The 55,198-nt window shown below is 68.8% G+C and carries 55 protein-coding genes and 1 tRNA gene (1 of these 56 cut by a window edge); 34 read left to right on the plus strand and 22 right to left on the minus strand.

Annotated features, from left to right (window positions below):
- Window positions 1–216 precede the first annotated feature (216 nt).
- From JHL17_RS16075 to JHL17_RS16100, 6 genes are all read left to right on the plus strand, one after another.
- The gene (locus tag JHL17_RS16075; RefSeq protein ID WP_200194556.1) at window positions 217–1,263 is read left to right on the plus strand and encodes a substrate-binding domain-containing protein; all 1,047 of its coding nucleotides are present in this window, start codon (window positions 217–219) and stop codon (window positions 1,261–1,263) included.
- Window positions 1,264–1,288: 25 nt separating this feature from the next.
- Window positions 1,289–2,671 carry a phosphate ABC transporter permease subunit PstC gene (pstC, locus tag JHL17_RS16080; protein ID WP_200194557.1) on the plus strand — a complete coding sequence of 461 codons (1,383 nt, stop codon included), beginning with the start codon at window positions 1,289–1,291 and terminating at the stop codon, window positions 2,669–2,671.
- Window positions 2,664–3,977 carry a phosphate ABC transporter permease PstA gene (pstA, locus tag JHL17_RS16085; RefSeq protein WP_200194559.1) on the plus strand — a complete coding sequence of 438 codons (1,314 nt, stop codon included), beginning with the start codon at window positions 2,664–2,666 and terminating at the stop codon, window positions 3,975–3,977. Before pstC ends, pstA begins: the two co-directional genes overlap by 8 nt.
- Window positions 3,978–4,066: 89 nt before the next feature.
- Window positions 4,067–4,813, plus strand: coding sequence for a phosphate ABC transporter ATP-binding protein PstB (gene pstB / locus JHL17_RS16090; protein ID WP_247893593.1), 747 nt, complete (start codon window positions 4,067–4,069; stop codon window positions 4,811–4,813).
- A 104-nt stretch (window positions 4,814–4,917) separates the two neighbouring features.
- Window positions 4,918–5,622, plus strand: a complete 705-nt coding sequence (phoB, locus tag JHL17_RS16095) for a phosphate regulon transcriptional regulator PhoB (RefSeq protein ID WP_109452346.1) — start codon at window positions 4,918–4,920, stop codon at window positions 5,620–5,622.
- 95 nt (window positions 5,623–5,717) lie between these two features.
- Window positions 5,718–6,446 (plus strand): SAM hydrolase/SAM-dependent halogenase family protein, encoded by a 729-nt coding sequence (locus JHL17_RS16100; protein WP_200194561.1) that lies wholly within the window; start codon window positions 5,718–5,720, stop codon window positions 6,444–6,446.
- Window positions 6,447–6,535: 89 nt separating this feature from the next.
- On the opposite strand, the gene JHL17_RS16105 is transcribed toward JHL17_RS16100, so the two are convergent.
- From JHL17_RS16105 to JHL17_RS16115, 3 genes are all read right to left on the minus strand, one after another.
- Window positions 6,536–7,261, minus strand: a complete 726-nt coding sequence (locus JHL17_RS16105; RefSeq protein ID WP_200194562.1) for a Bax inhibitor-1/YccA family protein — start codon at window positions 7,259–7,261, stop codon at window positions 6,536–6,538.
- Between the two features lie 146 nt (window positions 7,262–7,407).
- A complete protein-coding gene (locus JHL17_RS16110; RefSeq protein ID WP_200194563.1) occupies window positions 7,408–9,948 on the minus strand; it encodes an ABC transporter permease in 2,541 nt (846 codons plus the stop codon).
- A gap of 234 nt (window positions 9,949–10,182) precedes the next feature.
- Window positions 10,183–10,950 carry an ABC transporter ATP-binding protein gene (locus JHL17_RS16115; RefSeq protein ID WP_200194565.1) on the minus strand — a complete coding sequence of 256 codons (768 nt, stop codon included), beginning with the start codon at window positions 10,948–10,950 and terminating at the stop codon, window positions 10,183–10,185.
- Between the two features lie 112 nt (window positions 10,951–11,062).
- Between JHL17_RS16115 and JHL17_RS16120 the strand changes: the two genes are divergently transcribed.
- The 4 genes from JHL17_RS16120 (at window position 11,063) to thpR (ending at window position 14,681) form a co-directional block, all read left to right on the plus strand.
- Window positions 11,063–11,698: an arylesterase gene (locus tag JHL17_RS16120; RefSeq protein ID WP_200194566.1), complete on the plus strand. Its 636-nt coding sequence runs from the start codon at window positions 11,063–11,065 to the stop codon at window positions 11,696–11,698.
- A 6-nt stretch (window positions 11,699–11,704) separates the two neighbouring features.
- Window positions 11,705–12,856: an FIST signal transduction protein gene (locus JHL17_RS16125; protein WP_200194567.1), complete on the plus strand. Its 1,152-nt coding sequence runs from the start codon at window positions 11,705–11,707 to the stop codon at window positions 12,854–12,856.
- 28 nt (window positions 12,857–12,884) lie between these two features.
- Window positions 12,885–13,928, plus strand: coding sequence for an NADP(H)-dependent aldo-keto reductase (locus tag JHL17_RS16130; protein WP_200194568.1), 1,044 nt, complete (start codon window positions 12,885–12,887; stop codon window positions 13,926–13,928).
- Window positions 13,929–14,138: 210 nt separating this feature from the next.
- Entirely contained in the window at window positions 14,139–14,681 is a 543-nt protein-coding gene (thpR, locus tag JHL17_RS16135) for an RNA 2',3'-cyclic phosphodiesterase (protein WP_200194569.1), read from the plus strand.
- On the opposite strand, the gene JHL17_RS16140 is transcribed toward thpR, so the two are convergent.
- The 3 genes from JHL17_RS16140 to dnaK form a co-directional block, all read right to left on the minus strand.
- A complete protein-coding gene (locus tag JHL17_RS16140) occupies window positions 14,678–15,862 on the minus strand; it encodes a GGDEF domain-containing protein (RefSeq protein WP_200194571.1) in 1,185 nt (394 codons plus the stop codon). The two genes, thpR and JHL17_RS16140, sit on opposite strands and share 4 nt — an antisense overlap.
- A 227-nt stretch (window positions 15,863–16,089) precedes the next feature.
- Entirely contained in the window at window positions 16,090–17,241 is a 1,152-nt protein-coding gene (gene dnaJ, locus JHL17_RS16145; protein ID WP_200194572.1) for a molecular chaperone DnaJ, read from the minus strand.
- Window positions 17,242–17,403: 162 nt separating this feature from the next.
- Window positions 17,404–19,320: a molecular chaperone DnaK gene (gene dnaK, locus JHL17_RS16150; RefSeq protein ID WP_200194573.1), complete on the minus strand. Its 1,917-nt coding sequence runs from the start codon at window positions 19,318–19,320 to the stop codon at window positions 17,404–17,406.
- Between the two features lie 622 nt (window positions 19,321–19,942).
- On the opposite strand from dnaK, the gene JHL17_RS16155 reads away from it, so the two are divergent.
- Complete coding sequence (locus JHL17_RS16155) at window positions 19,943–20,146, plus strand: hypothetical protein (RefSeq protein ID WP_200194574.1); 204 nt, start codon at window positions 19,943–19,945, stop codon at window positions 20,144–20,146.
- A gap of 77 nt (window positions 20,147–20,223) precedes the next feature.
- On the opposite strand, the gene JHL17_RS16160 is transcribed toward JHL17_RS16155, so the two are convergent.
- The 3 genes from JHL17_RS16160 to ddpX all read right to left on the minus strand — a co-directional run bounded on the left by JHL17_RS16160 (window position 20,224) and on the right by ddpX (window position 22,962).
- The gene (locus tag JHL17_RS16160; protein ID WP_200194576.1) at window positions 20,224–20,802 is read right to left on the minus strand and encodes a hypothetical protein; all 579 of its coding nucleotides are present in this window, start codon (window positions 20,800–20,802) and stop codon (window positions 20,224–20,226) included.
- Between the two features lie 184 nt (window positions 20,803–20,986).
- On the minus strand, window positions 20,987–22,039 hold the full coding sequence (locus JHL17_RS16165) for a polysaccharide deacetylase family protein (RefSeq protein ID WP_200194577.1): 1,053 nt from the start codon (window positions 22,037–22,039) through the stop codon (window positions 20,987–20,989).
- 374 nt (window positions 22,040–22,413) lie between these two features.
- On the minus strand, window positions 22,414–22,962 hold the full coding sequence (gene ddpX, locus JHL17_RS16170) for a D-alanyl-D-alanine dipeptidase (RefSeq protein WP_200194578.1): 549 nt from the start codon (window positions 22,960–22,962) through the stop codon (window positions 22,414–22,416).
- Window positions 22,963–23,181: 219 nt separating this feature from the next.
- On the opposite strand from ddpX, the gene tsaB reads away from it, so the two are divergent.
- Window positions 23,182–23,931, plus strand: a complete 750-nt coding sequence (gene tsaB / locus JHL17_RS16175; protein ID WP_200194579.1) for a tRNA (adenosine(37)-N6)-threonylcarbamoyltransferase complex dimerization subunit type 1 TsaB — start codon at window positions 23,182–23,184, stop codon at window positions 23,929–23,931.
- Window positions 23,928–24,398: a GNAT family N-acetyltransferase gene (locus JHL17_RS16180; RefSeq protein ID WP_200194580.1), complete on the plus strand. Its 471-nt coding sequence runs from the start codon at window positions 23,928–23,930 to the stop codon at window positions 24,396–24,398. The genes tsaB and JHL17_RS16180 overlap by 4 nt, the downstream gene beginning before the upstream one ends.
- Before the next feature lie 3 nt (window positions 24,399–24,401).
- On the opposite strand, the gene JHL17_RS16185 is transcribed toward JHL17_RS16180, so the two are convergent.
- A complete protein-coding gene (locus JHL17_RS16185; protein WP_200194582.1) occupies window positions 24,402–24,656 on the minus strand; it encodes a sulfurtransferase TusA family protein in 255 nt (84 codons plus the stop codon).
- A gap of 89 nt (window positions 24,657–24,745) precedes the next feature.
- Between JHL17_RS16185 and JHL17_RS16190 the strand changes: the two genes are divergently transcribed.
- From JHL17_RS16190 to JHL17_RS16210, 5 genes are all read left to right on the plus strand, one after another.
- A complete protein-coding gene (locus JHL17_RS16190) occupies window positions 24,746–25,159 on the plus strand; it encodes a Ros/MucR family transcriptional regulator (protein ID WP_200194583.1) in 414 nt (137 codons plus the stop codon).
- Window positions 25,160–25,473: 314 nt separating this feature from the next.
- Window positions 25,474–26,421, plus strand: coding sequence for a GNAT family N-acetyltransferase (locus JHL17_RS16195; protein WP_200194584.1), 948 nt, complete (start codon window positions 25,474–25,476; stop codon window positions 26,419–26,421).
- A gap of 7 nt (window positions 26,422–26,428) precedes the next feature.
- Window positions 26,429–27,295 carry a lysophospholipid acyltransferase family protein gene (locus JHL17_RS16200; RefSeq protein ID WP_200194585.1) on the plus strand — a complete coding sequence of 289 codons (867 nt, stop codon included), beginning with the start codon at window positions 26,429–26,431 and terminating at the stop codon, window positions 27,293–27,295.
- A 47-nt stretch (window positions 27,296–27,342) separates the two neighbouring features.
- Window positions 27,343–27,416: transfer RNA gene (locus JHL17_RS16205), tRNA-Gly, on the plus strand.
- A 190-nt stretch (window positions 27,417–27,606) separates the two neighbouring features.
- Window positions 27,607–27,873, plus strand: a complete 267-nt coding sequence (locus JHL17_RS16210) for a hypothetical protein (RefSeq protein ID WP_200194586.1) — start codon at window positions 27,607–27,609, stop codon at window positions 27,871–27,873.
- Here the strand turns inward: JHL17_RS16210 and JHL17_RS16215 are convergent.
- Window positions 27,812–28,087 (minus strand): hypothetical protein, encoded by a 276-nt coding sequence (locus JHL17_RS16215; protein WP_200194588.1) that lies wholly within the window; start codon window positions 28,085–28,087, stop codon window positions 27,812–27,814. The two genes, JHL17_RS16210 and JHL17_RS16215, sit on opposite strands and share 62 nt — an antisense overlap.
- Before the next feature lie 461 nt (window positions 28,088–28,548).
- Here JHL17_RS16215 and JHL17_RS16220 point away from each other — a divergent pair, with 461 nt between their 5' ends.
- The 4 genes from JHL17_RS16220 (at window position 28,549) to JHL17_RS16235 (ending at window position 31,927) form a co-directional block, all read left to right on the plus strand.
- Window positions 28,549–29,118, plus strand: coding sequence for a YgjV family protein (locus JHL17_RS16220; protein ID WP_200194589.1), 570 nt, complete (start codon window positions 28,549–28,551; stop codon window positions 29,116–29,118).
- A gap of 164 nt (window positions 29,119–29,282) precedes the next feature.
- Window positions 29,283–29,726, plus strand: coding sequence for a ferritin-like domain-containing protein (locus JHL17_RS16225; RefSeq protein WP_200194590.1), 444 nt, complete (start codon window positions 29,283–29,285; stop codon window positions 29,724–29,726).
- Between the two features lie 164 nt (window positions 29,727–29,890).
- Window positions 29,891–30,130 carry a hypothetical protein gene (locus tag JHL17_RS16230; protein ID WP_200194591.1) on the plus strand — a complete coding sequence of 80 codons (240 nt, stop codon included), beginning with the start codon at window positions 29,891–29,893 and terminating at the stop codon, window positions 30,128–30,130.
- A 132-nt stretch (window positions 30,131–30,262) separates the two neighbouring features.
- Complete coding sequence (locus tag JHL17_RS16235) at window positions 30,263–31,927, plus strand: DUF951 domain-containing protein (RefSeq protein WP_200194592.1); 1,665 nt, start codon at window positions 30,263–30,265, stop codon at window positions 31,925–31,927.
- A gap of 27 nt (window positions 31,928–31,954) precedes the next feature.
- Here the strand turns inward: JHL17_RS16235 and JHL17_RS16240 are convergent, their stop codons facing one another.
- From JHL17_RS16240 to JHL17_RS16250, 3 genes are all read right to left on the minus strand, one after another.
- On the minus strand, window positions 31,955–32,770 hold the full coding sequence (locus JHL17_RS16240; protein WP_200194593.1) for a DUF1003 domain-containing protein: 816 nt from the start codon (window positions 32,768–32,770) through the stop codon (window positions 31,955–31,957).
- Window positions 32,771–33,033: 263 nt separating this feature from the next.
- Window positions 33,034–34,857, minus strand: coding sequence for a phosphoenolpyruvate carboxykinase (GTP) (locus JHL17_RS16245; RefSeq protein ID WP_200194595.1), 1,824 nt, complete (start codon window positions 34,855–34,857; stop codon window positions 33,034–33,036).
- A gap of 488 nt (window positions 34,858–35,345) precedes the next feature.
- Window positions 35,346–36,248 (minus strand): HugZ family pyridoxamine 5'-phosphate oxidase, encoded by a 903-nt coding sequence (locus JHL17_RS16250; RefSeq protein WP_200194597.1) that lies wholly within the window; start codon window positions 36,246–36,248, stop codon window positions 35,346–35,348.
- 241 nt (window positions 36,249–36,489) lie between these two features.
- Between JHL17_RS16250 and JHL17_RS16255 the strand changes: the two genes are divergently transcribed.
- From JHL17_RS16255 to ptsP, 8 genes are all read left to right on the plus strand, one after another.
- Window positions 36,490–37,185 carry a response regulator transcription factor gene (locus JHL17_RS16255; RefSeq protein WP_200194599.1) on the plus strand — a complete coding sequence of 232 codons (696 nt, stop codon included), beginning with the start codon at window positions 36,490–36,492 and terminating at the stop codon, window positions 37,183–37,185.
- Window positions 37,186–37,189: 4 nt separating this feature from the next.
- Window positions 37,190–38,890 carry a stimulus-sensing domain-containing protein gene (locus JHL17_RS16260; protein ID WP_200194601.1) on the plus strand — a complete coding sequence of 567 codons (1,701 nt, stop codon included), beginning with the start codon at window positions 37,190–37,192 and terminating at the stop codon, window positions 38,888–38,890.
- 393 nt (window positions 38,891–39,283) lie between these two features.
- Window positions 39,284–39,532: a hypothetical protein gene (locus JHL17_RS16265; RefSeq protein WP_247893588.1), complete on the plus strand. Its 249-nt coding sequence runs from the start codon at window positions 39,284–39,286 to the stop codon at window positions 39,530–39,532.
- A gap of 184 nt (window positions 39,533–39,716) precedes the next feature.
- Window positions 39,717–40,175, plus strand: coding sequence for an HPr kinase/phosphorylase (locus tag JHL17_RS16270; RefSeq protein ID WP_200194603.1), 459 nt, complete (start codon window positions 39,717–39,719; stop codon window positions 40,173–40,175).
- Window positions 40,172–41,170 (plus strand): RNase adapter RapZ, encoded by a 999-nt coding sequence (rapZ, locus tag JHL17_RS16275; protein ID WP_200194605.1) that lies wholly within the window; start codon window positions 40,172–40,174, stop codon window positions 41,168–41,170. Before JHL17_RS16270 ends, rapZ begins: the two co-directional genes overlap by 4 nt.
- A gap of 122 nt (window positions 41,171–41,292) precedes the next feature.
- Window positions 41,293–41,691 carry a PTS sugar transporter subunit IIA gene (locus tag JHL17_RS16280; RefSeq protein ID WP_042690507.1) on the plus strand — a complete coding sequence of 133 codons (399 nt, stop codon included), beginning with the start codon at window positions 41,293–41,295 and terminating at the stop codon, window positions 41,689–41,691.
- 9 nt (window positions 41,692–41,700) lie between these two features.
- The gene (locus tag JHL17_RS16285; RefSeq protein WP_200194607.1) at window positions 41,701–42,003 is read left to right on the plus strand and encodes an HPr family phosphocarrier protein; all 303 of its coding nucleotides are present in this window, start codon (window positions 41,701–41,703) and stop codon (window positions 42,001–42,003) included.
- Window positions 41,993–43,852 carry a phosphoenolpyruvate--protein phosphotransferase gene (ptsP, locus tag JHL17_RS16290; protein WP_200194609.1) on the plus strand — a complete coding sequence of 620 codons (1,860 nt, stop codon included), beginning with the start codon at window positions 41,993–41,995 and terminating at the stop codon, window positions 43,850–43,852. Before JHL17_RS16285 ends, ptsP begins: the two co-directional genes overlap by 11 nt.
- Window positions 43,853–43,883: 31 nt before the next feature.
- Here ptsP and JHL17_RS16295 read toward each other — a convergent pair whose 3' ends face one another.
- Complete coding sequence (locus JHL17_RS16295) at window positions 43,884–44,738, minus strand: cytochrome c (RefSeq protein WP_247893589.1); 855 nt, start codon at window positions 44,736–44,738, stop codon at window positions 43,884–43,886.
- 32 nt (window positions 44,739–44,770) lie between these two features.
- On the minus strand, window positions 44,771–45,643 hold the full coding sequence (locus JHL17_RS16300) for a thermonuclease family protein (RefSeq protein WP_247893590.1): 873 nt from the start codon (window positions 45,641–45,643) through the stop codon (window positions 44,771–44,773).
- A 52-nt stretch (window positions 45,644–45,695) separates the two neighbouring features.
- On the opposite strand from JHL17_RS16300, the gene JHL17_RS16305 reads away from it, so the two are divergent.
- Window positions 45,696–47,168: a M48 family metalloprotease gene (locus JHL17_RS16305; RefSeq protein ID WP_211113439.1), complete on the plus strand. Its 1,473-nt coding sequence runs from the start codon at window positions 45,696–45,698 to the stop codon at window positions 47,166–47,168.
- A gap of 95 nt (window positions 47,169–47,263) precedes the next feature.
- Window positions 47,264–49,306 carry an adenylate/guanylate cyclase domain-containing protein gene (locus JHL17_RS16310; protein ID WP_200194611.1) on the plus strand — a complete coding sequence of 681 codons (2,043 nt, stop codon included), beginning with the start codon at window positions 47,264–47,266 and terminating at the stop codon, window positions 49,304–49,306.
- Window positions 49,307–49,384: 78 nt separating this feature from the next.
- Here JHL17_RS16310 and cobT read toward each other — a convergent pair whose 3' ends face one another.
- The 5 genes from cobT to JHL17_RS16335 form a co-directional block, all read right to left on the minus strand.
- Window positions 49,385–51,256: a cobaltochelatase subunit CobT gene (cobT, locus tag JHL17_RS16315; protein ID WP_200194613.1), complete on the minus strand. Its 1,872-nt coding sequence runs from the start codon at window positions 51,254–51,256 to the stop codon at window positions 49,385–49,387.
- 4 nt (window positions 51,257–51,260) lie between these two features.
- On the minus strand, window positions 51,261–51,659 hold the full coding sequence (locus JHL17_RS16320; RefSeq protein WP_200194615.1) for a type II toxin-antitoxin system VapC family toxin: 399 nt from the start codon (window positions 51,657–51,659) through the stop codon (window positions 51,261–51,263).
- The gene (locus JHL17_RS16325; RefSeq protein ID WP_200194617.1) at window positions 51,656–52,204 is read right to left on the minus strand and encodes a ribbon-helix-helix domain-containing protein; all 549 of its coding nucleotides are present in this window, start codon (window positions 52,202–52,204) and stop codon (window positions 51,656–51,658) included. Before JHL17_RS16325 ends, JHL17_RS16320 begins: the two co-directional genes overlap by 4 nt.
- A 33-nt stretch (window positions 52,205–52,237) precedes the next feature.
- Complete coding sequence (gene cobS / locus JHL17_RS16330) at window positions 52,238–53,242, minus strand: cobaltochelatase subunit CobS (RefSeq protein ID WP_200194619.1); 1,005 nt, start codon at window positions 53,240–53,242, stop codon at window positions 52,238–52,240.
- A 74-nt stretch (window positions 53,243–53,316) separates the two neighbouring features.
- Entirely contained in the window at window positions 53,317–53,901 is a 585-nt protein-coding gene (locus JHL17_RS16335) for a J domain-containing protein (protein ID WP_200194621.1), read from the minus strand.
- A 210-nt stretch (window positions 53,902–54,111) separates the two neighbouring features.
- Here JHL17_RS16335 and JHL17_RS16340 point away from each other — a divergent pair, with 210 nt between their 5' ends.
- Both JHL17_RS16340 and JHL17_RS16345 read left to right on the plus strand, forming a co-directional pair.
- Entirely contained in the window at window positions 54,112–54,387 is a 276-nt protein-coding gene (locus JHL17_RS16340) for a BolA family protein (RefSeq protein WP_200194623.1), read from the plus strand.
- A gap of 317 nt (window positions 54,388–54,704) precedes the next feature.
- A complete protein-coding gene (locus JHL17_RS16345) occupies window positions 54,705–55,136 on the plus strand; it encodes a ribbon-helix-helix domain-containing protein (protein ID WP_345773825.1) in 432 nt (143 codons plus the stop codon).
- Between the two features lie 7 nt (window positions 55,137–55,143).
- On the opposite strand, the gene JHL17_RS16350 is transcribed toward JHL17_RS16345, so the two are convergent.
- Window positions 55,144–55,198, minus strand: partial view of a DUF2889 domain-containing protein gene (locus JHL17_RS16350; RefSeq protein WP_200194625.1) — the 3' portion only. Its footprint extends 566 nt past the window's final position; 55 of the gene's 621 nt are visible here — the last part of the coding sequence; the start codon falls outside the window, past its right edge; it ends in the stop codon at window positions 55,144–55,146.

The raw sequence follows: 55,198 nt of genomic DNA on the forward strand, positions 1-55,198 counted from the left end.
TCTCAACCCTGTGCGAGGGCGCTGCCCTCGCACAGTACTTGTGTTGATAGATTAGCCCCGGGGGGGAAAGGGGATATGGCGGGGTGTGAAAAGGGTCGCCACTTCGTGACGCTGTCATGAAACCGTCATAAAAACGCAATCAATCGGTCGCCCTCCGGGTCTATGGTCCGCGCCATTCCGCTGGACCAGTCTCCGTTTCCTCAAGGAGGGGCACCCGTGACCACCCGGACCCATGTCTTCGCCGCGACCGCCCTGGGCCTGACCCTGGCCCTGAGCCTTGCCGGCCCGGCCCGGGCGCAGTCGCGCGATCAGATCCGGGCGGTCGGCTCCTCCACCGTCTTCCCCTTCACCACCGCGGTGGCGGAGGCCTTTGGCAAGGGCGGCCGGTTCAAGACCCCGGTGGTCGAATCGACCGGCACCGGCGGCGGGCTGAAGCTGTTCTGCGCCGGCGTCGGCCCGGCCCATCCCGACATCGCCAACGCCTCGCGCCGGATCAAGAAGTCGGAAATCGACCAGTGCGCCGCCAACGGCGTCACCACGATGACCGAGTTGAAGATCGGCTATGACGGCATCGCGCTCGCCTCCTCCCGCAAGGCGGCTCCGGTGTCGCTGTCCACCGTCCTGCTGTGGAAGGCGCTGGCGAAGGAGGTGCCGGTGAACGGCGCCCTGGTCGCCAACCCGTACAAGCTGTGGTCCGACATCGACCCGGCCCTGCCCAAGGCGGCGATCGAGGTGCTGGGCCCGCCACCCACCTCCGGGACGCGCGACACCTTCAACGAGCTGGCGATGCTGGAGGGCTGCAAGAAGGTCGCCGAGGTCGCCAAGGCGGTCCCCGACGAGAAGGCCCGGGAACGCGCCTGCATGACCATCCGCGAGGATGGCGCCTATGTCGAGGCTGGCGAGAACGACAATTTGATCGTCCAGAAACTGACCGCCAACCCCAACGCCTTCGGCGTCTTCGGCTACAGCTATCTCGACCAGAACCGCGACACGCTCCAGTCGGCGAAGATGGACGGGATGGAGCTGACGGCGGAGACCGTCGCCGCCGGCCAGTACGAGCTGGCGCGCCCGCTCTATGTCTATGTCAAGAACGCCCATGCCGGCGTCATCCCGGGCATCCGCGAGTTCATCGGCGAATACACCTCGGAACGGGCGCTGGGCGACGACGGCTATCTGGTCGACAAGGGGCTGATCCCGGAGCCGAAGGCGCTGCGCGAAGCCGCCCGCGTCCTGGCGGTGAACCTGACCCCACTCCAGTTCTGATCTCTCCGTTCTCCGAGCCGCCCGCATGCAGCTGACCCTCCTCGCCCTGGTCCTGGCCCTGCTCACCATGATCGGCTTCCTGGTCGGCCGGTCGCGCGCGGCCGCGTCGGTCGGCGGGCGGGTGGCGGAGCTGCATTCGGTCCCCTCCTACCATGGCGTCTATGTCGCGCTGTGGGCCGGGCTGCCGGCGCTGCTGCTGTTCGTCGTCTGGACGGCGTCGGAAGGCTGGCTGGCGCTGCAGCTGGTGCTGTCGGCATTGCCGGACCGGCTGACCACCGGCGACGGTCAGTCGGTCTCCCTGCTGAAGGCCGACATCCTCAATCTCGCCCGCGGCATCGCCACCGGGCGCGAGGCCGATCCGCTGGTGGTGGAGGCGGCCCGCCGCTACGCCGCCCTGCGCGACCTCGCCGGCTGGAGCCTGCTGGCTGTCGGGGCCAGCATCGCCGTTGCCGGGCTGGCCTGGGGCAGCCGCCGCATCGGCCCGGACCTGCGCGCCCGTCCGGCGGTGGAACGGGTGGTGCGGGTGGCGCTGGTCGTCTGCTCGCTGGTCGCCATCCTGACCACGGTCGGCATCGTCCTGTCGCTGCTGTTCGAGGCGCTGCGCTTCTTCAGCGTCGTCTCGCCCCTCGACTTCCTGTTCGGCACCCATTGGAGCCCGCAGATGGCGATGCGGGCCGATCAGGTCGGCTCCAGCGGCTCCTTCGGCGCCATCCCGCTGTTCGCCGGTACGCTTCTCATCACCGTCATCGCCATGGCAGTGGCGGTGCCGGTCGGGCTGATGGCGGCGATCTACATGTCCGAATATGCGGGGCGCGGCATGCGCACCTGGCTGAAGCCGGCGCTGGAGATCCTGGCCGGCATCCCGACCGTGGTCTACGGCTTCTTCGCCGCGCTGACCATGGCGCCCGTCGTCCGCTCGGTGGGCGAGGCGCTGGGGCTGGACGTCAGTTCGGAATCGGCGCTGGCCGCCGGCATCGTCATGGGGGTGATGATCATCCCCTTCGTCAGCTCGCTGTCGGACGACGTCATCAACGCGGTGCCGCAGAGCTTGCGCGATGGCTCCTACGGCCTCGGCGCCACGAAATCCGAGACGATCCGTCAGGTGGTTCTGCCGGCGGCGCTGCCCGGCATCGTCGCCGCCGTGATGCTGGCGGTCAGCCGCGCCATCGGCGAGACGATGATCGTCACCATGGCGTCGGGCCTGACCGCCAACCTGACCGCCAACCCGTTGCAGGCGGTGACCACCGTCACCACCCAGATCGCCACGCTGCTGGTCGGCGACCAGGAGTTCGACAGTCCGAAGACGCTGTCGGCCTTCGGCCTCGGCCTCGTGCTGTTCCTCGTCACGCTCTGCCTCAACATGGTCGCCCTGCGGGTGGTCCGGACCTATCGGGAAAAATATGACTGACCTCGTCGAGCGGGACGTGGCGGCCGTGACGCCCTCCCCTTCCCCTTCCACCGCCCCGAAGTCGCGCCTGCGCAGCGAGGCCTTCGCCCGCCGCCTGCGCGCCCGCCATGCCGCGGAGCGCCGCTTCCGGCTGGCCGGCGCCGCGGCGGTGGCGCTGGCGGCGCTGATCCTGGTGCTGCTGCTGGGCTCCATCGTCGCCAAGGGCGCCAGCGCCTTCCTGGAGGCGCGCATCCGGCTGGAGGTGACGCTGGACCCGGCGGAGGTCGCCGACCGCAACTACACCGCCCTGCTGCGCCGGGCGCTCTACGCCCAGTTCCCGCAGGTGACCGACCGCGCCGGCCGCCGTGTGCTGAACGACCTGCTGTCGTCGGGCGCGCCCTACGAGATTGAGGCGATGGTGGCGAAGACCCCGGCGCTGGCCGGAACGACGCAGACGATCTGGGTCCGCGCCGACGACCAGATCGACCAGCTGGTGAAGGGCGCCTATCGCCGCGACCTGCCGGAGAGCGAGCGCGGGATCAGCGACGCCAAGGTCGCCGCCGCCGACGCGCTGCTGGCGTCGGCGGCGCTGGCGCAGGGCTTCAACACCACCCTGTTCACCGCCGGCGACAGCCGGGAGCCGGAACAGGCCGGCATCGGCGGCGCCATCGTCGGTTCGCTGCTGACCCTGCTGGTGACCATGGCGCTGTCGGTGCCGACCGGCATCGCCGCCGCAGTCTATCTGGAGGAGTTCGCGCCCAAGAACCGCTGGACCGACCTGATCGAGGTGAACATCAACAACCTCGCCGCGGTGCCGTCGATCATCTTCGGCCTGCTGGGCCTGGCCGTGTTCCTGGGGTTCTTCGGCATGCCGCGCTCCGCCCCGCTGGTCGGCGGGCTGGTGATGGCGCTGATGACGCTGCCGGTCATCATCATCGCGTCCCGCGTCGCGCTGAAGGCGGTGCCGCCGTCGGTCCGCGAGGCGGCGCTGGGCATCGGCGCCTCACCCCTGCAGACCGTGCTGCACCATGTGCTGCCGCTGGCGCTGCCCGGCATCCTGACCGGCACCATCATCGGCATGGCCCGCGCGCTGGGCGAGACGGCGCCGCTGCTGATGATCGGCATGGTCGCCTTCGTCGTCGACATCCCCCACGGGCTGACCGACAGCGCCACGGTCCTGCCGGTGCAGATCTACATGTGGGCCGACAGCCCGGAGCGGGCCTTCACCGAGCGCACCTCGGCGGCGATCCTGATCCTGCTCGGCGTCCTGATCCTGCTGAACGGCGCGGCCGTGATCCTGCGCAAGGTTTTCGAGAGACGGTGGTGAGCGTCATGAGCATTCAGAACCCGCTGAAGCTGCGTCCCCACACCGACGACCGTCCCGGTCAACGCCCAGGCGCAGCCCTGCCCAACAAGATGACCGCCCGCGGGGTGACGGTGTTCTACGGCGCCAAGCAGGCGTTGAAGGGCATCGACCTCGACATCCGGGAAAACCGGGTGCTGGCGCTGATCGGCCCGTCCGGCTGCGGCAAGTCGACTTTCCTGCGCTGCCTGAACCGGATGAACGAGACCATCGAGGGCTGCCGGGTCGAGGGGCGGATCGCGCTCGACGGCGAGGACGTCTATGGCAAGGCGGTCGACGCGGTGCAGCTGCGCGCCCGCGTCGGCATGGTGTTCCAGAAGCCGAACCCCTTCCCCAAGTCGATCTACGACAACGTCGCCTACGGCCCGCGCATCCATGGCCTGGCTTCCGGCCGCGACGAGCTGGACGAGGTGGTGCAGACCTCGCTCAAGCGCGCCGGCCTGTGGGCGGAGGTCAAGGACCGCCTGCGCGAACCCGGCACCAGCCTGTCCGGCGGCCAGCAGCAGCGGCTGTGCATCGCCCGCGCCATCGCCGTCAGCCCCGAGGTGATCCTGATGGACGAGCCCTGTTCGGCGCTCGACCCCATCGCGACCGCCCATATCGAGGAGCTGATCGACGAGCTGCGGGCCAACTACACCATCGTCATCGTCACCCACAACATGCAGCAGGCCGCCCGCGTGTCGCAGCGCACCGCCTTCTTCCATCTCGGCGAGATGGTGGAGTGCGACGACACCGAGGAGATCTTCACCAACCCGCGCGACGAGCGCACCCAGGGCTACATCACCGGCCGCTACGGCTGAACCCTTCCTTATGCCTCCTTCCTCCTGCGCCCCCTCCCCTCCTTTGTTGAAAAGGCTGTGCCATGCCGGTTAACGTCGAGACGCGCGCTGTCAACGGAGCCACCATGAATGCGGCCCTGAAGCCGCTCGTCCTGATCGTCGAGGACGAGGCCGACATCCTGACGCTGCTGAAGTACAACCTGGAAAAGGAAGGCTTCCGCGTCGCCACCGCCAGCGACGGCGAGGAGGCCCTGCTGGCCGCCGGCGAACAGACGCCGCACATCGTGCTGCTCGACTGGATGCTGCCGCTGATGAGCGGGCTGGAGGTCTGCCGCCAGCTGCGCCGCAACGCCAAGACCCGCGACATCCCGATCATCATGCTGACCGCCCGCGGCGAGGAGGGCGACCGGGTGCGCGGCCTGAATTCCGGCGCCGACGACTACATCACCAAACCCTTCTCGCCGACCGAGCTGGTGGCGCGCATGCGCGCCGTGCTGCGCCGCGCCTCTCCCGGCATGACCGACGAAGTGCTGACCTTCGCCGACGTGACGATGGATCTGGCCGCCCACCGCGTCCGCCGCAACGGCCGGGACGTCCATCTCGGGCCGACCGAATTCCGCCTGCTGCGCCATTTCATGCAGCATGCCGGCCGTGTCTTCTCGCGCGAACAGCTGCTCGATCTGGTCTGGGGCCACGATGTGTACGTCGAGCCGCGTACGGTCGACGTCCACATCCGCCGCCTGCGCAAGGCAATGAACGAAGAGGACGAGCTTGACCTGATCCGCACGGTGCGGTCGGCCGGCTACGCGCTCGATACCAAGTCGGTGTGAGGGGGGCGTCGATTGCCCCCACCTAACCTCCCCCGCTGGGCGGGGGAGGGTTAGGGTGGGGGTCTAAGGTAGCGGCACTGGTGAAAAGGCCCCCCATGATCCTGCTCTTCACCGACTTCGGCCTTTCCGGCCCCTACACCGGCCAGATGAAGGCGGTGTTGGCGCAACAAGCGCCCGCCGTCCCGGTCATCGACCTGTTCGCCGACGCTCCCGCCTTCGACCCGCAGCTCTCCGCCTATCTGCTGGCGGCCTACGCGCCGGCCTTCCCGGCCGGCAGCGTCTTTCTCTGCGTCGTCGATCCCGGCGTCGGCACCGACCGGCGGCCGGTGATGGTGGAGGCCGACGGGCGCTGGTTCGTCGGCCCCGACAACGGCCTCTTCGCCCTGCCCGCCCGCCGTGCAACGTCACTAAACGCCTGGAAAATCGACTGGATCCCGGACCGGCTGTCCGCCAGCTTCCACGGCCGCGACCTGTTCGCCCCCGTCGCTGCCAACCTTGCAACGGGCCAGGCCGTTGCGCGCAGCCCGCTCGATCCCATCGACATCGACCGTCCGGACTGGCCGGACGATTTGGCCCGCATCGTCTATGTCGACGTCTACGGCAACGCCATGACCGGCCTGCGGGCTTCCGCCCTGCCCGCCGATGCGGTGCTGACCGCCGGCGGCACCCGGATCGCCCGCGCCCGCACCTTCGGCGCCGTCGGGCCGGGCCAGCCGCTGTGGTACGAAAACTCCAACGGGCTGGCGGAGATCGCCGTTAACCGCGGGCGGGCCGACCGGGTTCTGGGGCTGGCGGTCGGCGACCCGGTGACGGTGGAGTCCTGAAAAAGCAGTGCAAAAGAAAACCGCCCGGAAGCGGGTGCTTCCGGGCGGCTGCTGCTTGATCCGATGCTTGTCCGATCAGGCTCGCAAGATCAGTCGTTGTTGCGCTGGCCCAGGAACTGCAGCAGGAACTGGAACAGGTTGATGAAGTCCAGGTACAGCGTCAGGGCGCCCATCAGGGCCAGCTTGCCGGTGCTCTCGTGATCGTAGCCCTCGGCGTAGCTTTCCTTGATCGCCTGGGTGTCGTAGGCGGTCAGGCCGGTGAAGATCAGCACGCCGATGGCGGAGATCGCGAAATGCAGGGCCGGCGACTGGAAGAAGATGTTCGCCAGGCCGGCGATCACCAGACCGATGACGCCCATCATCAGGAACGAGCCCATCTTCGACAGGTCGGCCTTCGTCGTGTAGCCGTAGAGGCTCATCGCCAGGAAGGTCGCGGCGGTGACGAAGAAGGTCAGTGCGATCGACGCCCCGGTGAAGACCAGGAAGATGGCCGACATCGACAGGCCCATCGCGCCGCAATAGGCCCAGAAGATCATCTGTGCCGATGCGAAGGACAGGCGCTGGATGCCGAACGACAGCACCATGACGAAGGCGAGCGGGGCCAGCATCACCACCCACTTCAGCGGCGTGCCGAAGATGGTGGCCATCATGGCCGGGCTGGACGACACGAGTGCCGCGACCAGACCCGTCAGGATCAGGCCGGCGCCCATGTAGTTGTACACGCGCAGCATGTGCTGCCGCAGGCCTTCGTCTAAGTATCCCCGATCTGTCGCGCGGCCTGCGGTCGCGAAGCGGTTATAGGTCGGGTCTGCCATGGTTTGGTTTCCTCGGTGGAATAGGGTGATCCCGTGCCAGGACATATTGGCGAGTCCGTCATGCGGTTCAATAGGAATCGGCAGCGGTTTTTCCAGATGAAATAGCTTTCACGATTCGTTTTTCCTGCGGCTTCATGACGCGGGAATCATTCGTTCCGAAGCAATGGCGCCGAAGGCTGGCCCAAAGCCCGCCAAGTACCATAGAACCCGAAAGCCAGCGTGATCGCCGTGCTCAGCAAAGCGGTGGTTATGACCGCCGACGGCAGGAAGCTCCATTCCCAATGCATCAGGAACTTCAGCACCGCCCAGGCGGTCAGCGTGCCGATGATGCCGGCGATCACCGCGGTCAGCAGGCCGAGCAGCCCGTATTCCAACAGGAAGGCGCGCAGCACGTCGCCGCGCGTGGCGCCCAGCACCTTCAGCACCACCGCATCATAGACCCGGCGGCGGTGGCCGGCGGCGACCGCGCCGGCCAGCACCAGCGTGCCGGCGGCCAGCGTGATGCCGGCGACGATGCGCACCGCGGTGCCGATATGGCCCAGCATCTCCGCCACCGTGTCGAGCGCGTCCTTCACCCGCACCATGGTGATGTTGGGGAAGCGCTGCAGGACGGCGCGCTGCACCTGGGTCTCGGCGTCGGGCGTGGCGCGGACGGTGGCGACCCAGGTCTGCGGCGCCCCCTCCAGCGTGCCGGGGGCGAAGACCATGGTGAAGTTGATCGCCATGCTGCTGAAATCGGCGGAACGCACGTTGGCGACCTTGGCCTCGATGCTGCGGCCCAGGATGTTGACGGTCATGGTGGCGCCCGGACCGATGCCGAAGGCCTCGGCGACGCTCTGATGAATGGAGATCAGCGGCGGCCCGGCATAGTCGGTCGGCCACCAGCTGCCGGCGGTAACGGTGGAATGTTTCGGCAGCGTCGCGGAATAGGTGATGCCGCGATCGCCGGCCAGGATCCAGGCCTGTTCCGGGTTGACCAGCGCCTTTTCGGCGTCCTGGCCGTTCACCCGCTCGATCCGGCCGCGCAGGCTCGGCACCGCCTCGAAGGCGCTGGCGCCGGGGACGGCGGTGACGAGCTCGCGCAAGGGATCGAACTGGTCGCGCTGGATGTCGACGAAGAAGAAGGCGGGGGCATCCTGCGGGATCGTCTCCGACACCCGGCGGGAGAAGTTGCCCTGGATCAGCGCGATGGCGACCAGCACCGTCAGGCCGAGGCCCAGCGACAGCACCACCGCCGCCGTCGGGTTGCCCGGCCGGTGCAGGTTGGCCAGCGCCAGCCGCAGCCCCGGACGCCGGACCCGCCCAAATTTTCCTTGGCCCACCCGCGCCGCGCCCCAGGTGACCAGGGCGGCGGCGGCGCGGAAGGCGAGGAAGGTGGCGATGGAGCCGCCGACGAACCACAGGGCGAAGATCCTGTTGTGGGCGGTCAGAACCGCCAGCCCGGCGAGCGCCGCGGCCGACACCACCATCGCGACGGTGTAGGGCATACGCGGCCGTCCGCCGGCCGGGGCGATCACGTCGCGGAACAGCGCGCCCGCCGGCACCTCGCGCGCCCGGCCGAGCGGCCACAGCGAAAAGGTCAGCGCCGTCAGCACGCCGTAGAGGGCGGCCAGCGCCAGGGCGCCGGGATAGACGCCGATATGTGCCGACACCGGCAGCACGCCGTCGAGCAGCCGGCCCAGCGCCAGCGGCGCCACGGCCCCCAGCGCCAGCCCGATGACGATGCCCAACAGAGCCAGCGCCAGGATCTGCGCCAGATAGAGCTGGAAGACCAGGGCGCCGGGCGCGCCGATGCACTTCATCATGGCGATGGTGCGGGCGCGCGAATCGAGATGGCTGCGCACCGCGTTGCCGACCCCGACGCCGCCGACCAGCAGCGCGGTCAGCCCGACCAGCGTCAGGAACAGCGTCATGCGGTCGATGAAGCGCTCGATCTGCGGCGAAGCGTTGGTGTAGTCGCGCATCCGCCACGGCGCGTCGGGGAAGCGGCTGCGCAACCCCTCCTGCCAAGCCTTGAGGTCGGTCTCCGGCGGCAGCGCCACCTTGGTGCTCCACCAGGTGAGACTGCCGGGTTGCAGCAACCCGGTGTTCGTCAGCGACGGCAGCGCCACCAGCAGCCGCGGCCCGAGCGAGAAGGCGTTGGAGGAGGCGCGGTCCGGCTCGCGGTCCAACACGGCGGCGACGCGGTAGGCGCCCTCGCCGACATGGATGGTGTCGCCAGGCTTGATGCCCAGCCGGTCGACCAGACTGGCCTCCACCACGGCACCCCAGCGGCCGTCCTTCTGCGCCAGCGCGTCGCGCAGGTCGCCGCCGCCGTCCAGTGTCACGGCACCGTAGAGCGGATAGAAATCGTCGACCGCCTTCAGCTCGACCAGCGAGGAGCGGACGTCATCGTCGGCGCGGGCCATCGCCCGCATCTCGGCGGAGGTCGAGACCCGGCCGCCAGCCTTCAGCGCCGCCATCTGCTCGTCGGCCGGCGGATTGTAGAGTTGCCGCAACGCGACGTCACCGCCGAGGATCGAGCGCCCGTCGCTCGCCAGCCCGTCGAGCAACCCGCTCGACACCGACTGCACCGCGGCGATGGCGGCGACGCCCAGCGCGAGGCAGGCGAGGAAGACCCAGAAGCCCTTCAGGCCGGTGCGCAGCTCCCGCCGGGCAAGCCGGAGGGCGAGGCCAAGGTTGGTCATCGCATGGCCCCCTCATACCCGCAACTATTCCCTCTCCCCTGCGGGTCCCCTCTCCCCCCCGGGGAGAGGGTTAGGGTGAGGGGGATGCGNGGGTGAGGGGGATGCGTGGCGAGGATTGTTTCAGTGACGAGGGGTTTGCACGCCGACTTACGCCACGCGGTGCGTCCCCCTCACCCCGACCCTCTCCCCGGGGGGGAGAGGGGGAAACGGTCCGCATCAGTCCAGCCATCCCCCTCACTCCCCCGCCGCCTGCAGCTTTGCGCGTCGGGCCGCCTGCCCGTCGTCGGCGATCCGCCCATCCGCCAGCCGCACCGTGCGGTCGCAGCGCGCGGCGAGGCTCTGGTCGTGGGTGATCAGCACCAGCGTCGTGCCGCGCCGCTCCGCCAGATCGAACAGCAGCTTGACGATGGTGGCGCCGGTGTCGATGTCGAGGTTGCCGGTCGGCTCGTCGGCCAGCAGCAGTGACGGCTCGGTGACGAAGGCGCGGGCCAGCGCGGTGCGCTGCTGCTCGCCGCCCGACAGCTGGCCGGGATAATGGTGGACGCGGTGGCCCAAGCCCACCTGTTCCAGCCCGACGCGGGCGCGGTCGAAGGCGTCGGCGACCCCGGCGAACTCCAGCGGGATGGCGACATTCTCCAGCGCCGTCATCGTCGGCACCAGATGGAAGGCCTGGAAGACGATCCCGACATGCTGGCGGCGGAAGCGCGCCAAGCCATCCTCGTCCAACCGGCCGAGATCCTGGCCGGCGACGCGGACGACGCCGCCGCTGGGGCGTTCCAGCCCGGCCATCACCATCATCATGGTCGACTTGCCGGAGCCGCTGGGGCCGACGACGCCGACCCGCTCGCCGGCCGTAACCTGAAGATTCACGCCGCGCAGGATGTTGACGGGTCCGGCGCCGCTGTCCAATTTCAGGTGGACGTCGTCGAGTTCAACGATTGAATCGTTGGGGGACCGGGCGATGAAATCTGACGACGTTGCAGGGGACTGAGCCTTGGACATGCGACACTCGCACAAGCGGAATGGACCATCGCCATATGGCACGACCCGCCGGGCTTTCAACACGGGCGCCCTTGGCGTGGCGCTCGCCTTTCTTTTCGCCGCAGGGGCATCGATGACCGTTCCGACCCGCGCGGTTGCCGCGCAGCCGGTGAAGCTGCTGGCGCTGGGCGACAGCCTGACCGCCGGCTACGGCTTGCCGGAACCGCAGGGCTTCACCCGGCAGCTGGAGAAGGCGCTGGCCGCCAAGGGCTACAGCGTCACCGTCGTCAATGCCGGCGTGTCGGGCGACACCACGGCGGGCGGGCGGGCGCGGCTGGACTGGGCACTGGCCGACAAGCCGGACGCCGCCATCGTCGAACTCGGCGCCAACGACATGCTGCGCGGGCTCGACCCGGGTCAGGCCAAGGCCAACCTCGACGCCATCCTGAAGACGCTGAAGGAGCGCAAGGTCCCGACCCTGCTGGCCGGCATGTTCGCCTCGCCCAGCCTGGGCAAGCCCTACACCGACAGCTTCAACGCCATCTACCCCGATCTGGCGAAGACCTACGATGTGCCGCTCTATCCCTTCTTCCTCGACGGGGTGGCGTTGCAGCAGGCGTTGATCCAACAGGACGGGCTTCATCCCAACGCCCAGGGCGTGGCCATCATCGTCGAGCGTATCCTGCCCTCCGTCACCGCACTGCTCGACAGCTTGCCGCAAATCCAGAAGACTGCGGACCAGAAGACTACGGAAAAGCCCGGAGGCTGACCCATCATGACCGTTTCCCTCGACAGCGACACCCGCTTTCACGCCGCCTGCGCCGCCGGGGCGGAGTGGGGGCCGACGGTCAAGGCCTGCCTGGATCGCCTGGGCCCGGTCGCCGGTTGCAACCTGGGCTTCCTCTACCTGACCGACGGGATGGCGGAGCATGCGACCAGCATCGTCACCCTGCTGCGCGGCGTCACCGGCATCCGCCATTGGGTCGGCACGGTCGGCATCGGCGTGATGGCCAACGGCGACGCCCTGTTCGACGAGCCGGGGCTGGCGATCATGGCCGCCCGCCTGCCGGAGGACAGCTTCCGCCTGTTCCCCACCCTGACGGACGGGCTGGAGCCTTTGCGCGGCAGTGCCGGCGGCTGGCTCGACAAGCATGGCGCCGCGCTGGCGCTGGTCCATGTCGACCCGCACCATGCCGACATGGCCGGGCTGGTCTCCCGCCTGTCGGAGGAGGCCGGCGTCTTCCTGGTCGGCGGCCTGTCCGCCTCGCGCGGGGAGTTCCCGCAGATCGCCGCCGGGGCGGAGGATGCCGATCCGGTCGCCGAGGGCGGCGTGTCGGGGGTGCTGTTCGCGCCCGATCTGCCGGTCGCCACCGCCCTGACCCAGGGCTGCCGCCCCATCGGGCCGACCCGCACCGTCACCGCCAGCGACGACAACGTCATCCTGGAGATCGATGGCCGCCCGGCGCTGGACGTCTTCAAGGAGGACATCGGGCCGGAGCTTGCCGCCGACCTGCGGCAGGTCGCCGGGGTGATCTGCGCCGGGCTGCCCATCGCCGGCTCCGACACCCAGGACTATCTGGTGCGCGACCTCATCGCCATCGACCCGCGCGCCGGCTGGCTCTCCATCGCGGAGCGGGTGACCACCGGCCAAGCCGTGATGTTCACCCGCCGCGATGCCGACACCGCCGCCGCCGACATGCGCCGGATGCTGGACGGCCTCAGGAAACGGGTGAAGACGAGGCCGAAGGGGGCGGTGTATGTCAGCTGCATCGCCCGTGGACCCGGCTTGTTCGGCACCGCCGATGCCGAGCTGTCGATGATCCGCGAGACCTTCGGCGATATCCCGCTGACCGGCTTCTTCGCCTCCGGCGAGGTGTCGCACAACCGGCTCTACGGCTACACCGGCGTGCTGACGCTCTTCCTCTAAAAGCCTCTTCGAACAAGGAACGTCTCGGATGCAGTATCGTCCGCTCGGCCGCACCGGCCTGTCGGTCAGCGCCATCGGCCTCGGCACCATGACCTGGGGCCGCCAGAACACCGAGGCCGAAGGCCATGCCCAGATGGACGCGGCGCTCGACCGCGGCATCACTTTCTGGGACACGGCGGAAATGTACGCCATCCCGCCCACCGCCGACACCTACGGCAAGACCGAGGCGGTGATCGGCAGCTGGTTCCAGTCGCGCGGCAAGCGCGACAAGGTGATCCTCGCCAGCAAGATCATCGGCGCGCCGGCCGGCGGCTTCGGCTGGATCCGCGAGGGCAAGTCGCGGCTGGACCGCGCCAACCTCTTCGCGGCGGTGGAGGCCAGCCTGTCGCGGCTGAAGACCGACTACATCGACCTCTACCAGATCCATTGGCCCGACCGCGTCACCAACCGCTTCGGTGTCCGCACCTACCGCCACAAGCCGGAGAATGACGGCGTGCCGATCGAGGAGACGCTGGCGGCGCTGGCCGAACTGGTCCAGGCCGGCAAGATCCGCCATGTCGGGCTGTCGAACGAGAGCCCCTGGGGCGTGATGCGCTGGCTGCGCGCCGCCGAGGTGGCCGGGCTGCCGCGCGTCGCCTCGATCCAGAACGCCTACAACCTGCTGAACCGGACCTTCGAGAACGGGCTGTCGGAGGTGGCCCTGCGCGAGGATGTCGGACTGCTCGCCTATTCGCCGCTGGGCGCCGGCACGCTGACCGGCAAGTACCTGAACGGCACCGTGCCGCCGGGCAGCCGCCGCGCGCTCGACCACCGGCCGTCGCGCTACGCCACCGTCAACGCCGACGCAGCGACGGAAGCCTATCTGGAGATTGCCCGTCGCCACGGGCTGGCGCCCAACCAGATGGCCATCGCCTTCACGTTGCAGCAACCCTTCGTCGCTTCGTCGCTGATCGGGGCGACGACGATGGAGACGCTGATCTCCAACATCGACTCCCTCGACCTGACCCTGTCGCCGGAGGTGCTGGCGGAGATCGACGCCGTGCACAACCGCCTGCCGGATCCGTGCCCGTAAGCTGTTGGCCGCAATTGCCCCCACCTAACCTCCCCCGCTGAGCGGGGGAGGGACTACCGCCGAACGCCGACAAAGCTCCAATCCCCTCCCCCGCCCAGCTCTCGCACAAAGCTTTGCTTTGTGCTGACGCGACAGGCGGACCGTAGGTCCGCTGAGAGCGGGGGAGGGTCAGGGTGGGGGTCTAACTCCGCCGATATATGGAGGTGTCCCATGCTCCGCCTGTTCGTCGCGCTCGACCTGACGGAGGAGGTGCGTCGGCGTCTGGCCGGGCTGGCCGGCGGGGTGCCCGGCGCGCGCTGGACCGAGCCTGAGACCATGCATCTGACCCTGCGCTTCATCGGCGAGGTGCCGGAGGATCAGGCGATGGACATCGACGCCGCCTTGGCCGAACTGCGGGCACCGGCCTTCCCGCTCACGCTCGATGGCGTCGGCGTGTTCGCCGGCGCCCGCAAGGCGCGGGTGCTGTGGGCAGGGGTCGAGCGCAACGAGGCGCTGGCCCATCTCCAGGCCAAGGTCGAATCCGCGATCGTCCGCTGCGGCTTGCCGGTGGAGGAGCGGAAATTCTCCCCCCACATCACGCTGGCCCGGCTGAAGGACGCACCGGCCGACCGCATCGGACGTTTCCTGTCCGACCGCGGCCTGTTCCGCGCCGGTCCGATTCCGGTCGATCACATCACGCTCTACCGCAGCCATCCCGGCAACGGCGGTGCCGTCTATGAAGCGTTGCGGGAGTATCCGCTGGAGGCCGTTTAGGCGACGATCCCGTCCCAGGGCTCGGCATCGGTTTGCGGGGGGATGCCGGGTCCGACCACGCGGTCCTTGCCGTCCTGCTTGGCGCGGTACATGCGCTGGTCGGCCAGTTCCACCAGGGTTTCCCAGTCGGCGGTACGGTCGGCCGTCTGCTCGGCGATGCCGATGCTGGCGGTCTGCAGGCTGCCGTCCGGCCGCCTGCCGAATCCGGCGCGCCGCATCCGCTCCACCGCGATCATCGCACCGTCGATCCGGGTGTCGGGCATGAGGACCAGGAACTCTTCCCCGCCCCAGCGGATCAGCGCGTCGGACTGGCGCAGCAGGCTGCGGATGGTGTTGGCGGCATGGCGCAGGACGCGGTCGCCCTCCTCATGCCCATGGCGGTCGTTGACCGCCTTGAAGTCGTCCAGGTCGACGAAGATCGCCGTCAGCGGCTGCGACGTCCGTTCCGCATGGGCGACCTGGAGTTTCAGCAACTCCTCGCCGATGCGGCGGGAAAAGGCGCCGGTCAGCGCGTCGTGCGCCGCCTGCTCCAGCAGGGCGATCATGAAATGCAGCTGGCTGATCGCCGCCAGCGTCGCCACCACCGCGATCAGCGCCAGCAGCCACAGCGCGCTGATGTAGGAGGGGAACGGCATCACCAGCGAGCCGTAGAAGCCGGCGGCCAGATGGGCGCCCAGCATCGGCGCGGCGAACAGCGCCCCTTCCGTGGCGGTCAGCGGAAAGACGCTGAGGCCCGCCACCATCACGAAGGGCAGATAGCCGTAGCCGGCGCTGACGGCGATGCGCAGGTCGTCGACGCCCTGGTTGTAGAGCAGCGGATGGGAGATGGCGAAGAACAGCGTCGGGATCGCCAGCAGCGCCGCCAGCCGTCCCCAGGCGCAGGCCATGTCCTCGCAGGAGCGGCGGTCGAAGGCGAGCGCCAGGAAGGCGGCGCTGGCGGTCAGGCGCAGCAGGATCAGCCAGATCGCCAGCGACCAGTCGAAGACGGTGACGTCGATGGCGATCCACAGCGGCGTCAGCACGCCGAAGATCAGCGCCACCATGCGCACGCGCGACCGGATCATCGCGGCGCGGCGGCGTTGCAGGATCGGCGAGTGGCCGGCGGGATGGATCAGATCGGGCAGTTCGTCGCCGCGGACGAAGGCGTCGACCATCGCGGCGAGAAGCCTCTCAACCCGCATCAGGCAGCCTGCCCCCCGGCAGCGGCCGGACATGTCGCCAATGGATTAGACATGAAGGGTGATTACACGGGCATGACGGCCCCTTCAACGGCTTTCGCGCCGGAATGGCCGGCGGACCATCGGAAAACGCGGAAAGATCCCGGTATGCGACAAAAAGCTGCGGGCGGCGCGTCGTCGACGCACCGCCCGTTCAAAAAGCCCGACCGCAGGGAAATCCCGGCCGCCGATCAGTCCTTCAGGTCTTCCCAAAGCTCCTTCACCTTGGCGAAGAAGCCTTCCGACTGCGGGTTCGACCCTTCCTTGGCGGCGCCTTCGAACTCGCGCAGCAGTTCCTGCTGGCGCTTGGTCAGGTTCACCGGGGTCTCCACCACCGCCTGGATGTACATGTCGCCGCGCTGGGCGCTGCGCAGGACCGACATGCCCTTGCCCTTGATGCGGAACTGGTGGCCGGACTGGGTGCCGGGCGGCACCGTCACCTTGGTGCGGGTGCCGTCGATGGTCGGCACCTCCACCGACCCGCCGAGCGCCGCCGTGGTCATCGGGATCGGCACCCGGCAATGGATGTTGGCGCCGTCGCGCTGGAAGATCGGGTGCGGGCCGATGGCCAGGAAGATGTAGAGGTCGCCGGCCGGCGCCCCGCGCAGTCCCGCCTCGCCCTCGCCGGCCAGACGGATGCGGGTGCCGTCCTCGACGCCGGCGGGAATGTTGACCTGCAGCGACTTTTCCTTGCGCAGCCGGCCGGAGCCGCCGCAGTTCTTGCAGGCGTCCTTGATGACCTTGCCGGCGCCGTGGCAGCCGGGACAGGTTCGCTCGATGGTGAAGAAGCCCTGCTGTGCCCGCACCTTGCCGTGACCCTGGCAGGTCGGGCAGGTGATCGGCTGGGTTCCCGCCGCGGCGCCGGAGCCGCTGCAGCTGTCGCACTGCACGGTGGTGGGCACGCGGATGGTGGTCTGGGTGCCCTTGAAGGCGTCCTCCAGCCCGATCTCCAGATTGTAGCGCAGATCCTGGCCGCGGCCGGACGCCCCGCCGCCGCCGCGGCGCCCGCCCATGAACTCGCCGAACATCTCGTCGAAGATGTCGGCGAAGCCGCCGCCGCCGCCGAAGTCGAAGTTGAAGCCGCCGGCCCCGGCGCCCGCGCCCGGACCACGGCCACCCTCGAAGGCGGCGTGGCCGAACCGGTCGTAGGCCGCGCGCTTCTGATCGTCCTTCAGGACCTCGTAGGCTTCGCTGACTTCCTTGAACTTCTGCTCGGCGTCCTTGTCACCCTGGTTGCGGTCCGGGTGGTACTGCATCGCCATCTTGCGATAAGCCTTTTTCAGCTCATCCGCGCTGGCGCTCTTCGCCACACCGAGCAGCTCGTAATAATCCTGTTTCGCCATGGGGGCCGACCGCCTTTGAGTCGTTCTGGTCCAAACTGTCCGCATCGTACCGGAGCCTGAGCCCAGCATACCGAAGGCCCGCCGCCGGGGAAAGGCGGCGGGCCATCGATGCTCGCGTCAGATCCGTATCAAAAAGAAGCTGCCTGCCCTAAGAGACGGGCCTTAGGCCGACTTCTTCTTGTCGTCCTGGACCTCTTCGAAGTCGGCGTCGACGACGCCCGGCTCGTTCGGCTGGGCGCCCGGCGCCTCGCCGCCCGCAGCCGGGGCCTCGCCCTGGCCGGCCTTGTACATCGCCTCGCCCAGCTTCATCGACACCTGGGCCAGCGCGTCGGTCTTCGCCTTGATGCCGTCCAGATCCTCGCTGTCCAGCACCGACTTCAGCTCGGCGACGGCAGCCTCCGCGGCGGTCTTGTCGGAGGCCGGGATCTTGTCGCCGTTCTCCTTGATGGTCCGCTCGGTGGTGTGGATCAGGGCGTCGGCATGGTTGCGGGCGTCGACCAGCTCGCGGCGCTTCTTGTCGTCGGCCGAGTGGGCCTCGGCGTCCTTCACCATCTTCTGGATGTCGGCGTCCGACAGGCCGCCCGAGGCCTGGATGCGGATCTGCTGCTCCTTGCCGGTCGCCTTGTCCTTCGCCGTGACGCTGACGATGCCGTTGGCGTCGATGTCGAAGGTCACCTCGACCTGCGGCACGCCGCGCGGGGCCGGCGGGATGCCGACCAGATCGAACTGGCCCAGCATCTTGTTGTCGGCCGCCATCTCGCGCTCGCCCTGGAAGACGCGGATGGTGACGGCGTTCTGGTTGTCCTCGGCGGTCGAGAAGGTCTGGCTCTTCTTCGTCGGCACCGTGGTGTTGCGGTCGATCAGGCGGGTGAAGACGCCGCCCAGCGTCTCGATGCCCAAGCTGAGCGGGGTGACGTCGAGCAGCAGGACGTCCTTGACCTCGCCCTTCAGCACGCCGCCCTGGATGGCGGCGCCGATGGCGACCACCTCGTCCGGGTTGACGCCGCGGTGCGGCTCACGGCCGAAGAACTGCTTCACCGCGTCGATGACCTTGGGCATGCGGGTCATGCCGCCGACCAGGATCACCTCGTCGATCTCGCTGGCCTTCAGGCCGGCGTCCTTCAGGGCCGCCTTGCAGGGCTCGATCGTGCGCTGCACCAGCTCGTCCACCAGGGCTTCCAGCTTGGCGCGGGTCAGCTTGATGTTCAGGTGCTTCGGACCGGTCTGGTCGGCGGTGATGAAGGGCAGGTTGACTTCGGTCTGCGTGGTGGACGACAGCTCGATCTTCGCCTTCTCGGCGGCCTCCTTGAGGCGCTGCAGCGCGAGCTTGTCCTTGCGCAGGTCGATGCCCTGCTCCTTGTTGAACTCGTCGGCGAGATACTCGATGATCCGGCTGTCGAAGTCCTCGCCGCCCAGGAAGGTGTCGCCGTTGGTCGACTTCACCTCGAAGACGCCGTCGCCGATCTCCAGCACCGAGATGTCGAAGGTGCCGCCGCCCAGGTCATAGACCGCGACGGTGCCGGACCCCTTCTTCTCCATGCCGTAGGCGAGTGCTGCGGCCGTCGGCTCGTTGATGATGCGCAGGACTTCCAGCCCGGCGATCTTGCCGGCGTCCTTGGTGGCCTGGCGCTGGCTGTCGTTGAAGTAGGCCGGGACGGTGATGACCGCCTGCGTGACCTTCTCGCCCAGATAGTTCTCGGCGGTCTCCTTCATCTTGGTGAGGATGAAGGCGCTGATCTGGCTCGGGCTGTACTTCTTGGAGTGCGCCTCGACCCAGGCGTCGCCGTTGTCGCCGGAGATGATGCGGTAGGGAACCAGGCCCTGGTCCTTCTTCGTCAGCGGATCGTCGAAGCGGCGGCCGATCAGACGCTTGATGGCGAAGAGGGTGTTTTCCGGATTGGTGACCGCCTGGCGCTTGGCGGGCTGGCCGATCAGCCGCTCGCCGCCCTGGCTGAAGGCGACCATGGACGGCGTCGTCCGCGCGCCCTCGGCGTTCTCGATCACCTTGGCGCTGCCGCCTTCCATAACGGCGACGCACGAGTTCGTGGTGCCGAGGTCGATACCAATCACTTTGCTCATGTTCAGCCTCTTTCGTTCGGCAGATGCGTGGCGGCCCGTCTGGTCCGGCACCGCCGCGATCCCCATAGGGTCGGTGAAACGTCGGTGGAGCGCTTGGGGGTCCGGATACCGGGGAGCGATGCCCCCGGGTCCGGCCCGTGCTGGCGGAGATATAGGCGGAGCCGTTTCGGGCTGCAACAGGGTGGCGCGCCTTTCGGCCCGCAAAAGCGGGGAAAAAACGTTGCCGCGACATCCTTTGCCACACCGGCGACGCCCGGCTGCCCTTCGCAATAGAATACTTGCGTACTCAAATACGGAAAGGCGAATATTCTGATATTCACCTCCGTCTGATTCAAATCGTCACAGAGGTTACAAATGATAAATCCTTAGATCGTGAACTATCCGGCGGGGTTAACCTTTCATTAACAAGCAATCGAGTGCAAAGTCACCGTCAATCAATTCTCGGTTGCTATGATTATTCATGTTTTTGAGAATCTAACAGTGAAAACCAGAAGAAAATATGATATCTCCTTTGCCTTATAGGGGTTGACCGCAAGGGGATGGGCAGGCGACGCCCCGTCGCAGCCGCCGGAGCGTGCGGTCCCATGCAGAGCTGGTTACACAGGTGCGAAAGGGAAGCGCGATGATGGACGAACGACGCGATGTGGCCCTGGCCATAAAGTCCTGCCTGGACAGCCTGATGAGCGATGCGACGCGCTGCGCTCTGGACGACCTGGCGCGCTTCCTCAGCCTCGCGGCGCTCGCCGCGGAGGAGGCTGCCGATGCCCACGATCCGCAGGCGGTCCGGATGAAGGCGTTGATGGCCAGCGGTGCCGGCCACTGCTGACCGGCCATCGCCGAGCGGCCGTTGCCGGCCGGACCTTGCGACTTGTCCCGGAATGCCGGGGCGGAAGCCGATCCGCTTTATCGAATCTCCGCATTGCGGATGGCATCGTCGATCCGGCCCAGCGTCTCGGCACAGGATTCGTCGCCGTCCATCAGGTCGGGCAGCGCAAAGCTGAACATGGCGACCGCAGCGACACCCTTGGCCGGGATTGCGGCAGGGGTCGGGACGCCGTCCACCGCCCCGCTCCCGTCGGCCGCCGGGCGTTCCGCTCCGATCAGCCACAGATAATGGGTTTCGGCCCGGCCATCCTCTTGCGTCCGCATCATCGCCTGGGCGATCACCGCGCCGTCGGCCCTGGTCTCCACGGTCCGGTCGCCCGCCCGCGGATCCTGTGGCCGGACGAAGCGCAGAGCCATCTCCTGCAGGGTGGCGGCGGTACCGCCGGAGTCCGGGCGGGGAACCACGCGGTCGGTGACCAGCCGCAGCACGCCGGCCGCCGGCGGCGGTGGCCGGAAGCTGCCCACCGGCTGCCCTTCATGCTCCTCCACATCGACCGTCCAGCCGCCCGGCAGCCGGAAGCGCACCGTATCGGCCCAGCCGATGTCGGAACCCTGCCCGTTCCCCTGTCCGTCCGGTGAATACGTCTCGTCGGCCATCGCCCGCTCCCGAAGATTGCGGCGCGCCCTGCAACGGCACGCCGGGTCCGGCACCATAGGCGGCGTGGTCCCGCCCGCCAATGCCTATGGACCCCGAAGCCCGTCGATCGGACTGGTTGATCAGACCGGGCGGTCGGGTTTGGGCCATCGGGTCGGGGCCGGCCGGGACTGCCGCTGCCGGCCGTTATTCCGGGATCAGGAACTGGACGCCAAGCCAGCGCCAGCGCCCGTCGGCGGCCGGCAGCGTGCAGTTGACGCGGGCCCGGCCCGGCGGGAAGGGATCCTTGATGCGGACTTCCACCCGATCCTCGGCGATGCGTTCCAGCGCGGTGCGGCCCTGGCCGGTGGCGAAGCAGGCCAGCTTGGAGCTGTCGCCCACCCCGTCGGCGATGGTGAAGCCCAGCGGCGGCGGATTGACGGTGACCAGCGGATCGTCGGGCGTCAGGTCCGACACCGGCAGGGGCAGCGCGTTGGCCGCCAGTTCGAAGCGGTCGGCGCTGCCGTAGGTCTCGTTCATGACGAAGCGCGGCAGGCTCCACGGATCGGCCTGCGGGTGCAGGACCCCCGATTGCTGGCCGAAGGCCGCGGTGAAGCCCTGGTCGACCACCAGCTGCCGCACGGCCAGCGAATATTCCCCCTGCGGATAGGCCAAGACCGCCGGGCGCCGACCCAGCTCCGTCTGGAAGCGGTCGGACATCCGCCGCAGGTCGGCCGCCACCTGGTCCGGGCTGCGCGCCAGCATCGACTGGGTGGAGGTGCCGAGCGCCCCGATGGTGACGCCGGCCGCCGCCAGCTGCCGGATCTCGCTCCAGGTCATGTGGGCGGGGGACCCGCGGTCCACCGCGTCGGTGGCGACGAACAGGGTGAAGGGCAGGCCCGCCGCCTTCAGCCGCGGCCAGGCCTCGGTGTAGGCGGAGCGGCTGGCCTCGTCGATGGTGATCGCCACCGTACGGTCGGGCAGCGGCTTGCCGGTGCGCAGGGCATCCAGAATCGTCGGCAGCGGCAGGACCTGGTATTCGCCGTCGGTCAACTCGTCCAGATGGGCTTCGAACTGGTCGATGCGGATGCTGATCGAGGGGTTCTGGTCTTCGCCGAAACGGTCATAGGCGAAGACCACCGCGCTGGCGCCCGGCGGAGAGGTGGATTCGGCGGCGGCGGGCCGGGATGCCGGCGCGAGCGCGGTCCAGGCGGACAGCGCGGCGGCGGCGAGTACCGTGACGGCACGACGGAACGACATGGCGCCCTTGCGGAAAACGCTGATCGGGGCGACCTCCGCCCCAACGCAAAGGGTGTGCCACAATCTCCGTCCCGCGAACAAGCGCCGACCGCCGCTTTCCCACAGAGGGCAGCGATGCGGTGCGCGCGTGCAACAATGGAACGCCTCCGCCGCAACGCAAGCGCTGATATAGGGCGGCGGCCGTCCGCCGCCCGATCCCTACATCGGTGGGCTTACACCAATGCCGAAAAGTTCCGACCTTTGGTCGGCACTTTCCGGCCCCTCAGACGCCGGGCGGCCCACTTCCGCGGGCCTTGGCTTCGCGGGCATGTGCCCGCGCGGCCGCAGTCGCGGCCGTACCAGAGCCGAAAAGTCGAAACTTTTCGGCTCTGGTCTTACATCAGCCTGCCGCCGGCTGCCGCATCGGTCAGCAGCGGGTAGCGATCGGCATCCGGCAGCTGGTAGTGCCACCATTCCGACCGGTAATGCTCCCATCCGGCGCCGGCCATCACGCCGAGCAGCAGGGCGCGGTTGCGCTGCTGCTCGGCGGTCAGGTCGCTGCGTCCGTGGTGCGACCGCTCGGTCATCTCGTCGAAGCCGGTGCCCATGTCCAGCGGCCGGCCCGCGCCATCCACCAGCGTCAGGTCGATCGCCACGCCGCGGGTATGGTTGGAGCCCTGCCGCGGGTCGGCGATGTAGGTCGGATCGGAAAAGGCGTGCCAAAGCCTCCATTGCGCCTCCGCCGGACGGAAGGCATCGTACACGCGCAGCCGGCAGCCGATGCCGCGGGCCAGCCGGATGGCATCGCCGAGCCGGCGGGCGGCGTCGGGGTGAAGCAGGCAGACCGCCGAGCGGTAGATCGGTGCGCCCGACAGGTTGTCGGCGGTGGCGTACAGAAGCTCCAGGTCGATGTCGAAGGCCGGAGGCGTGATCTCGGTCAGCATGAAATGGACAACCGTCGGCGTTTGGGGAGGACGATGGTCCTCTAGCATGGCCTTGCCGCCATCTGCCATGCTCGCGGATCTGCCATGCCCGTGCAGGCCGCCCCTTCCCCGGGACCGATGTCGGCATGGACAATCGAAGACCGGGGCAATCCAGGGAATGCCGCCTTGCGTATCAAAGATCGGCCGTCGGCGGAAGGCCGCGGCCAGGAAGGTGGAGTGATGAAGGTTCTGGGTCTGGATACGGCGACCTCCGGCTGTTCCGCTGCGGTGTGGGAGGGATCGGCCGGGCAGGCGGGCGCGGGCAAGGCGGATGGCGTGCGTGTGACCGTCAAGCGCAGTCCGCCGATGGCGCGCGGTCAGGCCGAGGTGCTGGTGCCGCTGGCGCAGGAGGTGCTGGCCGAGGCCGGCGTCGGTTTCGCCGATCTCGACCGGATCGCCGTCACCGTCGGGCCGGGTGCCTTCACCGGGCTGCGCATCGCGCTGGCCGCCGCGCGCGGCATCGCCGTCGCCCGGGGCCTGCCGGTGGTCGGCATCACCAGCTTCGACGCCATCGCCCATGGCGTGCCGGAAGCCGAGCGTGCCGGCCGCTCCCTTCTGGTCGCCGTCGACAGCCGGCGGGCCGAGCCGTTCCTGCAACTGTATGACGCGGCGCTGGTCCGCGTCGGCGACCCGGCGATGCCCGATCCGGCGGCGATCCCCGGCTGGCTCGACGCCCTGTGCCCGCCCGGACCGCTGCTGCTGGCGGGCGACGCGGCGGCGGCGCTGGTCCCGCTGCTCGCCGGGAGGGGCGATCTCACGGTGGCGGCCGGCGACGGACTGCCGGATGCCGCCGTGGTTGCGGCGTTGGGAGCCGCCCGTCCCGCCGGCCTGCCGGTCGACCCCTTCTATCTCCGTCCGCCCGACGTCACCCTGCCGAAGGCCGCGGTGGCCGGACCGGGGCGCAAGTCGGCTGCGGGCACCGCGGCATGACCGCAGCGGCCATCCGCCTCCACCCCGCCGGTCCGCTGGAGGCCGGGGTGGTTGCGGCCCTCCAGCAGGCCTGTTTCCCCGACGATCCGTGGGACGAGGCGTCGATCGCCACCTTGAGCAGCCCGCCGGCCGGCTTGGTCGTCATCGCGCTCGATGCGCTGGACCAGCCGGTCGGCTTCGTCATGGCCCGCGTCGCGGCGGAGGATGCGGAGATCCTGGCCATCGGCGTGCTGCCGCAGGCGCGCCGCGGCGGTATCGGCCGCCTGCTGGTCGAGGCCGCAGTCGGCGGATCGCGTGACCTGGGTGCGACTGCGCTGTTTCTTGAAGTCGCCGAAGATAATCCGGCGGCATGGACTCTATACAAGGCCAGCGGCTTTTTTTCCGTCGGGCGCCGCCCCGGATACTACAAACGGGCCGACGGCCGGGTCGCGGCGCTTGTTCTGCGCCGCAATCTGGAGGGAGCATAGGGGTTAATTTTTCCGCACCATCAGGCGGTGGACTCCCTCCGGCTCATCCATTCGTTCGGGGCGGACAGACAGAATGCTGTGCCCCAACTCCATCAAGGATCGTGGAACGTTTTCCAAGGGTTCGCCGGCATTCAGCCGGACTTCGAGGGTCTGGCCCGCGTCCATCCGCTCCACCATCAACTTGGTCTTGACGAAGGTTAACGGACAAACCTGCGAGGTGATGTCGAGAAACAAGTCTGCGGAGATTTTTTCGGTCACCGATTCCTCTTTGCGCCAAAGGATGGATATTGCACGATGCAGAAAACCTCTTTATATGGTGAGGTACGAATGCCGCGGAGCAAGCTTACATGAGCAACGGGTCCCCTTCCAACGCGCTGTTGTCTCTGACCACGGAGATCGTGGCGGCGCATGTCTCCAACAATACAGTCTCGCTGACCGATCTTCCGACATTGATCGAACAGGTCTACAAGTCGCTGGCCAACGTCGGCACCGAGCCGGTGGTGGCGGAGGAGCGGCCGCAGCCCGCCGTGCCGATCAAGAAGTCGGTCACGCCGGACTATATTGTTTGCCTGGAAGACGGCAAGAAGCTGAAGATGCTGAAGCGCCATCTCAAGACGGCGTACAATATGACTCCAGAAGAATATCGTGACCGCTGGAGCCTGCCGACCGACTACCCGATGGTCGCGCCGAACTACGCCCGCCAGCGCAGCTCGCTGGCCAAGCAGATCGGTCTCGGCACCCGCGCCCGCCGCGGCGCCTGAGGAACGGGGTGTCCGCAGGGCGGACCGGCGCCGTGACGCCGCCGCCCCTGCCCGCCCTCCCATTTCCCAGCCCCGTCCTCACCGATGGCGGCTGGCGGACCATTGTCCAGAAGCCGGGCTTCCAAAATCGGGCTGCCCGGATCCCTGCGGATGTCGGCTGACGGCGCGCTACGATGTCGGTTGACCGGCAACCGGCGGATCGTGTTATGCCTTGTGGTGCGTGCGACGCTGCCCGTCCCGACCCGGCCGCCGTGGCTTGGCGGCGGCAGGCCGGCGCGGCGCACAGTTCCGAACCATCGCAGCGGACCGTCGACATGGCTGATGCAAGCTTGGACCAGCCGGGCATGACCCGGACTAGCCCGGAGCGTCGCGAGGCGTCCTTACCGGACGCAGCCGGCTTCGATGGGGCCGGCGCCGATCGGGTGACCGGTGACCAGATGACCGGCGATCAAGTGACTGGCGACAAGGTGATGGACGGCATCCGGCTGGGTACGCTCGAGGTGCGGCTGGCCCGGTCGGCGGCGGAGGTCGACTGGGCGCAGGCGCTGCGCTACCGCGTCTTCTATGAAGAGATGGCCGCGGTTCCTTCTGCCGCCATGCAGGTCCAGGGCCGTGATTTCGACGAGTATGACGGTGTCGCCGACCATCTGCTGGTCATCGACCATGCCCGCGGCAATGGTCCCGACATGGTGGTCGGAACCTATCGCCTGATCCGCCGGCCCGCCGCCGAGAAGGTCGGCCGCTTCTATTCCAGCGACGAATACGACATCGGCCGGCTCGCCAGCTATCCCGGAGAGGTGCTGGAGCTGGGGCGGTCCTGCGTCGATGCCGGCTACCGGACGCGCGGCAGCATGCAGCTGCTTTGGCAGGGCATCGCCGCCTATGTGTTCCAATACGACATCGCGCTGATGTTCGGCTGCGCCAGCCTGCCCGGCATCGATCCGGACGCCATGGCGGAGCCGCTGTCCTACCTCTACCATCATCATCTGGCCCCGCCGGAGCTGCGGGCGACCGCCCTGCCGGAACGTTTCGTGTCGCTGGACCGGATGGCGAAGGACCGCATCGATCCGAAGCGGGCGTTGACCATCCTGCCGCCGCTGATCAAGGGCTATCTGCGGCTGGGCGGTTTCATCGGCGACGGCGCGGTGATCGATCACCAGTTCAACACCACCGACGTCTGCATCGTGGTGAAGACCGACCTGATCACCGACAAGTATTTCAAGCATTACGAACGTCGCAGCCGCGACAGCCAGACCGGCTGAGGCGCCCATGACCCGCACCGCGCGCGCCCTGGGATCCTCCGCCCGCGGGGCTTTGCGCCTGACCCTGTACCTGCTGTGGACGCTGCTGCTGATCCCGCTGCAGGCGCTGGCGGTGGCGCGCGGCTGGCGCCTGTGCCGCAGCCTGCCCGCCTTCTATCACCGCGTCTGCACCCGGCTGATGGGGCTGGACGTGGTGGTGCGCGGCGAACGGGCCGCCGGCGGGCCGGTGCTGTTCGTGTCCAACCACTCCTCCTACTTGGATATCGTGGTTCTGGGGTCGCAAATCCCCGGTTCCTTCATCGCCAAGTCGGAAGTCGGGAGCTGGCCCTTCTTCGGTCTCCTGGCCCGGCTGCAGCGTACGGTGTTCGTTGAGCGCAAGGCGCGCAGTTCGGTCGACAAGCAGCGCGACGACATCGGCAGCCGCCTCGATGCCGGCGACAGCCTGGTCCTGTTCCCGGAAGGCACCTCCAGCGACGGCAACCGCACGCTGCCCTTCAAGACCGCCCTGTTCGCCGTCGCCGCCCGCCGCATCGACGGCCGCCCCTTGACGGTCCAGCCGGTCAGCATCGCCGCCACCCGGCTGGACGGCATCCCGATGGGCTTCGCCTTCCGCCCCTTCTATGCCTGGTACGGCGACATGGATCTGGCGCCGCACCTCTGGCAGGCTTTCCGCCTGGGCGGCATGACGGTCGAGGTGGAGTTCCACCCGCCGGTGACGATCGACGGTTTTTCCAGCCGCAAGGCCCTGGCCGACCATTGCCAGCGCGTGATCGCCGGCGGTGTCGCCCGCGCCATCTCCGGCCGTCCCGCCGCCCCGCTCCCGACGACGGACGCCGCCCCGCAGGCCGCCGTTCCCACCGCTGCGAGTGCTTGATTCCGCTCTTGTATCCGGCGCGGCAGTCGCCTATAAACAGCGGGCGCGCGGGTGTAGCTCAATGGTAGAGCAGAAGCTTCCCAAGCTTACGACGAGGGTTCGATTCCCTTCACCCGCTCCATCCGCCATGCCGCCTGCCGCGCTGGCGCTTCCCTTTTGAAAATCCGGTTTTCGAGAACGAGCGGTTCGTGCCGATGGGTGCGGATGGGCGCTCTCTTTTGCGTTTGTGGTTCGCCGATGGCGCAATTGCCGGGGACGCCGTGATCCTTGAAGCTGCGCGACAGCGTCCCTCAGCCGAAAGGAGCCCGCTTATGCCGCCGATCGAAAGAGCCCGCCGGCTGAGCCGGTCCCTGCAGGCGCGTTTCCGCATCGACCTGTTCTCCGCCCTGGTGGAGCGCGAGTTCGAACGGCGTTTGGCGGAGGCTATTCTTGACGCCGAACGCGAGGCCTATCGGCGCGGGCGCGAAGAGGCGCTGGCCGGTCCGGGTGTCGCCAGCCTCGATGTCGATGGCGGGGTCAGTCCATCTCCGCGGTCGGAAGCGGCGGCACGGCCGGCCGGACGGTCCATGACCATGTGAGGCCGGCCCGCTCGGCGCAGGCATAGTGCCAGGGGCTATGGTCGCCATGGCCGGCCCAATGCGGGTCGCCGGCGCGGATCGGCCGGTTGCAGGAACAGCACAGCGGTGCGTTGCGGGCGGCGCGTCCGGCATGGGTGCGCGATGCGCCGGTCTTGCTCGACTTCGGCTTCGGTTCCCAGCCCAGCGAGGCGGGATGCCGTCCATACAGCGCCATGGTGGTCCCCCCAGTTTATCCGGATTGCGGATGATCCCCCGATCCCAATCCGGTCCCTTCGATAAGGTGTCCGTCGATTCCGATGCTGCCGATCCCGGTGCAGCCGTGAAGCGGCGAGAATGCCGCCGGACGTCCTTTTTGCCAACGGCAAGGATGGACAGGATCCAACCCGAAATCGCCGAGCCGTCGCCTGACAAATCCCTCGGGACTGACCCCTGCGCCGGACGGCATGGCCAGAGAACACACAATAATCACTGATCCATAGATCGGGCTTCACATGATGGTGTGGCTCAACTGTCGGAGACTTCCCGATGGTCGTCTTTTGGTCTGTTTCCGGTCACATCGATGTTCACACCTGATTAACCGTCCGGGACTAGCGTCCGCCGCCTTCGCTGCACTGCGGCATATTCTTCATGCGAAGGCGCTCCATGACGGTGTTTCTGCTGGATTCTCTCCCGACCTTGACGGCCCTTCCTTTCACCCCTTCCCCGGTTGCAGCAACCGGCATCGCCGGCCTGTCGGCCGCCACCCTGTCGACGCTGCTCGTCGGCCGGCGGGCGATCCTGCTGGCACAAGCGACCGCATCCTTTCTCTTTCTGGTTCATTTCCTGCTGCTGGGCGCCCATACCGGCATGATGATGTGCGGGCTGGGGTTGATCCAGATGGCGGTGCGCGTCCGCCGGCAGCCGGGCCGGGCGCTTGGCCTGCTCTATGCGCTGACCGTGCCGGCGGCGCTGGCGGTGGCGGCACTGAGCTGGCAGGGGCCGATGTCGGCGTTGTCGGCCACCGGATTCCTGCTGGCGACGCTCGGCCGCTGGCAGAGCGCGGTCGGCCGGATGCGGCTGTTCTTCATCCTGGGGACCTTGGTCGGGTCGGGGCACAATCTGCTCGCGGGCTCTGCTTTCGGGCTTGCTTCGGACGCCATGGGCCTCACCGGCCATTGCGTCAGCCTGTGGCGCACCCGGATTTTCCGGCGTTCGGCCGGCCGCCGCCGGACCTCCATGCGCGCCGTTTCCGAAGCGGTCGCGTAAGGCAGCGCTGCCGTGGATCCGGCTGGCCCCAGTCGGCCGGCTCAGTCGGATTGCTCCCATCCGCCTCCCTTTTGCTCCCGGTCTGTTGGGTGTCGTCGGTGGGAACATTCGGCCCGGCCGCCGGGTTGTGGCACCGTAGGGGACGCATGGGAGGACCTGGCGCCATGGAAAAAGCCGAGATCGTCGATACGCTCAACGACCTGATCCGCATCGTCGAGGACAGCCACGAAGGCTATCGGCAGGCAGCCGAATCCGCCGAGGACGGGGATCTGAAGGCCCTGTTCAACGATCTCGCCGCCCAGCGCGGCGCCATCGTCCGCGAGATTCAGCGGCTGGTCGCCGAACAGGGCGGTGCGCCGGACATGGGCGGCACCATGCTGGGCGGAGCCCACCGCTTCTTCCTGGAACTGAAATCCAGCGTGCTCGGCCACGACCGTGCCGCCATCCTCACGGAGGTCGAACGCGGCGAGAGCGAATGCCTGCGCCGCTATGACGAGGCGATGGCGAAGGAACTTCCCCTGCCGATCACCGCGGTGATCGCCCAGCATCTGGACCGCATCCGTGTCGACCGCGACCGCATGGCCGCCCTGCGCGGGGTGGTGGCGTGATGACGCGCCGCAGCATTGCAGGGGTGGGAAAGCGGGCGTAGGCTTTTTTCCAGCGGCTGTGCCTCACTGCCACGCCCAAGGGCGCGCAGTGCAGGCTCGGCCCGCAGCCCCGCCGAGCATCCGGCTCCGGAGGCCGGATGTCCACTCCACTTGGACATGGATTGATGATCAGCGACAAATCGAAAGACGCAGACCCGGTCGGCAATGATCTGGTGACGAAGGGGGCTTTCGCCCTGTACCGCGCCGAGAACGCCCACCGCGTGTCCGAGTTCGAAAAGTCCCAGAATGCCGAGGCGGCCATCGCCGCCGATTTCGACTCCTACCGCATCCGCTACCTGCGGAAGTTCAAGGACGTTTTCGACAGCCTGTCCGAACAGGGCCTGACCGTTACCCGCGCGGTGTGACCCGGTTCCGCCGCTGCGGCGAATGCACCGCAGCGGCGAATTGCGGCCAGGAACGCACAGGCCTGAAAAAGATCGGCCTGAAACGAATGGGAAAGCCGCGAGGCCGCCGCTATACTGCGCGCCATGGCCCGTATGCTGTTCCTCCGCGACATCGACGCCGACGTACAACTGCGCTGCCGCGGCTGCGGACATGGCGGGGTGCTGCCCCGTGCCATGCTGGAACGGCGCTTCGGCCCCAACTACCCGGTTCTGTCGATCGCGCCGCATTACCGCTGTTCGCGCTGCGATTCCCGCGACATCGAAAGCCGGCCGATCCTGTCCACCCCTCCGGCTGCCCATCCGGCTGCCGTGAACGACGAACCGTCCTTCGACGCTCCGCTGGCAGCGCTGAACGGCCTGCTCGCCTCGCTGCGTAGCGGGAGCGGCGAGGACAGTCGCGGTCGGGAAGAGACAGCGGTGGAACCGCCCGCTCCCCCGCCTGCCTCTCCGCCCGTTCTCGGCAAGCGCCTGTCGGATCTGCCGCTGTCGGACCTCGTGGCCGATGGTCCGGCGGACGATGGGGCTGTTCCGCTGTGGGAACCCGTCTCGCTCGCCGACATGGCGGCCCGCCTGGGCCGTGCCGGGCCGTCCGACGAGGAGAGCGCGGAGGACGCTGACGATTGGGACGATGACAGGACGGCTGCCAATGACGCGTGGCCGGAACCCGGCCTTCCAGGGAATTCCGGCACCCGCGACGTCGATGACCGCGATTCCGCAGAGGATGACTCCGATGACGGCGACGGCGCGGATGAGACGCTGACGGCGATGCGCCGGCTGCTGGCGCAGGCCTACGGCTCCGACGACGATCAGGATGATGGCGAGCCGGATCCCTATGCCGACGGCCCGGTCGACGGTAAGCCGCTGCGGGGCGGTCTGGATTGGGATGACCGGAGCGGCGATGAGCCGCCCGTCTTCTCGCCCAACGTCCTGGTGCGCAGGAATTTCGAGGATGATTGGGATGACGACCCCGACTCCTGGCGGGCGGAAGCCGAGGACGACCGCCGGGAGGATGGGTTCGACGAGATGGCTCCGGACGGCGCGGAGCCGTCGGACGACGAGATCCTGTCCTTCGCGATCCGTGATCCGGAAAAGCCTGCCCCCGCCTCCGTTCCCGTGTCCAATCCGGCCAAGCCGTCCCTGCGGCCGGCCGGCGAGCCGCTCGATTTCGATCAGCATCGGGCCGAGCGGCGCGCCCAGCGCCCGCCCCCGCCGCCGGAGGACGAGGAGGGCTACGACCGCACCCTTGCCGCCCTGCGGTCGATGATCGAGGATGCGGCGACCGAGCCGGAGGAGGACGAAGCGCCGCCTCCGCCGCGCAAGGTTCCGCGCAATGCCGACAAGCCCGTCCACCGCGAAGTCGCCCGGCGGAAGGACGAGGACGACCTGGTTCCCGATCGGGACGAGGATGACGGCTGGTCCCCGCCCACCGGCCGGATCGATCCCGATCCCGTGCCGGAGCCTGCCCCTGCCGGCCGCCGCTCCGCCCAGGAGCGCGAGATCGAGGAGGCGATGAAGGCCCTGCGCGAACTGGTCGAAGACGAGGTTCAGCAGGCTCCCCAGAGCCCCCCGCCCCAGCCGAAACCCCGTGCCGGCAAACCGCGCCCGCCGGCGAACGTCCAGCCGCCGGATGCCGGGACGGGGGACGCCGGGACGGGGGAGGAAACCTCCGCGAAGCCCGCTCCCGATCCGACACCGCTCAGCAAGACCATCGCCGCGTTGCGCGGCATGCTGGAACTGGACGGCCGCCGCAAGCGCTGACGCGCCGCCGGTTCCGCCGGAAGCCCGTCATCTCCGCAGGCGTTTTTCCTGCATGATCTCCAGCTGCAGCTGCTGGATCTCGGTCAACCGCTGCCACTGGCGCTGGATCAGATAGTCCATCTTCTCGTGCAGGTGCCGGATTTCCAGCTCGGCCTTCAGGTTGACGCGATAGTCGTTTTCCGAGCGCAGCCGGTCCTTCGCCTCCTGACGCTTCTGGCTCATCATGATGACCGGCGCCTGGATGGCGGCGAGGCAGGACAGCAGCAGGTTCAGCAGGATGAAGGGGTAGGGATCGAAGGCCTTCATGTCGCCTTCGATGATGTTGATCAGCATCCACACGCCCAGGAAAGCGGCGAAGGAGATCAGGAAGGCCCAACTGCCGCCGAAGGTGGCGAGGCCATCGGACAGCCGTTCGCCCAGCGTGCGGTGGTCGTCGTATTCCTCCTCCGGGTTCTCGGCCAGCGTCTCGTGCCGGGCGAGGCTCTCGGCGACCTCGCGGTCCAGCTCGCTGAGTTCGCCATGCTCCTCCTTCAGCAGCTCGGCGACATAGAGCGAGCGGTAGCGCGCCAGCTCCTGCCGGCTGATCTGGGCTTCCGGCTCCAGATGCGGGTGGTCGTGGCGGATGCGGTCGGCCAGGCTGGGGCGCAGCGCGTCCAGCGCGATCAGGTCGCGCTTGGGCCGGCGCTTGCCGCTGATGGCGCAGGGCTGGCGCTTGGAGGCCAGCGTCCCGCCAGCCTCTTCGTGGTCGGCGGCATCCTGCTCGCCGACATCCTGCTTTGCGGATGGGGAGGTCGGCTCCGCGGACCCGTCACCGTCCTGCGGTGGAAGCTGATGATCGGTCATGATGTCGCCCTCCCTGGCAAGCGCGCTCCGGCGCGGCGACTTTATGCCCGATTAGTTTGACAATCCGGTTAAATCACCGACAGGCGAAGACGGCAGGTAAGGAAGCGGCCGCCTTGCAAAGGCTGGAAACTCCCGGCGGCGGCGCCTGGATTGGCTATTCGCCGGCTGGTTCCGGATGAATTCCGCGTCATCTTGTCCGCCGCAACGGAAAAGGGGCCGCCTCGCGGCAGCCCCTATCCTTACCTGTATGACGTTGTGGCCGGTCAGCCGATGCGCCAGACGTCCGGGCTGGTCTCCAGCCGCTTCAGCACGGCGAGCCGCTGCTGCTCGATCTCCTCGGGCAGGCGGTCGCCGAAGCGGTTGAACAGCTCCTCCTGGTCCTTCGCCTCGGCCTCAGCCTCCTTGCGGTCGATGTCCATGATCTTGGCGAACTTGTCGGCCGGGAAGTTCAGGCCGGACCAGTTCAGATCCTGGTAACGCGGGGAGTAGCCGAAGGGCGATTCCGCCACGTCGGTGGCGCGGCCGCGGACGCGGTCGACGATCCACTTCAGCACACGCATGTTGTCGCCGAAGCCCGGCCAGACGAACTTGCCGTTCTCGTCCTTGCGGAACCAGTTGACGCGGTAGATGCGCGGCAGGCTCTCCACCTTGCCTTCCATCGACAGCCAGTGGTTCCAGTAATCGGCCATGTTGTAGCCGCAGAAAGGCAGCATGGCGAATGGGTCGCGGCGGATGGCGGCCTGGCCGACGGCGGCGGCGGTCGCCTCCGAGCCCATGGTCGCCGCCCAATAGACGCCCTCGCGCCAGTTGTAGGCCTCGAACACCAGCGGGAAGGTCTTCGACAGGCGGCCGCCGAAGATGAAGGCGCTGATCGGAACGCCGGCCGGATCCTCCCAGGCCGGGTCGATCGACGGGCACTGCGCGGCGGGGGCGGTGAAGCGGCTGTTCGGATGGGCGGCCGGCCGGCCGGAACCAGGCGTCCAGTCCTCGCCCTGCCAGTCGATCAGGTGGGCGGGCGCCTCTTCGGTCAGGCCTTCCCACCAGACGTCGCCGTCGTCGGTCAGCGCGACGTTGGTGAAGATGACGTTGTGGTCCAGCGTCTTCAGCGCGTTCGGGTTCGACTTCACGCTGGTGCCGGGGGCGACGCCGAAGAAGCCGGCCTCCGGGTTGATGGCGCGCAGCGTCCCGTCGGGCTGCGGCTTGATCCAGGCGATGTCGTCACCGATGGTGCGGACCTTCCAGCCCTCGAACTCCTTGGGCGGGACCAGCATGGCGAAGTTGGTCTTGCCGCAGGCCGACGGGAAGGCGGCGCCGACATAGGTCTTCTCGCCGGCCGGGCTCTCCACGCCGAGGATCAGCATGTGCTCGGCCAGCCAGCCCTGCTCGCGGCCCATGGCGGACGCGATGCGCAGCGCGAAGCACTTCTTGCCGAGCAGCGCGTTGCCGCCGTAGCCCGAGCCGTAGGAGACGATGCGGTGCTCCTCCGGGAAGTGGACGATGTACTTGTTGTCGGCGTTGCAGGGCCAGGCCACGTCCTGCTCGCCGGGCTCCAGCGGGGCGCCGATGGAGTGCAGGCAGGGGACGAAGTCGCCGTCGCCCAGGATGTCGAGAACCTTCTGGCCCATGCGGGTCATCATCCGCATGTTGACCGCGACATAGGGGCTGTCGGAGATCTGCACGCCGATATGCGCGATGTCGGAGCCGAGCGGCCCCATGCTGAACGGCACCACATACAGGGTGCGGCCGCGCATGCAGCCTTCGAACAGGCCGTCCAGCTTGGCCTTCATCTGGGCCGGGTCCATCCAGTTGTTGGTCGGACCGGCTTCCTCGCGGGTGCGCGAGCAGATGTAGGTGCTGTCCTCGACACGGGCGACGTCGCCCGGATCGGAGCGGCAGAGGAAGGAGTTGCGGCGCTTGGCCTCGTTCAGGCGGATGAAGGTGCCGGCCTCGACCATCTCGTTGCAGAGACGGTCGTATTCCTCCTGCGACCCGTCGCACCAGTGAACGCGCTCCGGTTGGCATTTCAGCGCGATCTCCTCGACCCAGGCCAGGAGCTTCTTGTTCCGCGTCCGTGTGTTACCAGTCATATCGTCCCTCTCGAAGGCTGGGCCGGTACCCCTGCGCCGGGCATCCCCCATCGGGGATCCCGCGGCCGGTCCGGCCGTCTTTGTCCGTTGTCGTGTCGGATGGACGGCGTCCGCCTCAGCGGCAGGACGGTCCGGACGGGCGGCCGGGGTGGACGCCCGCCGCGTTGCGCTGCGCCGGCAGGATGCGGCGACGATACGGTGCAAAAGGCGGCCCTGAGGCGACAGGTCTGGGGGCCAAGGCCCCGGACGGGAAACGGGTCGATCCGTTATGGTCCACTGAAGTGTTCTCCTGGTTGCGCGTGCCCGCGCGCCGCGTTCTTGTTTTTGGTGCGGCGCCCGGTGGTGTCGAAGCGACCTCTCGGCTGGTCGTTTATGCTTGCGGCTGGCAGGCTGACGGTTGGCTTCCCGCCTCTCTCGTTGTCGTCTTTTCGACTGACAGACCTTCTTATCTTCTTCTTATCGTCCTGGTGTTTCGGCATCGGGGTCCGTCAGGCACCTCCGCCGCCGTCTGTTCCGGTTCCAGCCCTTGCGGTTCTGTCTTTTTCGGTCCCGGATGTCGATCCTCCGGGTTCTCCGGACCCGTCCTGCGGCCGGACGAGCCTGTCCAGCATCAGTTTAGCCGATTCGGGGTCCTGGATTCTCTGCTCAAAATCGACGCGGGCGACGTACCCCCCGCGTCGCAGGTCGCATCCCTCCGGGTCGAGTCCGGTCAGGGTCCAGCCATCCCCTCCGTCCTCCGGGGCGGGCGCCAGCCGGGGGCCGTAGCCGGCGCCGTTCAGGCGGTCGAGCAGCGCCGCCTCGCCCGCCGCCAGGGCGGGGGTGGCGGCGGGAAGGTCCAGATCGGCGGCGGACAGCCAGTGGATGCGGCCGAAGCCGGCGACCAGATGGGCGCGCTCCACCGCCACGCGGTAGAGGGCGAAATCGCCGAAGCCGGCATAGAGGGCGGCGTCGGGATGGCGGCGCAGGTAGCGCGCGCGGTGCGCCGGATCGTCCGACCGCTCCGCCCGGCCCAGCAGGGACAGGCGGGCGCCGGTCAGCGGCTGCGCCAGCCCGGCGGTGCCGTCGAACAGCAGCCCGACCCGGCCGTCGGCCAGCAGGTTGCGCGTGTGGTCGGCCAGCATGGAAAGCAGAAGCAGCGGGCTGCCGTCATGGTCGAACGCCGCCAGCACCAGCGAGGGATAGGGCCAGCCGGCCGCATCGGAACCGGTCCCGTCCTCCGCCGGCCGCTGCGCGGTGGCGAGCGTGGCGCGGTCGCAGGCGCGCATCAGGCACCGGGCGCGCCGGGCGGGATCCGGACCGCTTCGGTCGGTGCCCGGCGGCATCGCGCCCTCCGTGCCGTCCGGCGTGGCGCCGGTCGGAGAGGACGCGGGAAGGGCGTTCGAAAAACTCATTCCCAAACGAGTGCGTTCTCCCGCGCGGCACCGTTGTTCGGCGCCGCATTGCCGCCATATTGAACCATGCAAATGCCGCGGGAAAAGAGAAAACTGCCTCCGGTACCTGGACTCTGGCATAAAGTATTGGAATGACCACTCGTTCTATGCCTGATGTTTCCGCTAACATTTCCGGGTTTCCACGACCCGGCCGCCATGACCCGCTTCAACCTGACCCGCTTCGATAGGATCTGTTACGACCATGGCCCACACCGTCGCCCTGGTGGATGACGACCGCAACATCCTGGCCTCGGTCTCCATCGCCCTGGAGGCCGAGGGCTTCGACGTCCGCACCTACACCGACGGCGCCGAGGCGCTGCGCGGCCTCAGCCAGCGCCCGCCCGACCTCGCCGTGCTCGACATCAAGATGCCGCGCATGGACGGCATGGAGTTGCTGCAACGCCTGCGTCAGACCACCCAGATGCCCGTCATCTTCCTGACCAGCAAGGACGACGAGCTGGACGAGCTGATGGGCCTGCGCATGGGCGCCGACGACTACATCAAGAAGCCCTTCTCGCAGCGGCTGCTGATCGAGCGCATCCGGGCGCTGCTGCGGCGCGAGGCCCTGCGCGGCGAAAGCCCCGAGGCCGATCCCGGCCAGATCGTCACCCGCGGCCCGCTGCTGCTGGACGGCGCCCGCCACGCCTGCAGCTGGAAGGGCCAGCCGATCGACCTGACCGTCACCGAATTCCTGCTCGTGCGCGCGCTGGCCCAGCGGCCGGGCCATGTGAAGAACCGCGACCAGCTGATGGACGCGGCCTATGGCGAGCATGTCTATGTCGACGACCGCACCATCGACAGCCACATCAAGCGGCTGCGCAAGAAGTTCAAGGCGGTCGATCCCGACTTCTCGCAGATCGAAACGCTCTACGGCGTCGGCTACCGGTACAAGGAGTAGGCCCGTGTCCACGCCCGGCGGCGGGGGAAGACCCGTCAGGCGGCGCGGCGTGTCGCCGCTGACCCTGCGCATCCTGGCGGTGAACGTGCTGGCGCTGCTGGTGCTGCTGGCGGGGCTGCTCTATCTCGGCCGCTACCAGGACCGGCTGATCCAGGCGGAGACCGAAGCGCTGGCGACCGAGGCGCGCATCTTCGCCTCCGCGCTCGGCGAAGGGGCGGTGAACCGCATCCTGACCCCCCCCTCTCCCACCGGCGACGAGAGCGGCGAACGGTTCGAACTGGCGCCGGAACTGGCCCGGCCGATGGTCCGCCGCCTGGCGGAGGCGACGGCGACCCGCACCCGCCTGTACGACATCGACGGGCAGATGCTCTCCGACAGCCGGGTGCTGGTGGGATCGCAGGGCCGCATCGAAATCCGCGAGCTTCCCACGCCGCCGGCCGGCGACCCGGTGTCGCGCGCGATCAACGACCTCTACACCCGCCTGATCGACGTGGTGCCGAGCCGCGAGGGCTTGCCGGTCTACCGCGAGAAGCCGGGCCAGCCCAACCCGGACGTGGAGCGCGCGCTCGGCGGCGAGACGGCGGCCACCGTCTGGCGCGTCGACGGGGCCGGCGGGGATCCGGAACTGCTTCTGACCGTCGCGGTGCCGGTCCAACGCTACCGCGAGGTGCTGGGGGCCGTGCTGCTGGCCCGCGGCGGCGGCGAGATCGACCGCGCCATCCGCTCCGTCCGCTTCGACATCCTGCGGGTGTTCGGCGTCGCGCTGCTGGTGACCATCGCGCTCTCCTTCTATCTGGCCGGAACCATCGCCCGGCCGATCCGGCGGCTGGCCCAGGCCGCCGACCGGCTGCGCACCAGCCATGGGCGCCATGCCGGGATCCCCGACCTGACCCGCCGCGGCGACGAGATCGGCGAGCTGTCCGGCGTGCTGCGCGAGATGACCGACGCGCTGTGGACGCGGATGGACGCCATCGAGCGCTTTGCCGCCGACGTCGCCCACGAGATCAAGAATCCGCTGACCTCGCTGCGCAGCGCGGTGGAGACGGCGGGACGCGTCCGCGACCCGCGCCACCGCGACCGGCTGATGGCGATCATCGCCGACGACGTGCAACGGCTGGACCGGCTGATCAGCGACATCTCCAATGCCTCCCGTATCGACGCCGAACTGTCGCGGGCGGAGGCGGAACCGGTGGATATCGGCCTGCTGCTGTCGATGCTGGCGGAGCTGCGCCAGACGGTCGCCGAAACCCTGGACGAGCGGGTGGCGGCCGGGACTGCCGGAGAGGAGAGCCGGCCCGGGCCGCCGCGCCTGATCGTCGACGTGCCGGCGGGCGAGCGGTTGGTGGTTCCCGGGTTGGAAGGGCGCCTGACCCAGGTGTTCCAGAACCTGATCGACAACGCGCTGTCCTTCTCGCCGCCCGGCGGCTTGGTGCGGCTGACCGCCCGGCGCCACGGCCGCGACGTGAGGGTGGTGGTGTCGGACCAGGGACCCGGCATCCCGGAGGGAAAAGAGGATGCGATCTTCGACCGCTTCTACACGGAGCGGCCGGCGGGCGAGAAGTTCGGGACCCACTCCGGTCTCGGACTATCGATCGCCAAACAGATAGTCAGCGCACACAATGGTTCGGTATTTGCGAAAAACCGTCAGGTATCGGACGGGACTATCGACGGGGCCGACTTCGTGGTGACCCTGCCTTTGCTGTAGAAAGCTCTGCGGAATTCCAGACGATCTTGCCACTCTTGGCTAGACAAGCCGGATACAAGCATCAATCATGGCTTCGGTCATTCTCGCTTGCAGGCTGATGAAGCGGCCGGACCATATGGGCTCGGTTGTTTGGTCCCGCTTCATGCGGCACGGGAGGATGGTCATACCCCGGGACGAAGATGTGGGGTCGCCATGCCTGAGTCAGCTCCGCCAGAGTCTGTTCCGTCCGAATCCCCCGTACATGTCCTGTCCAGGTCCTGCCTTCCTTCGGGCCGCCCGTCCATCGGCACCGATCCCGTTTCGGGAAAGGCGGATATCGTCGACCTGCGCCGTTACCGGCTGGCCCGTCTGATCCGTGATGCCGGCCGGCAGCAGGGGGAACTTGCAAGGCTGATGCGGGACTCCGCGCAGGAGCGGACGCAATTGGCGGAGGCGCTGCAGGGCGCGCAACGGCACCTCGCCAGCATCGCCGACAATTACAAGGTCCTGCTGATCCGGCTGAAGCGGGAGAAGGATTTCCGCGACGCTTGCCGGGAGGCGGCCGATCTGGACGATCTGGACGAGATGATCCGGCGCCGCGACGTGCTCGCCCTGGAACTGGAAGCGATCCGCGGCATTCCGCGCGGCGCGGCCGGCGCCTGACCGGTCCCGTTGCGGGAGAGGCGGGCGACGCCACCCGCAACCAGCCCCCGCGCCCATTTGCACGCACCGAAAGAACGGTGTGAAGCGGACGGGGGAGCCCGGACAGGTTTCCCCGCCTGACCCGCCCGCCCCCCGTTCCGTTTCCATTGACAGAACCGGCGCCACGTCTCACCTTCGCCAGACTATGGTGACGATTCACGGCACCTGCGTCTTGCTCTCCGGAATCGGCGTGCTGCTGCGTGGGGAGTCCGGACGGGGAAAATCGGATTTGGCCTTGCGACTGATCGATGGCGGCGCCCTGCTGGTCGCGGATGACCGGGTGGTGCTGCAGTGCGAGCCCGGCAGCCTGACCGCCTTCCCCCCGCCCGCCCTGGCCGGGCTGCTGGAGGTGCGGGGCGTCGGCATCCTTGCCGTTCCATCCGCCGGGTCCGCCGGTGTCGGCCTGATCGTCGATCTGGTCCCGCGCTGCGAGGTGGAGCGCCTGCCGGAGGCGGAGACCGAAACCCTGCTGGATGTCGCCCTGCCCCGCCTCGCCCTGCACGCCTTCGACGCCTCCACCCCCGCCAAGATCCGCCTTGCCGCCGCCAGCCTGAGCGGCGGGCGGCTGGACCGGGTGCCCGCCAGCCTGTCGGCCGTATCATGACATCAAGCGACGCGCGGTCTTCCGAAGCGCCTGACGATCCCGCCGACACCGCCGCCTCGCGGGGACGCATCGTGCTGGTGACCGGCATGTCGGGCGCCGGCATGTCGGTGGCGCTGAAGGCGCTGGAGGATCTGGGCTATGAGGCGGTGGACAACCTGCGCCTGTCGCTGGTCCCCGCCCTGCTCCGGCAGGCCGACCCGAAACGCCGGCCGCTGGCCCTGGTGATCGACAGCCGCACCCGCGACTTTTCCGCGCAGAATTTCCTGGACGAGCTGGAGGAACTGCGGCGCGACGGCGAGCTGGAGGTCGGTCTGGTCTTCCTCGATTGCGGCGACGAGGTGCTGCAGCGCCGCTTCACCGAGACGCGGCGCCGCCACCCCCTGGCGGAAGACCGCACGGTGCCCGACGGCATCCAGCGCGAACGCGCCCTGCTGTTTCCGCTGAAGGAAGAAGCCGACGTCACCATCGACACGACGCAACTGTCCATTCACGATTTGCGGCGCATCCTGTCCGGGCATTTCCGGCGTGACGCCCAGGCAGCCCTGCAGGTGTTCGTGACCTCCTTCTCCTTCCGCCAGGGTCTTCCGCGCGAAGCCGATCTGGTCTTCGACGTGCGGTTCCTGACCAACCCGCATTACGATCCGGAGCTTCGCCCGCTGACCGGCCTGCACCCGGCCGTCGCCGCGCGGGTGGAGAGCGATGCCGATTACCCCGCCTTCTTCCGGAATCTGACCGAACTGCTGCGCCCGCTGCTGCCGCGCTACAATCAGGAAGGCAAGAGCTATCTGACCATCGCCATCGGCTGCACCGGCGGCAAGCATCGTTCGGTCTTCATCGCCGAACGGCTGGCCGCCTGGCTGAAGGAGCAGGGGCTGCGGGTCAACCTGAGCCACCGCGAACTGGAACGGCAGGGGTTGCGGACCGGTGCCACGGCCAATGCCGCCGGGAACCAGGCCCCACACCAGGCCAGCCATCAACCCCTCCACCAGGGATGATGCAAATTGCGCCTTGACGACCATACGTCCAACCAACGATCCAGATGCGATGCGGGCAGCCGCCTCGCGGCACCGGCCCGCGCGCAGGTCTCCGGGGAGCACCCAACCTTGAAGGATGTCCCATGATCGGTATGGTTCTTGTCACCCATGGACGGCTGGCCGAGGAATTCATCGCCGCATTGTTCCACGTCGTGGGCGAACAGCAGCAGGTGCGCGCGGTGTGCATCGGGCCGGACGACGACATGGAACAGCGCCGCCAGGACATCCTCAATTCGGTGGCGGAGGTCGATGACGGGTCGGGGGTCGTGGTGCTGACCGACATGTTCGGCGGCACGCCGTCCAACCTCGCCATCTCCATCATGGACAAGGCGAAGGTCGAGGTGATCGCCGGCGTCAACCTGCCGATGCTGATCAAGCTCGCCAGCGTGCGCAAGACCGAGCCGCTCGACAAGTCGGTGATCGCCGCCCGCGACGCCGGACAGAAATACATCAACGTCGCCTCCACCCTCCTGTCGGACTGACCGCCCGCGATGAGCACCCCCGACGACACGGCATCCGCCGACGGCGAGATCCGCCGCACCGCCACCATCACCAACCAGCGTGGCCTGCACGCGCGCGCCTCGGCCAAGTTCGTCAAGCTGGTCGCCACCTTCGACGCCGAGATCTCGGTGCGCCGCGGCGAGTCCGTCGTGTCCGGCGAGTCGATCATGGGACTGATGATGCTGGCTGCCGGTCCGGGGACCACGGTCGAGCTGCGTGCCGCCGGCGCCCAAGCCGATGCCGCGATGGACGCCCTCCTGGACCTGATCAACCGCAAGTTCGATGAAGAGTGACCTGCCCCCCGGTGTCCCGGCCGGCGGCCCGGTATCCGGCCCCGACCGCGGCGGTTCCGGCGGAACGCCCCACCCGGAATCGGTGAGTGGTTCCACCAGCAGTTCGGGGCGTGCCCTGCGCGGCCTGGGCGTATCGCCCGGCATCGCCATCGGCCCGGCCCATGTGGTGGAGAGCGGCGCCGTCGCCATCCCCGAATATGCCATCGCTTCCGATGCCGTCGAGGCGGAAGTCGCCCGCTTCAACGAGGCGGCGACCAAGGCGCGCCGTCAGATCAAGAAGCTGAAGGGCAAGGCGCTGGTCCTGCCCGATTCGGCATCGGAGGAGATCGGCTTCCTGCTCGACGCCCATCTCGCGATGGTCACCAACTCGCGCCTGACCCGCGGGGTGGAACATCGCATCAAGCAGGACCGCGTCAACGCCGAAGCCGCCATCCAGGCGGAGATCGCCGCCATCGCCGCCACCTTCGCCGGCATGGACGACGCCTATCTCGCCGGCCGCATCGACGACATCCGCGAGGTCGGGCGGCGGCTGACCCGCAACCTGATGAAGCAGGAATACCGGGCCTTCAGCAGCCTGCCCCCCGGCAGCATCATCCTGGCGGAGGAGCTGACCCCCGCCGACACCGCCCTGCTCGATCCCACCGTCGTCGGCGGCTTCGCCACCGTGCTGGGCGGGGCGGAAGGGCATACGGCCATCCTCGCCCGCTCGCTCGGGCTGCCGGCGGTGCTGGGCGCGCCCGGCCTGCTGGCCGGCGTGCGCAACGGCGTGACGGTGATCGTCGACGGCCTCCAGGGCCGCGTGTTGATCGACCCGCCGGCCGAAATGCTGGCCGACTACGGCGAGCGCCGCGCCGCCCGCGAGCGCGAGCGCCAGGGGCTGAAGAGCCTGCGCAAGCTGCCCGCCGTCACCCGCGACGGCACCGCCGTGACGCTGATGGCGAACCTGGAGCTGCCGCGCGACCTCGACCAGGCGCTGGAGCATGGCGCCCAGGGCATCGGCCTGCTGCGGACCGAGTTCATGTTCATGAACCGCGACCATCTGCCCGACGAGGACGAGCAGTATGCCGTGCTGCGCACCATGATCGAGGGGATGGGCGGCCGCACCGTCACCGCCCGCACCATGGATCTGGGCGGCGAGAAGCTGGCCGGCTGGATGGCCGGGCGCTATGGCGAACCGGCCAACCCCGCGCTGGGCCTGCGGGCCATTCGCCTCGGCCTGCGGGAGCCGAAGCTGCTGGAGACCCAGCTCGCCGCCATGCTGCGCGCCGGCGTCCATGGGCCGCTGCGCATCCTGCTGCCGATGATCGCTTCGGTGGCCGAGGTGCAGAAGGTGCGCGAGATGATGGGACAGGTCGCCCGCCGGCTGCGCCGCCGCAACATCGCCATCGCCGACCCGCTGCCGCCGGTCGGCGTGATGGTGGAGGTGCCGGGGGCGGCGCTGTCGGCCGACGCGCTGGCCTATGCCGCCGACTTCTTCTCGATCGGCACCAACGACCTCACCCAGTACACGCTGGCCATCGACCGCGCCGACGAACAGGTCGCCACCCTCTACGACCCTCTGCATCCTGCCGTGCTGCGGCTGATCCAGTTCACGGTCGAGGCGGCGCTGCGCGCCCGCATCCCGGTGTCGGTCTGCGGCGAGATCGCCGGCGACCCGCGCTATTCCGCCCTGCTGCTGGGGCTGGGCGTAAGGGAGCTGTCGATGGCGCCGCTGGCGGTGCCGGCGGTGAAGAAGCGCATCCGCGCGCTCGACCTGATGGAGGCGAGCCGCCGCGCCCGCGTCATCATGGACCAGAGCGACAGCGGCCGGATCGCCACGCTGCTCGACGACTTCAACGCGATCCTGTGACGGCGTCGCCTGTCGCGTGACCGTGTTGCGCCTACGGCGCCTTCCGCCCCGCCATGTGCCCGAGATAGGCGACGACGCGGTCGAGGTCGGCATCGCTCAGCATCGCCGGGTCGAAGCCCGGCATCTGCTGGCCGGGCCAGGTCCGAACGGAGCGGGGGTCGCGGACCAGCCGCTTCAGCCCGGCCGGCGTCAGATATTCGGTCGGGTTCATCGGCCGGTTCAGGTCCGGCCCCATCGTGGCGCTGCCGGCACCGTTCAGGGTGTGGCAGGCCATGCACTGGGTGATGAACACCGCCTGCCCGGCGCGGATGGGCGAGTCGGCGGCCAGCCCCTGCTCGACCGCCAGCTGCGGCCAGCGCCGCAGCGGATCGTCGGAGCCGACGATGCGGGCGAGCTGGTAGGGCCACTGCTCGCTGCGCACCCCTGACGCCTCCGGCCGCACCCACACCAGATAGAAGGGACCGGCGGACATTTCCTTGCCCGGAAGGTTGGGCCAGGGCTTGTCGGCCGGCTCGACCGCCAGGAAGGCGACGGCGCCGTCGGCACCGGTGCGCAGGCAGAGCTCCGGCGGCAGCTGCGCGGTGAAGCCGTCCGACGCCACCCCCTCCAGCACGGTGCCGGGTGGGAATTCAGCGGTGCCGAGCAGGCTGGCGAGCGGCACGGCGCGGTAGCGCATCGGCCGGCCGTAGGAGACGTCGGCGGGAATGTCGACCGTCACCGCGTCCGGCCGGGCCAGCAGGGTGTCGCGGTCGAAGGCCCGCTCGCTTCCGCCGACGGCGATGGTCAGCGGCGGCCCACCGGCCCGCGCCGGAAATGTGACGAACGGTGAGGCGGCAAGCAGCAGCAACAGGGGCGCGAGCAGGCGCCCGGCCATGTATCCGGTCATGCACCCGGTCATGCGCGCAATCGACGGCTTCATCATTCGGGGTCATCCTCCGCTTCGTCCTCGTCCCACGGATCGTCATCGTCGGGGCCGGGGCTCCGCAGGGCTGCGGATGCCGCCTCCCGTTCCAGCCGCTCGATCTGTTCGGGATGGGTGATCTCGATCATGGGGCCATTGCGCAGCGTGATCCAGCCCCGCACGCGCAGCCGCCGCCCCTCGAAGGACAGCGGGTCGATGCCGGCGCGGGTGACCTCGCGCATCGCGGCGCGGCCGATATGGACGGTGACGTCGCTGCGCCAGTCGGCGCCGAAATCCAGCCAGGTCTCGCCCCCGCCCTTGGCGACGGCCAGCACGACCCCCTCCACCAGCTGGAAGCTGTCGCGGTCACGGGAAACTTCGTCCGGGTCACCGGCGTCGCGCACGGCATAGACCCGGCTGCGCCACAGCCCGCGCCCGGCATTGCGTGCGGCATCCTCGCCGGCCAGCAGCTCGGCGGCATAGGCGCGGGCGTCGGGCCGGGTGTGGACCCGCGCCAGCCCGCGGACCAGCAGCGCCGATTGCAGCCAAACCCCGTCCTCCCGCACCAGATGGGCGAGCAGCCGGCCATGGCGGTCGGCCGGCGCCGGCCCGTGCAGCGCCACCCGGCGGCCGAGCGCCAGATCGGCCAGGGCCGCGGTCGCCGCCTCCGCCAGCGGCCAGACGCGTCCATCAGCGGGATTGGCGCCGCGCGGCGGCTTGGCCGCCTCGATCCCCGCCAGCCGGACCCGGCGGCCGTCCTCCAGCTCCAGCGTGTCGCCGTCCAGCACGGCAGCGACCCGCAGCGGCTCGGCCGCCGCGGCGCCGGTCAGCAGCAGCCAGCCCAGCAGCAGGACCGGCAGACGCAGAAGCGGGAGCGTGACACGTTGCATCGAGAGGGCCGTCGTTGCGGAACATCCGCCGCCGGGCGGGGTTCTGACCGGTATGCCGACCCACGTCCCCTTCCGCAAGCCGTTCCGTGCCGCTTTGGCCGCGCTTTGGCTCGCCGCCGTTCCCGCCCCGGTGGTGCCCGCACCGGCCCGGGCCGGGCTGCTCGACACCGTCCTGTCGGGTGGCGACGAGGCGGCGCTGGGCGCGCAGGAGCATCCGAAGATCCTGGCCCAGTTCGGCGGGGCGGTGAAGGATGCCCGGCTGCAGGGCTACGTCGACCAGCTCGGCCGCAAACTGGCCGCCACCACGGCGCTGGCGCGCGAGCCCTGGACCTTCACCGTGCTGGACAGCGACGTGGTCAACGCCTTCGCCCTGCCCGGCGGCTACGTCTACGTCACCCGCGGCCTGCTGGCGCTGGCGGAGGACGAGGCCGAGGTGGCCGGCGTGCTGTCGCACGAGATCGGCCATGTCACCGCCCACCATTCGGCGCAGAGCCAGACCCGGCAGACCATCGCCGGGCTGCTCGCCGCCGGGGTCGGGCTGGTGTTCGGCAACGACACGCTGGCGCAGCTGGCCGGGCTGGGCGGCACCGCGGTGGTCGCCAGCTATTCCCGCGAGCAGGAGCTGGAGGCCGACCAGCTCGGCGTCGAGACGCTGCGGCGGACCGGCTACGATCCCTTCGCCATGGCGACCTTCCTGGAGACGCTGCGCCGCGACGGCCAGTATCAGGGGCTGCGTGACGGCAACAAGGGCGAGGGCGGTTTCGACTTCCTGGCCAGCCATCCGGCGACCGAGGAGCGCGTGCGCCGCGCCGCCGACCTCGCCCGCTCGATGCCCCAGGGCGGCGCCCGGCCGATCGATCCTTACCTGGCGGCGGTCGACGGCATGATCTACGGCGACAGTCCGGAGAACGGCTATGTCCGCGGCCGGACCTTCGCCCACCCGCAGCTCGGCATCGCCTTCACCGTGCCGCAGGGCTATGCGCTGCTGAACGGCGCCGACCAGGTGGTCGCCAAGGGGCAGAACGGCACCGCGATGGCCTTCGACGGTGGATCGGCCGCCGGCGTCTCCGACCCGGCCGCTTTCCTGACCGGCGTCTGGGGCAAGACCGCCGCCCTGTCCAATGTCCAGCGCACCACGATCGGCGGCATGCCGGCGGCGACCGCCACCACGCGCGGCGAGTCCGACGGCAACAGCGCCGACATCCGGCTGGTGGCGATCCGCGCGCCGGACGGGCGGATGTACCGCTTCACCTTCCTGGCGCCCGCCGGATCGCTGGCCCGCTTCGATGCCGATTTCCAGGCGGCGGCCAACAGCTTCCACCGGCTGAGCGCGGAGGAGGCCGCCCGCTATCGTCCCCGCCGCGTCCAGGTGGCGACGGTGCAGCCCGGCGACAGCGTCGCCGGCTTCGTCCGCCGCATGCCGCAGGAGCCTTACGCCGAGGAGCTGTTCCGGATCATCAACGACTTGCCGCCCGGCACCCCGCTGCAACCCGGCCGCCGGGTGAAGGTGATCGTCGGCGAGTAGTCCGCGATCCGGCTTGAGCATGACCGCATGAAATCCGCGTAAGGATACAGCCCCGCGGGTTGCCGCCGGACGGATGGGCGGGTAGGCTGCCGCGCATGCCCGATACCCCTTCAGCGCGCACCCCGACTGCCCCTACCCTTCCGGCGATGGCCGTGAAGCCGGCCGGCAAGCCGGCGGCGAAGTCCGCGCCGCGGCCGAAAGGGAAATCGGGACCGAGGCCCTTCGGGCGCCGGCGGCTGCGGCTCCCCATCGCCGCGGTGCTGGTGGCGGGGTTCGGGTCGCTGATGCTGGCGGCGGTCGCCAGCGTTCTGGTTCTGGGACTGGTCAGCGCCGGGACCAACACCTTCGCCCTGCTGAACGACAAGGCCGATCTGGCGCTGGCCGGGGTGGAGGTGCGGGTGCGCCACCAGCTCGACCCGGCGCGGGAGATGGCGCGCTTCGTCGCCGGGCTGATCGAGCGCGGCGAGTTGCGCGCCGGCGACAACACGGCGATGACCGACACGCTGCGCGGTGCGCTGGCCGGTGCGCCCGACGTCACCGGCCTCGCCTTCGTCCGCCCGGACCTGACCGGGGTCCGGGTCGGCCGGCTGAACGGCGGGCTGGTCGCCGAGCCGTTCGACATGCAGGGCGAAAGCGACATCCCGCCCGAGGTGCTGGACGGTCCCAACCGCAGCGCCGCCAGCTGGGCCGATCCGCGCTGGCTGAAGGAGGCGCAGAACAGCTTCGTCACCCTTTACCAGCCGGTGCGGCGCGACGGCCGCTATCTGGGACAGGTGGCGGTCGGCGTCTCGCTGGGCGATCTGTCGCGGTTCCTGCAGGTGCTGTATGTGGAGCAGGGGCTGAACGCCTTCGTGTTGTACGACCACGACCATGTGCTGGCCCACCCGGCCCTGGTCGGCCGGACCTTCGACTTCTCCGGCAAGCTGAACGGGCCGCCGCTGCCGCGCATCGACCAGGTGGATGACCCGGCGCTGGCGGCTTTGTGGTCCAGCGGCGTTCCGGTCCAGTCGCTGAAGAAGCGGGTGGAGGCGCGCGCCGTCCAGGTTCTCGGCAGCGACTACATCTTCCTGACCCGCAAGATGGCGGGTTACGGCCAGCAGGACTGGATCATCGGCATCGGCTATCGGGATGGCGAGCTGAACGTCGAGGTCCGCCGGCTCTACATCACCGGTGCGGTCGGCTTCGCCATCCTGCTGGTGTCGGTCGGGGTGGCGCTGCTGGTCGGGCGGCGGATCAGCCGGCAGGTGGCGCGGCTGGCCGAGGCCGCCGACCGTGTCCGCGCCTTCGAATTCCGCGCCATTCCGGATCTGCCGGACTCCCGTCTGCGCGAGATGGCGCGCGCCGCCACTGCCTTCAACGCCATGATCGCCGGCCTGCGCTGGTTCGAGACCTATGTGCCGAAGGCGCTGGTCCTGCGCCTGATGCGCCAGCGCGAGACCGAGGGCGGGCTCGATTCCGTGCAGCGCGAGGTGACGGTGATGTTCACCGACATCCGCGGCTTCTCCCGCATGGCCGAGCATATGGCCGCCGCCGACACCGCCGCCCTGCTGAACGAGCATTTCACCCTGCTTGCCGCCTGCATCGAGGCGGAGGGCGGCACGGTGGACAAGTTCATCGGCGATTCGCTGATGGCCTTCTGGGGAGCGCCCGAGGCACAGGAGGACCACGCCATCCGCGGGCTGCGCGCGGCCCTGGCGATCCACCACGCCATCCGTGCCGACAACCGCCGCCGCGTCGCCGAAGGCCGGGCGCCGATCCATGTCCGCGTCGGGCTGCACAGCGGCCCGGTGGTGGTGGGCAACATCGGCTCCGACAGCCGGATCAACTACACCATCGTCGGCGACACCGTGAACGTCGCCGCCCGCATCGAGGAGCTGTCGGCGGCCCTGCAGGGCGATGCCGAAGTGATCGTGCTGACCAGCGGCGTCACCGCCGCCAAGGGCAAGGACGTCGTCCCGCTGGTCCGCCAGGGCGGACGGTCGCTCCGCGGCCGCACCGGCATGACCGAACTCTGGCGCCTCGTTCTGGGGGACGAAAAGAAGGACGCGGCGAAGGTGGCGGCATCGGCAGGTGGGACGGCGACGCCGCCCGCTCCCGCTCCCGAGGCGGAAGCGGGCATCCTGCCGATTGGCAGGTAAGGATACACCCTGAACAGACCGTCTTTTTCCAGCTAAGTCACTGACAAATCTGGAAACGATTCCGTGCCGATCCTTACCTCAACGCCAGCTGCGCCGGCCGTTGCGGCGGTCGTCCTCGTCGAACAGCTCGGCCAGCTTGTTCATCATCGTGCCGCCCAGCTGCTCGGCGTCGACGATGGTGACGGCGCGGCGGTAGTAGCGGGTGACGTCATGGCCGATGCCGATCGCCACCAGCTCCACCGGCGACCGCGTCTCGATCTGCTCGATGGTCTGGCGCAGGTGGCGCTCCAGATAGTTGCCGGCATTCACCGACAGGGTCGAATCGTCCACCGGCGCGCCGTCGGAGATCACCATCAGGATGCGGCGCTGTTCCGGCCGGCCGAGCAGGCGGTTGTGCGCCCATTGCAGCGCCTCGCCGTCGATGTTCTCCTTCAGGATGCCTTCGCGCAGCATCAGGCCCAGGTTCTTGCGGGCACGCCGCCACGGCATGTCGGCGGCCTTGTAGACGATGTGGCGCAGATCGTTCAGCCGGCCGGGATGCGGCGGCTTGCCGGCGGCGACCCAGGCCTCGCGTGCCTGGCCGCCCTTCCAGGCGCGGGTCGTGAAGCCCAGCACCTCCACCTTCACCGCGCAGCGCTCCAGCGTGCGGGCGAGGATGTCGGCGCTCATCGCGGCGATGGAGATCGGCCGGCCGCGCATCGAGCCGGAATTGTCGATCAGCAGCGACACCACGGTGTCGCGGAAGTCCATCTCCTTCTCCGCCTTGAAGGAGAGCGGCAGGACCGGGTTGGCGACGACGCGGGCCAACCGGGCGGCGTCGAGGATGCCCTCCTCCAGGTCGAAATTCCAGGAGCGCTGCTGCTTGGCCATCAGCCGGCGCTGCAGCCGGTTCGCCAGCTTGGAGATCACGCCCTGCAGATTCTGCAGCTGCTGGTCCAGCAGGTGGCGCAGCCGCTCCAGCTCCGCCGGGTCGCAGAGGTCGGCGGCGTCGACCACCTCGTCATACTGGGTGGTGAAGGCCTTGTAGGCGTTGGGATCGGGCTCGTTGCGGCGGCTGGCGTCGTTGCGCCAGGGCTGGCCGGGGCCGGCGGGCTCCTCCGCCCCCTCGCCCTCGCCCATCTCCATGTCGCCTTCCTCGCCGGCGCCCTCCTCGGCGCTCTCGCCGGCCTCCGATGAGTCCTGCATCTCCGACGAAGCCATGGATTCGGACTCCGACTGGTCGTCGTCCTGGCCGCGGGTCTGGCCGTGCTCGGGCGACTCCTCGTCCTCGGAGGACTGGGTCTGCTGGTCCTCCTCCTCCTCCTGGTCGGCTTCCTGCCCGACTTCCATGTCGAGGTCGGCCAGCAGCCGGCGGACGGCCTTGGCATAGGCCTCCTGGTCGCCGGCGTAGGTCGCCAGCCCCTTCATGTCCCGGCCCAGCCGCTCCTCGATCCACGGGCGCCAGAGATCGACGGCATGGGCGGCGGCGGGCGGCGGCGTGGCCCCGGTCATCGCCTCGCGCGCCATCAGCCGCAGCGCTTCCGACAGCGGCACCTGCCCACGGTCGTCGAAGCGGTCGAAGCCCTGGCGGGTGTAGCGATCCTCCAGCGCCGCTTCCAGATTGTGGGCGACGCCGGCCATGTCGCGGCTGCCCAGCGCCTCGCAGCGCGCCTGTTCCATCGCGTCATAGGCCTGGCGGGCCGCATCGCCGAGCGGCATGCGGTGGGCATGCACCGTGGCGTCGTGGTAGCGCAGCCGAAGCGCGACGGCATCGGCCGCCCCGCGCAGCTTGGCGACCTCGACGGGGTTGAGGTCGCGCGCCGGCAGCGGCACCCGCACCCGCTGGCCGGCCAGCCCCGGCGGATCGGACGAAAAGCCCACCTGCACCTCCGCTCGCCGGGACATGGCGCGCACCGTGGCGGTGGTGGACCGCTTGAAGGCCTCGACGGGGGTGTCGTTCTGGGTGGTCATATCATCAAGCCGGATGTTGAAATTCTGGCAGGCGCGCGGCCTTCCGGTCGAAAGTCAGCGTGCAGGCGCAGCCGGAAACCCGGTTGCCCACGGCGATCAGCCCGTCGGCGAAACCGGCCGGACCGGTACGGTAGCGCTCCAAAGCTTCAAGCGCCACTTCGCGGTCCTCGACGATCAGGCCCACGGTGTTCAGAAGGCGGTCGAGGATCGAGCAGATTTCCGCGCGCGGACGCTTGTAGGCCCGTTCCATCACCCAGACGACTTCCGCCAACACGATCCTGTTCACGAACAGCCGCTTGCCGTCCGCCACTGCAAGACTGACGGCATTGCGGGCGCGGGCGGCCTGTTCCTGGTCATCGTCGACGATCAGGCGGACGAGCGTGTTCGTGTCCAGTCCGATCATGTCCGCCGGAATCTCTCGGCAGCGGCATCCTCGATGGCCTCGTCCATCTCCTCCACCGACACCGGCCGGTGGAAACGACCGGCGATGCCGAACAGATCCTCGATCCGATGCTTCGGGCCGGGGTGAGCCACGGTCGCTGCAACCTCGGGCAAGGCGAGCGGCGTGTCGGCGAACGGGTCGGCGGAGGCCGCCTGCCGTCCGTCGCAGGCCCGGCGATAGTAGCCGGTGATGTAAACCCGCAGTGCCGACGCCAAGATCTGCGGGGCATCGTCGGGTGCCCGGTCGCCACGGTGGGCAATGGCCGCGACCCGATCCCGGACCAGATCGCACAACTCCTCGACGGAGCGCCCTTCCCGCTTGGCGATGTCCGCCAGCGCCTCCCATAGGAAGGGTTCCAGGGGTGCCGTGGTCGGGGAAAGCGCGAGGCCGTGGTCGTCATCGGTCACTTCGACCCGCAGGGAGTCGCCGGGACCGAGCCGAAGCCGGTCACGCACGCTTTGCGGAAGCGTGAGTTTCCCGTCCGGTCCGATCCATGCGTATCCCATCGCTTTCCTCCGTCCGGTCTACCGGCCGACCTCTCACACGAGGGTCGCCTGGACCCCCGTCTCCGGCAGCTCGACGCCGAAGCAGCGCTGGTAGTATTCGGCCACCGTCGGCCGCTCCACCTCGTCGCACTTGTTGAGGAAGGTGATGCGGAAGGCGAAGGCGACGTCGTTGAAGATCTGCGCGTTCTCGGCCCAGGTGATCACCGTGCGCGGGCTCATGACGGTGGAGATGTCGCCGTTGATGAAGCCGGCGCGGGTCAGGTCGGCCAGACGCACCATCGACGCCACCGTATCCCGACCCTTGGCGTCGTCGTAGGACGCGACCTTGGCCTGGACGATCTTCACCTCGGCGTCGACCGGCAGGTAGTTCAGCGTCGCCACGATGTTCCAACGGTCCATCTGGCCCTGGTTGATCTGCTGCGTGCCATGATAGAGGCCGGTGGTGTCGCCCAGGCCCACCGTGTTCGCGGTGGCGAACAGGCGGAAGGCCGGGTGCGGGCGGATGACGCGGTTCTGGTCGAGCAGCGTCAGCTTGCCTTCCACCTCCAGCACGCGCTGGATCACGAACATCACGTCGGGACGGCCGGCGTCGTATTCGTCGAACACCAGGGCGCAGGCATGCTGCAGGGCCCAGGGCAGGATGCCCTCGCGGTATTCGGTGACCTGCACGCCGTCGCGCAGGACGATGGCGTCCTTGCCCATCAGGTCGATGCGGCTGATGTGGCTGTCCAGGTTGACGCGGATGCAGGGCCAGTTCAGCCGGGCCGCCACCTGCTCGATGTGGGTCGACTTGCCGGTGCCGTGATAGCCCTGGACCATGACGCGGCGGTTGTAGGCGAAGCCGGCGAGGATGGACAGCGTCGTGTCCCGGTCGAACCGGTAGGCGCTGTCGAGGTCGGGCACATGCTCCGAGCGCTGGCTGAAGGCCGGCACCTGCATGTCGCTGTCGATGCCGAAGACCTTGCGCACCGAGACCGTCGTGTCGGGCTTGTGGTCGAACAGGGCCGAGCTGGCCTGGGTCGCTCCTTGGGAAGCCATGGGTGGTTTCTTACGTTCCAGCGAGTGTCGGTTGTCCGGCGGCCGCGGGATTGACCCGGCCCGCCAACGGGGGTTCAGGCAGCATAACAGGCTTTCAGCGTATTGTAGGCCTGATTGATTTCTTTCAGGCGTTCTTCCGCAGCCTTGTCGCCGCCGTTGGCATCGGGATGATGCTTTTTCGCAAGCTCCCGATAGCGTGCCTTGATCCGCGCGAAGTCCACGGGAGGCGTCAATTCGAGGACCGCCAGCGCCTTTTCCTCTTCGGTGCGGGCGTGGTGGCGCCGGTGCGCCTTTTCCTCGTTCTTCGTCTTGCCGGTGTCCTGGCCGAATTCGAAACTGAAGCCGTTGACCACGCGGTCGCGGATGAAGCGCTCCTGCGTCGCCCATTTGCCGAGCGGCCAGCTCGGCCGCTGCCAGGTCGTGTCTTGCCGCACCTCCGCCTCGATCTGGTCGGTGGACATGCCGGCGTAATAGTCCCAGGCCCGGTTGTACTCCCGGACATGGTCCAGGCAGAACCACCAGTATTCGTTGAGGCTGCTGCGGCTCTTCGGCGCACGGTATTCGCCCGCGGCGACGCAATCGGGATGGTCGCACACACGGGTGGCCGCGCGCGGGGCGGCATAGCTGTCGTAACTGGAGCGGGTGCGGTTCCTGGTCATCGGGCAAGTATGGGAAGAGCCGGTGCCTCTGGCAAGCACGCCGAATCAGGCTTCCGTCATCCGCAATCAGCGGGGCGTCGCGCTTGACAGACGCTTGACAGAGCGGGGATCGCCCCCTCTCCTGATTCCGGGCGGTGCCTGCGGGAAACGCTTTCCCGCCGCCGCCATCCGCCGCATCCCCGGCCAGCGCCGAGACATCAGGATCCTGCCATGGAATACGCCACCCGCATCCGCGAGAAGCTGGCCGCCGGACTGGCGCCGGAACGGCTCGAGGTCGTCGACGACAGCGCCCGCCATGCCGGCCATGCCGGGGCCGATGCCGCCGGGGAAACCCATTTCCACGTCACCGTCGTCTCCGCCGCCTTCGCCGGGAAATCGCGGGTCGAGCGCCAGCGGATGGTCTATGCCCTGCTGGCCGATGAACTGCGCGAACGGGTGCATGCACTGGGCCTAACCACGCAAACCCCCGGCGAAGCCGGGGCCTGAACGGGACGCTCCCCTCACGCTTCCCCCTGCCCGCTCCGCGTGCCGATCCACGCGTGCACTTGGCGGCGGGCGATCGAGAAGCCGGAATTACATACATATGAATGCAACCAAAAGGCGATTCCTGGAAGTGATGTAAGAACCTGAGACGTCAGCGCGGTTGCATTTCTCGCTGCGTTTAGTAAAGTGCCGTATATGCAACCATTTATCGCGCCGGGGTGGACAAGAACTTCGCATGTCCGCCGGCGGCTTCGTGGAAGGGGCTGCGGATGGCGAAGCGTGGGCCGAAAAAGAAACGTGCGAACACTTCCCAGGCTGGGGTGGAACCGTTGAGAAGCCAGAACATCATGATCGGCGGCCACCGCACGAGCATGAGGCTGGAACCGTCGATGTGGGACGCCCTGGAGGATATCGGCCGCCGGGAAGGTCTGACCGTCAACCGCCTCTGCACCCAGATCAAGGAGCGGATCGAGGAACAGGCTCGCCGCCGGGGCATCGATCCGGACGATGCGGACGTCACCCTGACGTCCGCCGTGCGCGTCTTCATCGCCTCCTATTACCGGCGGGCCTGTACCGAGGACGGCCATCTGCGCGCCGGCCATGGCGGCAGCGACCCGTTCGTCGGCACGCCATTCGATCTGCCGGCGTCGGGCGAGGCCGAGGGCGTCAAGACCGCGATCGCCGCCAGCAGCGGCTACCAGGCGCCGAATCCGGCGCTGCCCGGTCCCGTCCGATCCGGTCTGGACGCCTGAACGACGCCTATTCCGCCGCCTCGTCGCGGAGGGTGTCGTCATCACGGTCGCCGGTATAATGC

This window comes from Azospirillum endophyticum, assembly GCF_016595245.1.
Taxonomy (GTDB): Bacteria; Pseudomonadota; Alphaproteobacteria; order Azospirillales; family Azospirillaceae; genus Azospirillum; species Azospirillum endophyticum.

Bases quoted from the DNA above. Each gene is read 5' to 3' on its own strand.
- JHL17_RS16130 (WP_200194568.1), top strand. From the start codon at position 12,885: ATGCAGTATCGTCCGCTCGGCCGCACCGGCCTGTCGGTCAGCGCCATC.
- JHL17_RS16280 (WP_042690507.1), top strand. From the start codon at position 41,293: ATGATCGGTATGGTTCTTGTCACCCATGGACGGCTGGCCGAGGAATTC.
- JHL17_RS16230 (WP_200194591.1), top strand. From the start codon at position 29,891: ATGATCAGCGACAAATCGAAAGACGCAGACCCGGTCGGCAATGATCTG.
- JHL17_RS16120 (WP_200194566.1), top strand. From the start codon at position 11,063: ATGACCGTTCCGACCCGCGCGGTTGCCGCGCAGCCGGTGAAGCTGCTG.
- pstA (WP_200194559.1), top strand. From the start codon at position 2,664: ATGACTGACCTCGTCGAGCGGGACGTGGCGGCCGTGACGCCCTCCCCT.
- JHL17_RS16100 (WP_200194561.1), top strand. From the start codon at position 5,718: ATGATCCTGCTCTTCACCGACTTCGGCCTTTCCGGCCCCTACACCGGC.
- JHL17_RS16110 (WP_200194563.1), bottom strand. From the start codon at position 9,948: ATGACCAACCTTGGCCTCGCCCTCCGGCTTGCCCGGCGGGAGCTGCGC.
- ddpX (WP_200194578.1), bottom strand. From the start codon at position 22,962: ATGCTGACCGAGATCACGCCTCCGGCCTTCGACATCGACCTGGAGCTT.
- JHL17_RS16190 (WP_200194583.1), top strand. From the start codon at position 24,746: ATGAGCAACGGGTCCCCTTCCAACGCGCTGTTGTCTCTGACCACGGAG.
- JHL17_RS16140 (WP_200194571.1), bottom strand. From the start codon at position 15,862: ATGCGGGTTGAGAGGCTTCTCGCCGCGATGGTCGACGCCTTCGTCCGC.
- JHL17_RS16250 (WP_200194597.1), bottom strand. From the start codon at position 36,248: ATGAGTTTTTCGAACGCCCTTCCCGCGTCCTCTCCGACCGGCGCCACG.
- JHL17_RS16305 (WP_211113439.1), top strand. From the start codon at position 45,696: ATGCCGACCCACGTCCCCTTCCGCAAGCCGTTCCGTGCCGCTTTGGCC.
- JHL17_RS16270 (WP_200194603.1), top strand. From the start codon at position 39,717: ATGGTGACGATTCACGGCACCTGCGTCTTGCTCTCCGGAATCGGCGTG.
- JHL17_RS16255 (WP_200194599.1), top strand. From the start codon at position 36,490: ATGGCCCACACCGTCGCCCTGGTGGATGACGACCGCAACATCCTGGCC.
- ptsP (WP_200194609.1), top strand. From the start codon at position 41,993: ATGAAGAGTGACCTGCCCCCCGGTGTCCCGGCCGGCGGCCCGGTATCC.
- JHL17_RS16240 (WP_200194593.1), bottom strand. From the start codon at position 32,770: ATGACCGATCATCAGCTTCCACCGCAGGACGGTGACGGGTCCGCGGAG.
- JHL17_RS16105 (WP_200194562.1), bottom strand. From the start codon at position 7,261: ATGGCAGACCCGACCTATAACCGCTTCGCGACCGCAGGCCGCGCGACA.
- JHL17_RS16300 (WP_247893590.1), bottom strand. From the start codon at position 45,643: ATGCAACGTGTCACGCTCCCGCTTCTGCGTCTGCCGGTCCTGCTGCTG.
- JHL17_RS16235 (WP_200194592.1), top strand. From the start codon at position 30,263: ATGCTGTTCCTCCGCGACATCGACGCCGACGTACAACTGCGCTGCCGC.
- JHL17_RS16295 (WP_247893589.1), bottom strand. From the start codon at position 44,738: ATGACCGGATACATGGCCGGGCGCCTGCTCGCGCCCCTGTTGCTGCTG.
- thpR (WP_200194569.1), top strand. From the start codon at position 14,139: ATGCTCCGCCTGTTCGTCGCGCTCGACCTGACGGAGGAGGTGCGTCGG.
- JHL17_RS16320 (WP_200194615.1), bottom strand. From the start codon at position 51,659: ATGATCGGACTGGACACGAACACGCTCGTCCGCCTGATCGTCGACGAT.
- JHL17_RS16195 (WP_200194584.1), top strand. From the start codon at position 25,474: ATGGCTGATGCAAGCTTGGACCAGCCGGGCATGACCCGGACTAGCCCG.
- JHL17_RS16180 (WP_200194580.1), top strand. From the start codon at position 23,928: ATGACCGCAGCGGCCATCCGCCTCCACCCCGCCGGTCCGCTGGAGGCC.
- JHL17_RS16245 (WP_200194595.1), bottom strand. From the start codon at position 34,857: ATGACTGGTAACACACGGACGCGGAACAAGAAGCTCCTGGCCTGGGTC.
- JHL17_RS16285 (WP_200194607.1), top strand. From the start codon at position 41,701: ATGAGCACCCCCGACGACACGGCATCCGCCGACGGCGAGATCCGCCGC.
- JHL17_RS16125 (WP_200194567.1), top strand. From the start codon at position 11,705: ATGACCGTTTCCCTCGACAGCGACACCCGCTTTCACGCCGCCTGCGCC.
- dnaJ (WP_200194572.1), bottom strand. From the start codon at position 17,241: ATGGCGAAACAGGATTATTACGAGCTGCTCGGTGTGGCGAAGAGCGCC.
- JHL17_RS16310 (WP_200194611.1), top strand. From the start codon at position 47,264: ATGCCCGATACCCCTTCAGCGCGCACCCCGACTGCCCCTACCCTTCCG.
- JHL17_RS16225 (WP_200194590.1), top strand. From the start codon at position 29,283: ATGGAAAAAGCCGAGATCGTCGATACGCTCAACGACCTGATCCGCATC.
- JHL17_RS16160 (WP_200194576.1), bottom strand. From the start codon at position 20,802: ATGGCCGACGAGACGTATTCACCGGACGGACAGGGGAACGGGCAGGGT.
- JHL17_RS16165 (WP_200194577.1), bottom strand. From the start codon at position 22,039: ATGTCGTTCCGTCGTGCCGTCACGGTACTCGCCGCCGCCGCGCTGTCC.
- JHL17_RS16155 (WP_200194574.1), top strand. From the start codon at position 19,943: ATGATGGACGAACGACGCGATGTGGCCCTGGCCATAAAGTCCTGCCTG.
- tsaB (WP_200194579.1), top strand. From the start codon at position 23,182: ATGAAGGTTCTGGGTCTGGATACGGCGACCTCCGGCTGTTCCGCTGCG.
- pstB (WP_247893593.1), top strand. From the start codon at position 4,067: ATGACCGCCCGCGGGGTGACGGTGTTCTACGGCGCCAAGCAGGCGTTG.
- JHL17_RS16340 (WP_200194623.1), top strand. From the start codon at position 54,112: ATGGAATACGCCACCCGCATCCGCGAGAAGCTGGCCGCCGGACTGGCG.
- pstC (WP_200194557.1), top strand. From the start codon at position 1,289: ATGCAGCTGACCCTCCTCGCCCTGGTCCTGGCCCTGCTCACCATGATC.
- JHL17_RS16325 (WP_200194617.1), bottom strand. From the start codon at position 52,204: ATGGGATACGCATGGATCGGACCGGACGGGAAACTCACGCTTCCGCAA.
- cobT (WP_200194613.1), bottom strand. From the start codon at position 51,256: ATGACCACCCAGAACGACACCCCCGTCGAGGCCTTCAAGCGGTCCACC.
- JHL17_RS16115 (WP_200194565.1), bottom strand. From the start codon at position 10,950: ATGTCCAAGGCTCAGTCCCCTGCAACGTCGTCAGATTTCATCGCCCGG.
- JHL17_RS16335 (WP_200194621.1), bottom strand. From the start codon at position 53,901: ATGACCAGGAACCGCACCCGCTCCAGTTACGACAGCTATGCCGCCCCG.
- rapZ (WP_200194605.1), top strand. From the start codon at position 40,172: ATGACATCAAGCGACGCGCGGTCTTCCGAAGCGCCTGACGATCCCGCC.
- JHL17_RS16210 (WP_200194586.1), top strand. From the start codon at position 27,607: ATGCCGCCGATCGAAAGAGCCCGCCGGCTGAGCCGGTCCCTGCAGGCG.
- phoB (WP_109452346.1), top strand. From the start codon at position 4,918: ATGAATGCGGCCCTGAAGCCGCTCGTCCTGATCGTCGAGGACGAGGCC.
- dnaK (WP_200194573.1), bottom strand. From the start codon at position 19,320: ATGAGCAAAGTGATTGGTATCGACCTCGGCACCACGAACTCGTGCGTC.
- JHL17_RS16265 (WP_247893588.1), top strand. From the start codon at position 39,284: ATGCGGGACTCCGCGCAGGAGCGGACGCAATTGGCGGAGGCGCTGCAG.
- JHL17_RS16215 (WP_200194588.1), bottom strand. From the start codon at position 28,087: ATGGCGCTGTATGGACGGCATCCCGCCTCGCTGGGCTGGGAACCGAAG.
- JHL17_RS16200 (WP_200194585.1), top strand. From the start codon at position 26,429: ATGACCCGCACCGCGCGCGCCCTGGGATCCTCCGCCCGCGGGGCTTTG.
- cobS (WP_200194619.1), bottom strand. From the start codon at position 53,242: ATGGCTTCCCAAGGAGCGACCCAGGCCAGCTCGGCCCTGTTCGACCAC.